Source organism: Pantoea sp. AG1095 (assembly GCF_003208415.1).
GTDB classification, from domain to species: Bacteria; Pseudomonadota; Gammaproteobacteria; order Enterobacterales; family Enterobacteriaceae; genus Pantoea; species Pantoea leporis.
In genome coordinates this window covers 57,672-115,038 of record NZ_QKMJ01000012.1, presented here as the reverse complement: position 1 = coordinate 115,038, position 57,367 = coordinate 57,672, and the positions used below count along the sequence as shown (strand labels likewise).

The 57,367-nt window shown below is 54.7% G+C and carries 56 protein-coding genes (1 of these 56 running past the window's edge); 21 read left to right on the top strand and 35 right to left on the bottom strand.

Going from position 1 to position 57,367, the window contains the following annotated elements; translation table 11 throughout:
* From acs to actP, 3 genes are all read left to right on the top strand, one after another.
* A protein-coding gene (gene acs / locus DEU53_RS20105; RefSeq protein ID WP_110868166.1) for an acetate--CoA ligase crosses the window boundary here: on the top strand, window positions 1-1,261 show its 3' portion. The gene continues 695 nt to the left of window position 1, outside the view; only the last 1,261 of its 1,956 coding nucleotides appear in the window; its start codon lies beyond the left edge, outside the window; the stop codon is at window positions 1,259-1,261.
* A 146-nt stretch (window positions 1,262-1,407) separates the two neighbouring features.
* The gene (locus DEU53_RS20100; protein WP_008109989.1) at window positions 1,408-1,734 is read left to right on the top strand and encodes a DUF485 domain-containing protein; all 327 of its coding nucleotides are present in this window, start codon (window positions 1,408-1,410) and stop codon (window positions 1,732-1,734) included.
* Window positions 1,731-3,383 (top strand): cation/acetate symporter ActP, encoded by a 1,653-nt coding sequence (gene actP, locus DEU53_RS20095; protein ID WP_110868165.1) that lies wholly within the window; start codon window positions 1,731-1,733, stop codon window positions 3,381-3,383. Before DEU53_RS20100 ends, actP begins: the two co-directional genes overlap by 4 nt.
* Before the next feature lie 133 nt (window positions 3,384-3,516).
* Here actP and DEU53_RS20090 read toward each other — a convergent pair whose 3' ends face one another.
* The 4 genes from DEU53_RS20090 to DEU53_RS20075 all read right to left on the bottom strand — a co-directional run bounded on the left by DEU53_RS20090 (window position 3,517) and on the right by DEU53_RS20075 (window position 5,940).
* The gene (locus DEU53_RS20090; RefSeq protein ID WP_008109987.1) at window positions 3,517-4,062 is read right to left on the bottom strand and encodes a YfaZ family outer membrane protein; all 546 of its coding nucleotides are present in this window, start codon (window positions 4,060-4,062) and stop codon (window positions 3,517-3,519) included.
* Between the two features lie 140 nt (window positions 4,063-4,202).
* Complete coding sequence (locus DEU53_RS20085; RefSeq protein ID WP_110868164.1) at window positions 4,203-4,745, bottom strand: YfaZ family outer membrane protein; 543 nt, start codon at window positions 4,743-4,745, stop codon at window positions 4,203-4,205.
* A gap of 84 nt (window positions 4,746-4,829) precedes the next feature.
* Window positions 4,830-5,525: an LrgB family protein gene (locus DEU53_RS20080; RefSeq protein WP_101763044.1), complete on the bottom strand. Its 696-nt coding sequence runs from the start codon at window positions 5,523-5,525 to the stop codon at window positions 4,830-4,832.
* Window positions 5,518-5,940: a CidA/LrgA family protein gene (locus tag DEU53_RS20075; RefSeq protein WP_008109984.1), complete on the bottom strand. Its 423-nt coding sequence runs from the start codon at window positions 5,938-5,940 to the stop codon at window positions 5,518-5,520. Before DEU53_RS20075 ends, DEU53_RS20080 begins: the two co-directional genes overlap by 8 nt.
* A gap of 104 nt (window positions 5,941-6,044) precedes the next feature.
* On the opposite strand from DEU53_RS20075, the gene DEU53_RS20070 reads away from it, so the two are divergent.
* Entirely contained in the window at window positions 6,045-6,947 is a 903-nt protein-coding gene (locus DEU53_RS20070) for a LysR family transcriptional regulator (protein ID WP_110868163.1), read from the top strand.
* 83 nt (window positions 6,948-7,030) lie between these two features.
* Here the strand turns inward: DEU53_RS20070 and DEU53_RS20065 are convergent, their stop codons facing one another.
* The 4 genes from DEU53_RS20065 to soxR form a co-directional block, all read right to left on the bottom strand.
* Window positions 7,031-8,680: a Na+/H+ antiporter gene (locus DEU53_RS20065; protein ID WP_101763047.1), complete on the bottom strand. Its 1,650-nt coding sequence runs from the start codon at window positions 8,678-8,680 to the stop codon at window positions 7,031-7,033.
* 139 nt (window positions 8,681-8,819) lie between these two features.
* Window positions 8,820-10,169 carry an NCS2 family permease gene (locus tag DEU53_RS20060; protein ID WP_101763048.1) on the bottom strand — a complete coding sequence of 450 codons (1,350 nt, stop codon included), beginning with the start codon at window positions 10,167-10,169 and terminating at the stop codon, window positions 8,820-8,822.
* Between the two features lie 358 nt (window positions 10,170-10,527).
* Entirely contained in the window at window positions 10,528-11,193 is a 666-nt protein-coding gene (locus tag DEU53_RS20055; protein ID WP_110868162.1) for a glutathione S-transferase family protein, read from the bottom strand.
* A 43-nt stretch (window positions 11,194-11,236) separates the two neighbouring features.
* Window positions 11,237-11,713, bottom strand: coding sequence for a redox-sensitive transcriptional activator SoxR (gene soxR, locus DEU53_RS20050; protein ID WP_101763050.1), 477 nt, complete (start codon window positions 11,711-11,713; stop codon window positions 11,237-11,239).
* A 98-nt stretch (window positions 11,714-11,811) separates the two neighbouring features.
* On the opposite strand from soxR, the gene soxS reads away from it, so the two are divergent.
* Window positions 11,812-12,243: a superoxide response transcriptional regulator SoxS gene (gene soxS, locus DEU53_RS20045; protein ID WP_036649992.1), complete on the top strand. Its 432-nt coding sequence runs from the start codon at window positions 11,812-11,814 to the stop codon at window positions 12,241-12,243.
* A 253-nt stretch (window positions 12,244-12,496) separates the two neighbouring features.
* Complete coding sequence (locus DEU53_RS20040; RefSeq protein ID WP_008109973.1) at window positions 12,497-12,778, top strand: YjcB family protein; 282 nt, start codon at window positions 12,497-12,499, stop codon at window positions 12,776-12,778.
* A gap of 55 nt (window positions 12,779-12,833) precedes the next feature.
* Here the strand turns inward: DEU53_RS20040 and DEU53_RS20035 are convergent, their stop codons facing one another.
* Complete coding sequence (locus DEU53_RS20035) at window positions 12,834-13,784, bottom strand: ATP-grasp fold amidoligase family protein (protein WP_101763051.1); 951 nt, start codon at window positions 13,782-13,784, stop codon at window positions 12,834-12,836.
* An 8-nt stretch (window positions 13,785-13,792) separates the two neighbouring features.
* Window positions 13,793-15,049 carry a polysaccharide biosynthesis C-terminal domain-containing protein gene (locus DEU53_RS20030; RefSeq protein ID WP_101763052.1) on the bottom strand — a complete coding sequence of 419 codons (1,257 nt, stop codon included), beginning with the start codon at window positions 15,047-15,049 and terminating at the stop codon, window positions 13,793-13,795.
* Between the two features lie 526 nt (window positions 15,050-15,575).
* Between DEU53_RS20030 and DEU53_RS20025 the strand changes: the two genes are divergently transcribed.
* Window positions 15,576-15,971: an IS3 family transposase gene (locus DEU53_RS20025; protein ID WP_008109970.1), complete on the top strand. Its 396-nt coding sequence runs from the start codon at window positions 15,576-15,578 to the stop codon at window positions 15,969-15,971.
* A gap of 933 nt (window positions 15,972-16,904) precedes the next feature.
* Here DEU53_RS20025 and DEU53_RS20020 read toward each other — a convergent pair.
* Window positions 16,905-17,858: a DMT family transporter gene (locus DEU53_RS20020; protein ID WP_110868161.1), complete on the bottom strand. Its 954-nt coding sequence runs from the start codon at window positions 17,856-17,858 to the stop codon at window positions 16,905-16,907.
* 72 nt (window positions 17,859-17,930) lie between these two features.
* A complete protein-coding gene (locus DEU53_RS20015; protein WP_110868160.1) occupies window positions 17,931-18,761 on the bottom strand; it encodes an AraC family transcriptional regulator in 831 nt (276 codons plus the stop codon).
* A 121-nt stretch (window positions 18,762-18,882) separates the two neighbouring features.
* Here DEU53_RS20015 and DEU53_RS20010 point away from each other — a divergent pair, with 121 nt between their 5' ends.
* Window positions 18,883-19,410: an isochorismatase family protein gene (locus DEU53_RS20010; RefSeq protein ID WP_110868159.1), complete on the top strand. Its 528-nt coding sequence runs from the start codon at window positions 18,883-18,885 to the stop codon at window positions 19,408-19,410.
* Window positions 19,411-19,480: 70 nt separating this feature from the next.
* A complete protein-coding gene (locus DEU53_RS23345) occupies window positions 19,481-19,747 on the top strand; it encodes an antitoxin Xre/MbcA/ParS toxin-binding domain-containing protein (RefSeq protein ID WP_110868158.1) in 267 nt (88 codons plus the stop codon).
* Between the two features lie 387 nt (window positions 19,748-20,134).
* Here DEU53_RS23345 and ssb1 read toward each other — a convergent pair whose 3' ends face one another.
* Window positions 20,135-20,689 carry a single-stranded DNA-binding protein SSB1 gene (gene ssb1, locus DEU53_RS20000; protein ID WP_061718369.1) on the bottom strand — a complete coding sequence of 185 codons (555 nt, stop codon included), beginning with the start codon at window positions 20,687-20,689 and terminating at the stop codon, window positions 20,135-20,137.
* Between the two features lie 222 nt (window positions 20,690-20,911).
* Between ssb1 and uvrA the strand changes: the two genes are divergently transcribed.
* Entirely contained in the window at window positions 20,912-23,740 is a 2,829-nt protein-coding gene (uvrA, locus tag DEU53_RS19995) for an excinuclease ABC subunit UvrA (RefSeq protein WP_110868157.1), read from the top strand.
* 219 nt (window positions 23,741-23,959) lie between these two features.
* Entirely contained in the window at window positions 23,960-25,024 is a 1,065-nt protein-coding gene (locus DEU53_RS19990) for an NAD(P)-dependent alcohol dehydrogenase (protein ID WP_110868156.1), read from the top strand.
* Between the two features lie 6 nt (window positions 25,025-25,030).
* Here DEU53_RS19990 and DEU53_RS19985 read toward each other — a convergent pair whose 3' ends face one another.
* From DEU53_RS19985 to dnaB, 7 genes are all read right to left on the bottom strand, one after another.
* Window positions 25,031-25,381, bottom strand: coding sequence for an MmcQ/YjbR family DNA-binding protein (locus DEU53_RS19985; RefSeq protein ID WP_101763060.1), 351 nt, complete (start codon window positions 25,379-25,381; stop codon window positions 25,031-25,033).
* Between the two features lie 2 nt (window positions 25,382-25,383).
* A complete protein-coding gene (locus tag DEU53_RS19980; protein ID WP_061718371.1) occupies window positions 25,384-25,800 on the bottom strand; it encodes a secondary thiamine-phosphate synthase enzyme YjbQ in 417 nt (138 codons plus the stop codon).
* 108 nt (window positions 25,801-25,908) lie between these two features.
* Window positions 25,909-27,444 (bottom strand): catalase, encoded by a 1,536-nt coding sequence (locus DEU53_RS19975; protein WP_110868155.1) that lies wholly within the window; start codon window positions 27,442-27,444, stop codon window positions 25,909-25,911.
* A gap of 190 nt (window positions 27,445-27,634) precedes the next feature.
* The gene (locus DEU53_RS19970; RefSeq protein WP_101763128.1) at window positions 27,635-28,828 is read right to left on the bottom strand and encodes an amino acid aminotransferase; all 1,194 of its coding nucleotides are present in this window, start codon (window positions 28,826-28,828) and stop codon (window positions 27,635-27,637) included.
* 48 nt (window positions 28,829-28,876) lie between these two features.
* Window positions 28,877-29,491 (bottom strand): YitT family protein, encoded by a 615-nt coding sequence (locus tag DEU53_RS19965; RefSeq protein WP_110868154.1) that lies wholly within the window; start codon window positions 29,489-29,491, stop codon window positions 28,877-28,879.
* 228 nt (window positions 29,492-29,719) lie between these two features.
* Window positions 29,720-30,211: an Lrp/AsnC family transcriptional regulator gene (locus DEU53_RS19960; RefSeq protein WP_097095220.1), complete on the bottom strand. Its 492-nt coding sequence runs from the start codon at window positions 30,209-30,211 to the stop codon at window positions 29,720-29,722.
* Window positions 30,212-30,339: 128 nt separating this feature from the next.
* Window positions 30,340-31,746 (bottom strand): replicative DNA helicase, encoded by a 1,407-nt coding sequence (dnaB, locus tag DEU53_RS19955; protein ID WP_101763062.1) that lies wholly within the window; start codon window positions 31,744-31,746, stop codon window positions 30,340-30,342.
* A 73-nt stretch (window positions 31,747-31,819) separates the two neighbouring features.
* Here dnaB and DEU53_RS19950 point away from each other — a divergent pair, with 73 nt between their 5' ends.
* On the top strand, window positions 31,820-32,803 hold the full coding sequence (locus DEU53_RS19950) for a quinone oxidoreductase (RefSeq protein ID WP_110868153.1): 984 nt from the start codon (window positions 31,820-31,822) through the stop codon (window positions 32,801-32,803).
* A gap of 195 nt (window positions 32,804-32,998) precedes the next feature.
* Here the strand turns inward: DEU53_RS19950 and pspG are convergent, their stop codons facing one another.
* The 3 genes from pspG to traF all read right to left on the bottom strand — a co-directional run bounded on the left by pspG (window position 32,999) and on the right by traF (window position 35,846).
* Window positions 32,999-33,265, bottom strand: a complete 267-nt coding sequence (gene pspG / locus DEU53_RS19945; protein ID WP_061718375.1) for an envelope stress response protein PspG — start codon at window positions 33,263-33,265, stop codon at window positions 32,999-33,001.
* 235 nt (window positions 33,266-33,500) lie between these two features.
* Window positions 33,501-34,499 carry a tRNA dihydrouridine(20/20a) synthase DusA gene (gene dusA, locus DEU53_RS19940; protein WP_110868152.1) on the bottom strand — a complete coding sequence of 333 codons (999 nt, stop codon included), beginning with the start codon at window positions 34,497-34,499 and terminating at the stop codon, window positions 33,501-33,503.
* Between the two features lie 96 nt (window positions 34,500-34,595).
* Complete coding sequence (traF, locus tag DEU53_RS19935) at window positions 34,596-35,846, bottom strand: conjugal transfer protein TraF (RefSeq protein ID WP_110868151.1); 1,251 nt, start codon at window positions 35,844-35,846, stop codon at window positions 34,596-34,598.
* A gap of 451 nt (window positions 35,847-36,297) precedes the next feature.
* Here traF and zur point away from each other — a divergent pair, with 451 nt between their 5' ends.
* Window positions 36,298-36,816, top strand: a complete 519-nt coding sequence (gene zur / locus DEU53_RS19930; RefSeq protein WP_110868150.1) for a zinc uptake transcriptional repressor Zur — start codon at window positions 36,298-36,300, stop codon at window positions 36,814-36,816.
* 75 nt (window positions 36,817-36,891) lie between these two features.
* Here the strand turns inward: zur and DEU53_RS19925 are convergent, their stop codons facing one another.
* The 4 genes from DEU53_RS19925 to DEU53_RS19910 form a co-directional block, all read right to left on the bottom strand.
* Complete coding sequence (locus DEU53_RS19925; protein WP_110868149.1) at window positions 36,892-37,104, bottom strand: CsbD family protein; 213 nt, start codon at window positions 37,102-37,104, stop codon at window positions 36,892-36,894.
* A 164-nt stretch (window positions 37,105-37,268) separates the two neighbouring features.
* A complete protein-coding gene (gene dinF, locus DEU53_RS19920; protein WP_110868148.1) occupies window positions 37,269-38,591 on the bottom strand; it encodes an MATE family efflux transporter DinF in 1,323 nt (440 codons plus the stop codon).
* 136 nt (window positions 38,592-38,727) lie between these two features.
* The gene (lexA, locus tag DEU53_RS19915; protein ID WP_008109941.1) at window positions 38,728-39,342 is read right to left on the bottom strand and encodes a transcriptional repressor LexA; all 615 of its coding nucleotides are present in this window, start codon (window positions 39,340-39,342) and stop codon (window positions 38,728-38,730) included.
* A gap of 105 nt (window positions 39,343-39,447) precedes the next feature.
* Window positions 39,448-39,816, bottom strand: a complete 369-nt coding sequence (locus DEU53_RS19910; RefSeq protein ID WP_101763070.1) for a diacylglycerol kinase — start codon at window positions 39,814-39,816, stop codon at window positions 39,448-39,450.
* Window positions 39,817-39,943: 127 nt separating this feature from the next.
* On the opposite strand from DEU53_RS19910, the gene plsB reads away from it, so the two are divergent.
* The gene (gene plsB, locus DEU53_RS19905; protein WP_110868147.1) at window positions 39,944-42,367 is read left to right on the top strand and encodes a glycerol-3-phosphate 1-O-acyltransferase PlsB; all 2,424 of its coding nucleotides are present in this window, start codon (window positions 39,944-39,946) and stop codon (window positions 42,365-42,367) included.
* A 48-nt stretch (window positions 42,368-42,415) separates the two neighbouring features.
* Here plsB and ubiA read toward each other — a convergent pair whose 3' ends face one another.
* The 4 genes from ubiA to DEU53_RS19885 all read right to left on the bottom strand — a co-directional run bounded on the left by ubiA (window position 42,416) and on the right by DEU53_RS19885 (window position 45,086).
* Window positions 42,416-43,300, bottom strand: coding sequence for a 4-hydroxybenzoate octaprenyltransferase (ubiA, locus tag DEU53_RS19900; protein WP_110868146.1), 885 nt, complete (start codon window positions 43,298-43,300; stop codon window positions 42,416-42,418).
* Window positions 43,301-43,307: 7 nt separating this feature from the next.
* Window positions 43,308-43,826, bottom strand: a complete 519-nt coding sequence (gene ubiC / locus DEU53_RS19895; protein ID WP_110868145.1) for a chorismate lyase — start codon at window positions 43,824-43,826, stop codon at window positions 43,308-43,310.
* A gap of 82 nt (window positions 43,827-43,908) precedes the next feature.
* On the bottom strand, window positions 43,909-44,319 hold the full coding sequence (gene psiE / locus DEU53_RS19890) for a phosphate-starvation-inducible protein PsiE (RefSeq protein ID WP_061718383.1): 411 nt from the start codon (window positions 44,317-44,319) through the stop codon (window positions 43,909-43,911).
* 68 nt (window positions 44,320-44,387) lie between these two features.
* Window positions 44,388-45,086, bottom strand: a complete 699-nt coding sequence (locus DEU53_RS19885; protein WP_101763074.1) for a UTRA domain-containing protein — start codon at window positions 45,084-45,086, stop codon at window positions 44,388-44,390.
* 224 nt (window positions 45,087-45,310) lie between these two features.
* Here DEU53_RS19885 and DEU53_RS19880 point away from each other — a divergent pair, with 224 nt between their 5' ends.
* From DEU53_RS19880 to DEU53_RS19855, 6 genes are all read left to right on the top strand, one after another.
* Entirely contained in the window at window positions 45,311-46,372 is a 1,062-nt protein-coding gene (locus DEU53_RS19880) for an ABC transporter substrate-binding protein (RefSeq protein WP_110868144.1), read from the top strand.
* A 10-nt stretch (window positions 46,373-46,382) separates the two neighbouring features.
* Window positions 46,383-47,192 (top strand): alkaline phosphatase family protein, encoded by an 810-nt coding sequence (locus DEU53_RS19875; RefSeq protein ID WP_110868143.1) that lies wholly within the window; start codon window positions 46,383-46,385, stop codon window positions 47,190-47,192.
* Window positions 47,192-48,037, top strand: a complete 846-nt coding sequence (locus tag DEU53_RS19870) for an ABC transporter permease subunit (protein WP_110868142.1) — start codon at window positions 47,192-47,194, stop codon at window positions 48,035-48,037. Before DEU53_RS19875 ends, DEU53_RS19870 begins: the two co-directional genes overlap by 1 nt.
* Window positions 48,038-48,047: 10 nt before the next feature.
* Complete coding sequence (locus DEU53_RS19865; RefSeq protein ID WP_101763078.1) at window positions 48,048-48,833, top strand: ABC transporter permease; 786 nt, start codon at window positions 48,048-48,050, stop codon at window positions 48,831-48,833.
* A 2-nt stretch (window positions 48,834-48,835) separates the two neighbouring features.
* Window positions 48,836-49,828, top strand: a complete 993-nt coding sequence (locus DEU53_RS19860) for an ABC transporter ATP-binding protein (protein ID WP_110868141.1) — start codon at window positions 48,836-48,838, stop codon at window positions 49,826-49,828.
* A gap of 108 nt (window positions 49,829-49,936) precedes the next feature.
* Entirely contained in the window at window positions 49,937-51,562 is a 1,626-nt protein-coding gene (locus DEU53_RS19855; RefSeq protein ID WP_110868140.1) for a Na/Pi cotransporter family protein, read from the top strand.
* Between the two features lie 62 nt (window positions 51,563-51,624).
* On the opposite strand, the gene gntU is transcribed toward DEU53_RS19855, so the two are convergent.
* The 4 genes from gntU to DEU53_RS19835 all read right to left on the bottom strand — a co-directional run bounded on the left by gntU (window position 51,625) and on the right by DEU53_RS19835 (window position 55,476).
* Complete coding sequence (gene gntU / locus DEU53_RS19850; RefSeq protein ID WP_110868139.1) at window positions 51,625-52,965, bottom strand: gluconate transporter; 1,341 nt, start codon at window positions 52,963-52,965, stop codon at window positions 51,625-51,627.
* Between the two features lie 2 nt (window positions 52,966-52,967).
* Window positions 52,968-53,504 carry a gluconokinase gene (gntK, locus tag DEU53_RS19845; RefSeq protein ID WP_036621490.1) on the bottom strand — a complete coding sequence of 179 codons (537 nt, stop codon included), beginning with the start codon at window positions 53,502-53,504 and terminating at the stop codon, window positions 52,968-52,970.
* Between the two features lie 142 nt (window positions 53,505-53,646).
* Window positions 53,647-54,642 (bottom strand): gluconate operon transcriptional repressor GntR, encoded by a 996-nt coding sequence (gntR, locus tag DEU53_RS19840; RefSeq protein WP_101763082.1) that lies wholly within the window; start codon window positions 54,640-54,642, stop codon window positions 53,647-53,649.
* Window positions 54,643-54,780: 138 nt separating this feature from the next.
* The gene (locus DEU53_RS19835; protein WP_110868138.1) at window positions 54,781-55,476 is read right to left on the bottom strand and encodes a pirin family protein; all 696 of its coding nucleotides are present in this window, start codon (window positions 55,474-55,476) and stop codon (window positions 54,781-54,783) included.
* A gap of 217 nt (window positions 55,477-55,693) precedes the next feature.
* Between DEU53_RS19835 and DEU53_RS19830 the strand changes: the two genes are divergently transcribed.
* Entirely contained in the window at window positions 55,694-57,265 is a 1,572-nt protein-coding gene (locus DEU53_RS19830; RefSeq protein ID WP_110868137.1) for an AbgT family transporter, read from the top strand.
* Window positions 57,266-57,367 lie beyond the last annotated feature (102 nt).

Here is a 57,367-nt window from a genome sequence, read left to right as displayed (position 1 = left end):
CCGCGATCTGTGGTGGCACGATTTAGTGGCGAAGGCCAGCGATCAGCATGAACCGGTCGCCGTTGATGCCGAACATCCGCTGTTTATCCTTTATACCTCCGGTTCCACCGGCAAGCCGAAAGGCGTGCTGCACACCACCGGCGGTTATCTGGTGTATGCCGCCAGCACCTTTAAGTATGTGTTTGATTATCATCCTGATGATGTTTACTGGTGTACCGCCGATGTCGGCTGGATCACCGGCCACAGCTATCTGATTTACGGTCCGCTGGCGTGCGGCGCGACCACGCTGATGTTTGAAGGCGTGCCGAACTGGCCAAAACCAAGCCGCATGGCGGAAGTGGTGGATAAACATAAGGTGACGCTGCTGTATACCGCGCCAACCGCGATTCGCGCGCTGATGGCCGAAGGCGATAAAGCGATTGAAGGCACCGATCGCAGTAGCCTACGCATCATGGGTTCGGTGGGTGAACCGATCAACCCGGAAGCCTGGGAGTGGTATTACAAGAAGATTGGCGACAGCCGTTGCCCGATCGTCGATACCTGGTGGCAAACCGAAACCGGCGGCTTCATGATCACGCCGCTGCCGGGCGCGACCGAACTGAAAGCCGGTTCCGCTACTAAACCGTTCTTCGGTGTGCAGCCAGCGCTGGTGGATAACGAAGGCAATCCGCTCGAGGGTGCCACCGAAGGAAACCTGGTGATTGTCGATTCCTGGCCAGGCCAGGCGCGTACGCTGTATGGCGATCACGATCGTTTCGAACAGACCTACTTCTCCACCTTCAAAAATCGCTACTTCAGCGGTGACGGCGCGCGCCGTGATGAAGAGGGTTATTACTGGATCACCGGCCGCGTCGATGACGTGCTGAACGTCTCCGGCCACCGTCTCGGCACCGCCGAGATTGAATCGGCGCTGGTGTCGCATCCGAAGATTGCCGAAGCGGCGGTGGTGGGCATTCCGCACAGCATCAAAGGCCAGGCAATCTATGCGTATATCACGCTTAACCACGGCGAAGAGCCGTCGCCAGAGCTGTATACCGAAGTGCGTAACTGGGTGCGTAAAGAGATTGGCCCAATTGCCACGCCGGATGTACTGCACTGGACTGACTCGCTGCCAAAAACCCGCTCCGGCAAGATTATGCGTCGCATTCTGCGCAAAATCGCTACGGGCGATACCAGCAATCTCGGCGATACCTCTACGCTGGCCGATCCGGGCGTGGTAGAGAAATTGCTGGAGGAGAAACAGTCCATCACCATGCCGTAACCGGCTTCTGTTGTAGGGGCGACCATTTGGCCGCCCTTATATGCCACGTATTTCTGAGTTCGCACAACTTATAAAACTAGAATATTCAGCCAGTTAAATCACTTTATCGTGAGATATCTGTCTGCCTTGCCTCTGGAGAAAATGTGATGAACGAAACCCCTGAACAGGAAGCAGTCTGGCAACAAGTCGAGAATAATCCGCGCTTTCATGAACTGGTGCACAAGCGCCAGGCGTTTGCGCTGCTGCTCAGCGTGATCATGCTGGTGCTCTATATCGGCTTTATTCTGCTGATCGCTTTTGCGCCCGCCTGGCTCGGTACGCCGCTGCACGCGGGCACTAACGTTACGCGCGGCATTCCGATTGGTGTCGGTTTGATCGTGATGTCATTCGTGCTGACCGGCGTCTACGTGTGGCGCGCCAACGGCGAGTTTGATCGTCTGACCAAACAGATCCTGAGCGAGGTGAAATCATGAAGCGCCTGCTTTCGGTATTTTTAGCCATCGTGCCCGCCAGCGTGTTTGCCGCCGATGCCATTACCGGCGCGGTGCAACGGCAAGCCACCAACTATGAAGCCATCATTATGTTCGTGGTGTTTGTCGCGGCGACGCTCGGCATCACCTATTGGGCCTCGAAACGCACCCGCTCGCGCAGCGATTACTACACCGCAGGCGGCAATATCACCGGTTTCCAGAATGGCCTCGCCATCGCCGGTGACTTTATGTCTGCCGCCTCTTTCCTCGGTATTTCTGCGCTGGTTTACACCTCGGGTTACGACGGGCTGATCTACTCGCTCGGCTTCCTCGTCGGCTGGCCGATGATCCTGTTTTTGATCGCCGAACGTCTGCGTAACCTTGGGCGCTACACCTTCGCCGATGTCGCCTCCTATCGCCTGGCGCAGAAACCGATTCGCACGCTGTCAGCCTGCGGCTCGCTGGTGGTGGTGGCGCTGTATCTGATCGCGCAGATGGTGGGTGCCGGTAAGCTGATCCAGCTGCTGTTCGGCCTTGATTACCATATCGCGGTAGTGATGGTCGGGATTCTGATGGTGCTGTACGTGCTGTTCGGCGGCATGCTGGCGACCACCTGGGTGCAGATCATCAAGGCGGTGCTGCTGCTGTTTGGTGCCAGCTTTATGGCGATTATGGTGATGAAAGCCACCGGCTTCAGCTTCAATACGCTGTTCACCGAAGCGATGGCGGTGCACCCAAAAGGCGCGGCGATTATGCAGCCGGGCGGTCTGGTGAAAGATCCCATCTCGGCGCTGTCATTGGGTCTCGGCTTGATGTTCGGTACCGCCGGTTTGCCGCATATTCTGATGCGCTTCTTCACCGTGGCCGATGCGCGTGAAGCACGTAAAAGCGTGTTCTGGGCCACCGGCTTTATGGGCTACTTCTACTTCCTGACCTTTATTATCGGCTTCGGCGCAATTTTGCTGGTGGGATCGAATCCAGCCTTTAAAGACGCCAGCGGCGCACTGCTCGGCGGCACCAACATGGCAGCGGTGCATCTGGCGAACGCGGTTGGCGGCAGCCTGTTCCTCGGCTTTATCTCGGCCGTGGCCTTCGCCACCATTCTGGCGGTGGTGGCAGGTCTGACGCTGGCGGGGGCTTCGGCAGTTTCACACGATCTCTATGCCAGCGTGATCCGTGAAGGCAAAGCGACGGAACGCGATGAACTGCGCATCTCGAAGATCACCGTGCTGGTGTTAGGTGTGGTGGCGATTGCGCTGGGGATTCTGTTTGAGAAACAGAACATTGCCTTTATGGTCGGTTTGGCGTTCTCGATTGCTGCCAGCTGTAACTTCCCGATTATTCTGCTGTCGATGTACTGGTCAAAACTGACCACGCGCGGCGCGATGGTGGGCGGTTGGCTGGGACTCGTTACTGCGGTACTGCTGATGATCCTTGGCCCAACGATTTGGGTGCAGGTGTTGGGGCATGAGAAACCGATCTATCCGTATGAGTATCCGGCGCTGTTCTCAATGCTGGCGGCATTTATCGGTATCTGGCTGTTCTCAATTACCGACCATTCTGCACGCGGTGCCCAGGAACGTGCCCGCTTCCGTGGGCAGTTTATTCGCTCACAGACGGGGATTGGGATTTCGCAGGGGAAATCGCATTAAGTCCGTGCTGGCTTTCCCTCACCCTAACCCTCTCCCATAAATGGGAGAGGGAACCGATCGAGCTCGTTTTTCTCCTTCTCCCATTAATGGGAGAAGGTCGGGATGAGGGGCAAGCCGCACTTTAATCAGACAATTAGAAACGCAGTGATGCGCCAACATACGGGCCATCGACCAGTACGTTATCTTTGCGGCTGCCTTTGTTGTTCAGCTCAATATACTGATAACCCACACGCAGGTTCAGCAGCGAAATCGGCGTGAAGCTCAGGCCGCCTGAGGCTTCCTGGTAGCTATCCAGACGATCGGAGAACGCTTCCGGCGCATAGTAATATTCGCCGTACAGGCCCCACATGCTGTTGAAGCTATATTGCGCTGCGCCACCGACTGCCACGGTGAAGCCATCACGACCATCTTCCGGATGGGTGAACAGCGCTTTCGCAGTAGGCGCAATGCGGAAATCACCCACGTCGATGTTATAGCCGAGGCCCGCACCGTAGGTGCTGCCATCGTGATCGCTGCGCAGCCAGTTGCCTTTCAGGAACAGGCCCGGTGAAGTGGTGCCGAGGCCAAGGTTCAGGTTGGTGCTATGCTCACCCACGTCAACACTGCCCTCAATTGCCTGTGCGCCGCTGCTCAGCAGTGCCAGACCCAAAACGCTTCCAGTAACAAGTTGCTTTAACATGTGATTCCACTCCATGAAGGACAATTAATTCGGCGGCAAGGGTACCAGCCTGGCGACGAGAGACAACATTATTTGGAAAGCTTTACGTAAAAATGGATTACGGCGGGGAAAAAAGTGGCCCTAAAAGGCCACTTTTCAGATTAGAAGCGCCAGGCTGCGCCGATAAAAAGACCATCAATCGCACGATGGGTTTTATATTCGTGCAAGCCACTGCCGAGATAGCGGTAACCGGAACTCAGCGTTAACCAGTGGGCCGGTTGGTAGTAAACTCCGGCCTCAAACTGATGCAGATGATCGAGCTTATAGGTGCTGAAGTTAGGCGCCATGCTGAAATCGAGGTAGAGCCAGGTATGGCGCGCTTGTGGCAGTGGAGCCATCGCGCGTATACCCGCATTCACGCCGTAGCTGGACGTTTTATCATGGTTCAATTCAGCCCAGAACAAACCGATGCGCGGCACAATGCGCATTGCGCCTACAGCCACGCCGTAACCCAGATTGGCGTCCAGCAATTCTGACTGATGTTTGGCATTCACGTATTCCACGCCATATTGCAGGCCTGGCGCGGTTTTTTGGCTGTTGATGGCGGCCGCAAAGAAATCACTGCCCCCCTTTACGCCGATTTCCTGAGCAGTTACCCCAGCGGAGGCCAACAGGAGCCCCATTGCAAAATACTGACTTTTCATTTTTCGCTTCCTTATCGTTTAAGCGGGCAAACAATAAGCAAAGCGATCGGGCTGCTGTATGAGCAATGACTCAAAACCAGCGGATTACGATACCCACAGTAAGTGGCTTAACAGCGGCGCGAGAATGACGGTGACGACGCCAGACAGCATCATCACCAGGCTCGACACCACGCCTTCCTGCTGGCCGAGTTGATACGCGCGCGCGGTGCCTGCGCCATGTGATGCAGCACCAAAACCGGCGCCTTTAGCCACGCCCTGCTTGATGGCGAGACGCAGAAACAGCACGTCGCCCACCGCCATACCAAACACACCGGTGATCACCACAAACAGCGCCACCAGATCCGGCTGGCCGCCAATCGGCTGCGCGGCTGCCAGCGCAAACGGCGTGGTGATTGAGCGTACCGCCAGGCTGCGCTGAATGGTTTCCGGTAACGTCAGCCAGCGCGCCAGCCACACCGAACTGCATACCGCCACCAGCGTGGCCGTCAGCACGCCCACGCTCAGCGACAGCCAGTGACGCTTGATGATCTCAAGATTCTCATACACCGGCACGGCAAATGCCAGCGTCGCCGGGCCAAGCAGCCAAATCAGCCAGTGGCTTTCAGCGATGTAATTTTTCCAGCTGACGTGAGTGAGCAGCAACAGCGCCACCAGCACCAGCGGCGTCAATACCAGCGGCATCAACAGCAGCGTGCGCCAGCGGCGATAAAGAATTTTGTTGAGGTAGTAGACCAGCAGCGTGAACGCCAGACACAGCAGACTAATCAGCAGATCATTCATGATGCGCCTGCTTGCGTGCGGCGCGCGCCAGTTCGAAGCGATATAAACGATCAACCACCAGTGACGTCGAAGCCAGCACCAGCAAGGTACTGACGCCGATCACCACGCAGATGCGCCAGCCTTCACTGCGCAGCAAATCGCTGTAGTTCACTACCGCCACCACCGCTGGAATAAAGAACAGCAGCATTTCTGCCAGCAGCCAGTTGGCGCCAGCTTTTACCCAGCGCAGCGGCACGATGCGCGTCATGATCAACACCAGCAGCAGCACCATGCCCACCACGTTGGCGGGCAGCGGCAGATGCAGCCAGCTCACCAGCCTGTCGCTGAAAATAAACAAACCGACATACAGCACCAGCTGCAGCGGAACAAACGTACGTTGCAGGAGATCCGTTCTGCGCGGACTTAATGCCATCATTGCTTGTTACCTGGATGAAGAATTGAGGTGACCAGTATAAATCCGCGGCAAACTGTGAAAGAAATGAATTAAAATTATTCAAACTATGCCAAAAAGGAATGTTTATGGATGTGCGCGCCCTGCGCTACTTCACTGAAGTGGTGCGCCAGCAAAGCTTCACCCGCGCCGCTGAGAAGCTTTTCGTGACGCAGCCGACCATCAGCAAAATGCTGCGTCAGCTGGAAGAGGAGCTCGGCTGCACCTTACTGCTGCGCGAGGGCCGCAAACTGCATCTAACGGATAGCGGTCAGGCGGTTTACCAGCGCGGACTGGTGATTCTGCAAGAGTTCCACCAGCTTGAAGCGCAGTTGGGCGATATCAACCAGCTGAAAACTGGCGAGCTGCGGCTGGGTATTCCGCCGATGGTCGGCATGCAGATGGCCGGATCGATCTCCGCCTTTCGCCGCCGTTATCCCGGCGTACAGCTGAAAATATCCGAGTTCGGCGGACTGACGGCGCAGCAAGCGGTGCTGAGTGGCGCGCTGGATATCGCTCTCACCGCGCTGCCGATCGAATCCGAACTGCCGCTCAATACGCTGGAGTTGATGCACCATCCGCTGTGCGTGCTGCTGCCGCGCAGTGAACAATGGCGCGATCACCGTAAAGTCGGTTTGGCAGAGTTAGCCGAACATCCGCTGCTGATCCTCAATGAAGAGTTCGCCTTGAATCGCCAGATTCGTAAAGCGTTTCAACGCCAGAACCTGACGCCAACTATTGCGCTGCGCAGCGCGCAGTGGGATTTTCTCGCCGCGATGGTGCAGGCGGGCATGGGACTGGCGATTCTGCCGGAGCCCATTTGTCAGCGGCTGGATAAGCAGTCGCTGCTGTGGCTGCCACTGGAATCGGAGCTGCAGTGGAGTTTGGGGTTGATTTGGCGGGAAGGCAGTTATCTGTCGCGCAGCGCCGAGGCGTGGATTGAATGTTGCCGTGAACACTGGCCGGATAGTGCGCCGCGGCTGTCGGTGTAAAAACAACTGTAGCGCATTAATGTAGCGGCGCAATTTATTGCGCAATGAATTGCGCCGCTACCGATGAACAATATAGCTTGCCTCTATTCCTCTTTCTCAATCAGCAACGCTTCCAGCAGATCAAGATCGTGCAGCAGTTTCTGCATTGTCTCGTTGGAGATCTCCTGCGTGGCGCGCAGATGATAGACCTCGGCGCGCTCGGCGCGCAGCGCATTGAGGCGGAAACGACGCTCAAGATTTTCGGCAAATTGCGCCTGCTCGATATCGTTTTTCCCCTCCGCACGACGACGCAGGTTACCAATCACGCGCAGGCTGACCTCTTTCAGCAGCTCAGGATCGATGTTCTCTTCGGTGTCGCTCTCAAGACGCTGCTCCATTTTATGCAGGCTCTCAATCGCCACACCCGCCATCGCGGCACGCGCAAACTGAATTTCACGTCGATGCCCGACCTTATCGATGCTTTCTACGTCGCGCAGCAGAATCGGCAGCAGCACCACGCCAACCAGCAGCGACACCAGAATCACGCCGGTAGCGATGAACACCAACTCATAGCGCGCCGGGAACGGATCGCCGTTGCTCAGGAATAGCGGAATTGACAGCACACCGGCCAAGGTAATGGCGCCGCGCACGCCGGCAAAAGAGGCAATCAGCAATTCACGCAGCGAGTAATTGGTAAACTCCAGCGGCTTCTTCTTCAGCAGACGCATGCTGGTGCGCTTCATGATCCACAACCACCCGAAACGCACCACCATCAGCGCGGCGTACACCAACAGAACGTCGGTAAACAGCATCCACAGTTCCACGTTAGGATCGGCTTGCGCCTGCGCAATCGAGGTGGAAAGAATGTCGGGCAGCTGCAGGCCGAGCATCAGGAACACCATGCCGTTGAACACGAACTCCAGCATCTGCCACACGCTGTTCGCGCGCAGACGCATCGCCAGCGGTGCCTGGCGAATAATGCCGGAACGCGTAATGGTCATACCGGCGGCGACGGCGGCGAGAATGCCCGACACGCCAAGGTGTTCCGCAATCAGGTACGAGGCGAACGGTAACAGCAGCAGCAGCACGGTTTGTGTTGCCGGGTCATCCCCGCTCCAGCGGCTCAGCAGACGCAGCGAGCGGCCATACAGCCAGCATATCGCCACACCAGCGACCAAACCGCCGACCGCCACTTTGAGAAACTCAACGCTGGCGCCGCCCCACGTAAACACCATGGTGCCCATCGCCACCGCGACGGCAAACTTCAGCGATACCAGACCCGACGCGTCGTTCATCAGGGCTTCGCCCTGCACAATCGACATAATTTTTTTCGGGATGCGTCCTTCACCGACAATGCCGGACAGCGCCACGGCATCGGTTGGCGAAAGCACCGCCGCCAGCGCGAAGGCGGGAATCAGCGGAATCCCTGGCACCAGCCAGTAGATCAGGTAGCCAATCCCGACCACCGTGATCAGCACCAGAACCAGCGCCAGCCCCATGATTTCGCGACCGTGATGCAGGAACTCGTTTATCGGCGTTTTCCAGCCATCCGCAAACAGCAGCGGCGGAATGAACAGCACGAGGAACAGTTCCGGATCAAAATCGACATGCAGGCCGAAGACGGGAAATGCAAGCAGTGCACCGGCGGCAATTTGCACCAGCGGCAGGGGAATTTGAAACGGCAGAATACGTGCCGCCACGCTGGAGAGTGAAACCACCAGCGTCATGATGAGAATAGTAAAGAAGATTTCCATGCTTTCCTTAGGCGAATCAATTTCATTAAAGCGATGTTGTTGCGTGGGAAAGTGTAAAACAAAACGCCGCACAGCGGAGCAACCCGATGTGCGGCGTGATGCAGAAAGCGAATAATCCTGGAATTATTCAACTTTCAGGTCAGATGGCCCAGCCACCGGCATAGAACGCGACCAGCGCGACAGCAATCACCACGGTGCCCACGTTCAGCTTGCGCCACTCACCGGCAAACAGGCGTCCAATCACCAGTGAAGCGAAGCCGAGCATGATACCGGTGACGATGTTGCAGGTCAGCACGATGAACACGGCGGTCAGCAAGCCGGACATCGCATCAACGAAATCGTTGAAGTCGATTTTTGCCACGTTACTCAGCATCAGCAAGCCAACGTACATCAGCGCCGGCGCGGTCGCGTAAGCCGGAACCAGATAGGCCAGCGGCGACATAAACAGGATCACCAGGAACAGCAAACCCACCACAATCGCCGTCAGACCGGTTTTACCACCCGCCGCCGTGCCCGCCGCCGATTCGATATAGACCGCAGCTGGCGAAGCGCCGACCAAGCCGGCGAACAGGCTGCTGACGGAATCGGTGGTTAACGCACGACCGCCGTTGATGATCTGCCCCTCTTTATCCAGCAGATTCGCCTGCCCCGCGACCGCGCGGATGGTACCGGTGGCATCAAAGACGGCGGTCATCACCAGCGCCAGCACGCTTGGCAACACCACCGGTTGCAGCGCACCCATGATATCGAGGCTAAACATCGCTGATTGCCCGTTAGCATCCTTCAGGCTCGGCATGGCAAACAGACCTTGATAGGTCACCGCCGGATCGAAAATCAGGCCAAGAATCGAGATGGCGATGATGGTCAGCAGAATGCCGCCCGGCACGCGGCGTTTTTCCAGACCAAAAATCGCCGCCAGTCCCACCAGCGACATGATCACCGGGAACGAAGCGAATTGACCCAACGCCACCGGCAAGCCAGGAGCCGGATTTTTCACCACTAAACCAATGCCGTCAGCGGCGATCAGCAGCAGGAACAAGCCGATACCTACGCCGGTGCCATGCGCCACGCCCATCGGTAAATTGCGCAGAATCCATGCGCGGATGCCGGTAACCGAAATCAGCGTGAACAGCAAGCCCATCAGGAACACCGCACCAAGCGCCACCGGCACGCTAATGTGCTGGCCGAGCACCAGGCTGAACGCGGTGAAGGCGGTCAGCGAGATGGCGCAACCAATCGCCATCGGCAGATTGGCCCACAAACCCATGATGATCGATCCAAAACTGGCGACCAGACAGGTAGCGACGAACACCGCCGTTGGCGAGAAGCCCGCTTTGCCCAGCATGCCGGGCACCACGATGACGGAGTACACCATCGCCAGAAACGTTGTCAGACCCGCCAATACTTCCTGACGCACGCTGCTGCCGCGTGCAGAGATATTGAACCAGGCGTCCAGTTTTCCACTGGCCGGGCGCGATTCGCCAGACATAATTCTTCCTCAATTTTTTTGTGATGTGAGTCGCCGCGCGGCGCACGTTTGCCGTTCCCTGATGGCGGTTTTTCATGATGAAAATCCAGGCAAACGTTTACGTCGCCGCGTATTCCAGGCCGTAAAGGGGGACGCGGAAAAAAGGCAAACGATTATCTGGCGTTTGCCCTGGGGTTTTCAACTCTTAATCACGGGCATGACAGGATAAATCCAGGCGATTGTTCGCCTTTAGGCGTGTCGCAATGGCATGCACAATTTGTAGCGGCGCGATTTATCGCGCACATAAATGGCGGCTCCGTGCCCGTCCATATATTGCGCAATAAATTGCGCCGCTACGATGCGTACGAGATTCGATAAATCAATTGCTTAATTCAATCGCGCCGCCCTGCTGAATCGCCCGCTGCCAGGCCGCGCGCTGCTGCATGGTTTCCAGCCAGCGGGCGGTGGCGGGCGTATCGCGCAGGGAACCACGCAGTTGCAGCGCCAGCAGCGGGAAGCTCATCTGCACATCGGCGATGCTAAAACGTGAACCGGCAAAAAACGCATGCTGCGTGAGATGCTCTTCAATTACCCGACCATGTAAAGCCAGCTGTTTATTCAGCCAGGCTTTCTGAATCCCTTTGCTCAGGGCGATGCCGGCCGGACGCAGCAGCCACGGCACCGGCTTTTTGCCAAACTGCGCAAACACCAGTTTCATTACCAGCAATGGCATCAGCGAACCTTCAGCGTAATGCAGCCAGTAACGCGCCTGAATCTGCTCATCTTCATGACTCAACGTCAGCTGATGCTCGCTGTCGTACTTCAGTTGCAGGTATTCGAGAATTGCGCCTGACTCGGCAATCACGCGATTGCCGTCGGTAATCACCGGGGATTTGCCCAGCGGATGCACTTTCTTTAAGGAATCGGGTGCCAGCAGGCTGTTTTCACGCTGATAGCGTTTGATTTGGTAAGGCACCGCAAGCTCTTCCAGAAGCCATAACACGCGATGCGAGCGGGAATTTTCCAGATGGTGAACGGTGATCATACGGTTTCCTTGCCGGTAAAAGTGTTCCGCCAAGTATAGTCGATCAGCGTTTTTGCTCGTCCTGTTCCGGATCGAGTAACACCGCGCCCGAACCTTGCTCGCCCAACCGGTCACCGGGATTACGCAGCGGGCAATCGCGCATCGATAAACAGCCGCAGCCAATGCAGCCATCAAGATCGTTACGCAAGCGCGTGAGGGTTTCGATGCGTTTATCCAGCTCCTCGCGCCAGTGCTGCGTCAGCGCGTCCCACTCTTGTGTCGACATCCGTTTATTAGCCGGCACATGCGTCAGGCTGTCGCTCACCGTCGCCAGCGGAATGCCAATGCGTTGTGCAATTTTGATGATGGCAACGCGACGCAGCACGTCACGGCTGTAGCGACGTTGGTTGCCGCCGTTGCGCGAGCTACAGATCAATCCTTTGGTCTCATAGAAGTGCAGTGCCGACACCGCCACGCCGCTGCGCTTCGCCACTTCGCCCGGCGTCAAAACCGGCTTCGGGTAATTGCGTTCTTTTTTCATTTAGGGCCTTTACCTCAAGTTAACTTGAGGAATTATACTCGCACCCCAGCAAAACTTCGAATTTCTTACCAGGCAAAAAACATCAGAAGGATGAGGCTATGATGCAACAGGAAATCATTCATTCGCTGTCCAACTGGATCGATCAGAATCTGGATAAAGCGCTGTCAATTGATGAAGTCGCGGCAAAATCAGGTTACTCAAAATGGCATCTGCAGCGTATGTTCCGTGCCGTCACGAAACAAACGCTGGGTGGCTATATTCGCGAACGTCGTCTGACGCTGGCCGCTGAAGCGCTGCGTCAAACCCAGCGTCCGGTGTTCGATATCGCGATGCAATACGGTTACGATTCGCAGCAGACGTTCTCGCGCGTGTTCCGCCGTCAGTTCTCGCAAACGCCAACCGCTTATCGTCATACCATGCGTCGCCAGGCGATGATTCAGCGTCCGCGCTTGCTCAGTTTTGACTGTGCAGACAATAACATGACCAGTTTTGCCCAGCGTACCACCGGCGAATGTTGCCCGGTTAGCTAACCCTTTCTGCGCGCCCCTTGCGGGCGCACCTCGCTCTTCCTGCCTGTTTTTTCCTCAGTTCGATAAAAATCTTTCTACCTGACCCGGTATAAATTTTGTTCAAAATTTAAAATCGAGTGATATAATGTGAGCCAAGTCACACTTTTCTGTCTTCAGTTAGACGGCCAGAAGGACTTCCCTGACCTTCCTTCTTAGCCGCCAGTGATGTCGATTGAATGTCGGGGATATCACTGATTCTAAGAGGTTTTTGCAGATGGCCACCCTAACCACCAGTTTGATTGTAATGCGCTGGGAACTCCTGAGTGCGGTAATGATGTTTTTCGCCAGCACCATGAAAATTCGACTGCGTCAGAACAGTCACCACGTGATGGCGCTGCTGTGCGGTGGCATCGGCGTTGGCATGTCATGCTGGTTCGTTACTGGCCTGCTCGGTATCACGCTGAGCATGGAGAATTTGCATAACTTTATGGAAATCTCCAAAAACGCCTTTATCGAAGTGATGAGCCAGACGCCAACCGATTGGCCAATGCCTTAATCGCAGCCAATAAAAAACCCCGCCGAAGCGGGGTTTTTTATTTTGCTGTGTGATTCTAAATTTTCTTCAATACGGCCGGAATGGTCACTTCCGCCACCGTGATGCCCGGTATCTTCGTACCGCGGCGATCCTGAATCCACATATCACCCATCATCTGATTTAGCCCGCGATCCAGACCGGTCACCAAACCCGCGCCCGGCGTGAAGGTTAATTCGCCGAAGTAGATCTGCTCGTTATCGATGTACCAATCCACGCGCACATAATCGAAATCGCTCGCCAGCTTTTTACTCAACGCCAACGCGTGCTGCAACGAGGCCATTTGCGGCGTCACATCCAGGCCGGTATCACGAATTTTGTGATACGCCTCGTTGAGGTTGTTGACGTAGAAGTTCATCGACAACAGCGGATTGCAGCGGTTGTAGATCACCTGCAGCACATACTCAAAGCTACCGTCGCGCTTGTTGAACATATGGAACTTGTAGTCAATCGGTGCCGATTTCCCATCGCCAATGTACTGCTCCACCAGAATGCGTGGCTTGATGTAGCGATAGTGAATCTCGCGCGCTTCGTTGGCGAAATCGGTCTTCAGCCAGCGATGGCAATCGTTGATAATCTGCTGCTTCTTCAACGCATCCGGCTCTTCCAGCAGGATCTCCACCATGTTGGAGGCGTGATTCGGCTTGATAACGGTATTTTTCCAGCTCGGCAGCGTGTGCAATGAGCTGGGATCGCTGGTCTCGTAAACCAGCGGGATCAGGTATTCGCTGCCCACTTTCTCGGCGATATATTCACGCACCGAATATTTGTCCGACAGACGACCATAAATCTGATAATCGCCATGGATGAATTTGCGATACAGCACCTTCTCGTTAAACACTTTCGGCTCGCGCAGATTAGGCAATTTGCGGAACTTGTGAAAATAGTAGATACGATCCTGGTATGCCCAGGGCATCTTCTTGATGAAGTACTGAACGCTTCTTCTGAGTTCATCTTTCAACTTGAGCATATCTGACCTCATTTGTAGGTTTTGTAGTTGAGTGAGGAAACCTGGATTTTTTGGATGACGCCGTTTTTGAAGAAGTAATTCATTACGGTAAGAGACAGCAATTCTGAGATGAAAACGCTCCATGCGGCACCCATGATGCCGTAGCTCTGGATCAGCCACCACGACAGCGGCAAGCTGATGACCATCAGGCAAACGATTTTCTTCAACAGATAATTAAACCCGCCTTCTTTGACCATGTAGCGATACGCCACGGTCCCCATCGCCGAAAAGCAGGTTGCTAACGACAACAACGTAATGAGACTTCCTGACTGTGTGTACTCGTGACCATATAAAGCGATGATGATTTTTTCGCCGTACATCGCGATCACCGCTAACAACAACAATGAAACACCCATGACATAACCATTAAGCCGTGCTGTCAGCTTGATGGCGGTTTCTCCACGCTCACGGAAGATTTCCGAAAAGCAGGAAGTGATGATGGCGACCGGGATAAAAATCCAGGAGGCCGAAATGGTATTGGCGGCGGCGAACAACCCAAGATCGCGCGCTGAGGCGATGCCTGCCAGGAACATCTGTGCCGCTTTCACCTGCACCGAGATAAAGATGCTGGAGATGGCCAGCGGCAATCCGGCGTACAGCAAATAGCGCAGATAGGTGTTGCGCTTATCCTGTGGCGGCGCCACATCCTGATTTTCGCGATAAAAGTTAAAACGCTTAATGACGTACGGCACCAACGTGACGGCGACAATCGAAACGGTCAGCCATAGCGGATTGAGGTGCAGCCAGGCAATGGCGAAACTTAAGCTGAAGCCCAGCAGCAATCCGACAGAGTTGGCGATGGTATTCAGCCGCGACGCTAAGCGCGCATTGTTGTAGACACTGAAGGTGTCCTGCGTCACGAAAACCGAAGAGATAAACGAGGCCAGTGCAAAAGCGAGGAAGTTTTCCTGCATGTTGTACCAGACCCAAATCAAGACGGGCAGCGATGTAAGCAACAGTAAAACCATGCGCATGTTGCGCGCTACGGTCATCAGGCGCAGCCCTTTCGGTGCACTCTTACTGATACGTTTAAACAGAATGGTTTCCGTACCGAAAATCGCCACGGTCTGCACCATGGAAAACAGTGAGGTCGAAAACGCCATTTGGCCAAAGATGGTTGGACCAAAGGATTTTGCCACGTAGGAGGTCACAAATATGACGCCGAACACGGAGACGATCTTTTCAGACATCATCCAGGCGGCATTCGACATTACGCTCAATTTCATTGACTGATCCTTAGTATTACGAACTACAACAACTTTCGGTACAACGTCCTTGAAATGAATTAACAAGCGCTCAGTGGGCCTGACTTAATTTATTAACTTCAAACCAAACTGGTCCGAAAAATGAGACTCGCGTCAGCAATTAGGAATTATATTCAGGAAAATTCCGATTATATCCGGTGCGAAACTCGGTGGATGTAAACGATTTCAGCCTAAATTCTAAGCAAACGTTTACTGGCATACCCTGACATTTCTGCAAGTGGTTTATGCCGATTTTCCAATGAATGTAGTATTTTTCTGCATTTGGGATGGAGAGAATTTATATCAAAAACCTAAAGCCAGGAAGGCGTTCAATGCCATTCGGAATAAAATAAGATTTATCCCATGATGATATTTCTTCTAAATATCTTAATTTAACCCTCGCAATTCAAATCGCGCACTTTAATACTGCATTAATAGTGTTTTTGCAGTGCCAGATATTAATACAGTAATTCTCATCCACTAATTGATAAGAAAGGTAATAGCATTTATGAGAAAGTCACGATATAGCGAAGAGCAAATCACAAATGCCATTAAAGCTTCTGAAACGGGAGTGAAAGTCAGGGAGATTTGTGAGGAGCTTGGCATTTCCGAGGCCACTTTCTATAGCTGGAAGAAGAAGTTTTCTGGGCTCTCTTCCGAAGAAGGTAGAAAAATCAAGGAGCTGGAAGATCAGCTACTTAACCTCACGCGTGAGCTGCAATCACTGAGTTCCGATAAAGAGATGCTGCAAAGCGTATTGAAAAACTTCTTCACCACCAATGAAAAGCGTCAGGCGGTTAACTTTCTGCAAACGACATTCGACATAGGTACCCGTCGTAGCTGCCGTTTACTGGATATTAGCCGTAGCGTTTATCATTATCCTGCAGGTACAGATAATCGCTAATACCATTAAGGCCGATGTTATTTGACCTAATGCTGAGATTTGTTCTTACCAGAAGATATGAAGATCATTTAATACGGCGTTCACAACATAACAATTCGCACCAATTTTTCCTGATGAATACCATCGCGGAATTGCTTCCTTTTTTGCGGTAAAATAGATTCACATCAGCAAAAGTCTCTCTATTCAAGCCATTCTAACGAAGTCCAATCTCATTTCGGTGAGATTGGCGCTTCGATTATTACTTTACCAACATTAATCATCAGTCCTGAATGCGGATAGTTCTGTTAAGCATTAATGAACAACCGCGTGTAACCGCTCACACACAACCTCTGTTTTCATCTGGATCTGTTCTGAGATCGATTCGTCAATCGTTTGACACGCGTAGACCATAACTCCCTCTTCTGTTGCCAGGAATAATCCTGATAACAAAGGTTACCTGCCCTAAACAATAACGGCCAAAAAGCGGGAAATAAGTTAAATTCCTGCACCCTATCCATCGCTACGCTTAATGGTTTTTTGCCAAAGGTTAATGGAATCTTTCTTAACATCTCTCGATTCCCTTAAGCAAAAAGTGGTTTTCAAGTGCCAATCTTCAGTGCCAAATGGCAATAAAAGGTAGGTTAGATGCATGTTTTTGCGCGTTAATACGTCGGTTTTTTCCGCTTTAGGGCCTGCGATAGCCAGGAAGATCGGAGATTCGTGAAGGTTCAGGAAGCCTTAATACGGTCAAACACTCATGCGCCGGACGAAACGGTATGACTTTTTATGACAAATCAGCGCTAAAAAGAGGGCTGCAATTAGCCAAAATGTTATATCGATGGCCAGCTGAGCGCCTGAATGGGCGAAGAGGCGCGTGAAAAGGGTTAGTCAAATTCTTAAAATACAGCGTAGTACGCTGCCGAAATGATTTTTCAGCAGCCCTATTTTGATGACCTATACCGCAGTGATGCGCGGCTCGGGTTTAATACGCATCGCGTAGATCACGCCAATAATCAAACAACCAATGCCAAGCGCGGTTAGCAGCGGCGGCCAGCTTTGTCGCCACAGAAATGTCCATAGCAAACCGGCTAAGGTTTCGAACACAATCAGCGGCCCCATGATCACCGTCGGCACGCGTTGGCTGGCCGCATTCCAGCAGAGCGTGCCCAACCATGAGCAAATCAGCCCGATACCTAACATCAATAATAGAAAGCGTTGCGGCTGCGTCCCGAATGGCAGCGCAAATGCAGGTTGCTGCCAGTGAAGCTGCACGCAGACTAATAGATAGAACACTATTGCCAGCGGCAGCGTCACCAAACCTTGTGCCGTCGCCCAGCTGGATGGCTTGTGCTGGGGATGCGCGCGTAACCATAAACCATTACGCAGCGGATACCATGTCCAGCATGCCACCGCCAGAACCGCTAACCCTAAACCGGTGAGATAGCGCGACCAATCAAAATCGGGGCCTTGCGTCTGGAGTTCGGCGGCATTCACGCAAGCCAGGCCCACAGCAATAATCAGCAACGCCGGCGTCAGTTTACGCCACGGCAAGCGCCCTTCAAGATGGCCATAACAGAGATTGGCCGTCACGGTAATCACCACCGGCAAGGTGCCGATAATCATGGTAGAAATGGGCGCACCGGTGCGTTGAATCGCGCTGGCGAGAAACGCGTAATAGAGCAAATTGCCAATCAGCGACAGCTTCAGCGCTTCAATCCAGTCTTTGCGTGCGAGCTGACGCAAACGACGGCGATCCAGCCAGGCGAGCGGCAACACCACCAAACCAAAGGCAACGTAGCGGCCGGCCGATTGCAAGGTGCCGGGATAATCCGGTATTAACAGCGGGCCCACAAAGATCAATCCCCACATCAGTCCCGCCGCCAGCGCAAACAGTATTCCAGCAAACATAAACTCTTCCTTTATATGCATTCCGCTGCAGTGTGACGCAGGTGGAGGCTAAAGGCTTGTAGCAGATTGCGGTTAGCGTGAAGGGAACACTTGTTTTTGATAGCGGCCCGGCGTGATGCCGTAGCGATGCGCGAAGGCGCGGGTGAGATGAGCCTGATCGGTAAGACCAACCGATGCCGCGACGGTTGCCGCACTGTCGCCGCGTGCCAGCTGCTGTTTTGCTGCGAACAGACGAAAAGCCATCAGCATTTGATGCGGCGTGACGTGGAAGTGTTGTTTAAAACTGCGCAGGAAATGCCACGGCGACAGTGATGCCAGCGCAGCAAGTTCTTCGAGGCGCACCGGTTCGGCGAGATTTTCACGCAAATAGTCTCTTACCGCATCAAAGCGATGTGCACCTTCGACAGGTCGCAGCTGTCCCTGACGCGCCAGCGGACGCATTAACTCCAGCAGTTCGAGCAAAATGCTTTCACGCTCCAGCGGGGTTTCCGCCTGCCACATCTGCGCCAGCAATTGAGAAAACGGCTGCGCCAGACGCGCATCGGTGCGCAGAGCGTCGGTGAACCACCAATGACGATCGCCGGAGAGACGATCCATCTCCTGCGGATCGATATAGATCATGCGATAACGCCAGCCTTCGTCGCAGGCAGATTCACCGGTGTGCAGCTCGTCAGGATTCATCATCACCAGCGAATGCTGCGGCGCGGTGTAACTGGCGCCGCGATAGCGAAAGCGCTGGGCGCCCGATTCGATAGTGCCGATGCCAAAGGCTTCATGGGTATGCGGTTCAAAAGCGTAGCGGGAGATGTGCGCCTGATACAGCTCGATGCCAGGCAGCTCAGCGAAATGCTGAAACTGCGCACGATCTTGCTCACAAGGAAAGATTTCAGGAACCACCTTCACGACACACCTCCGGGAAAAATCGCTTATAAGCATGCGCGGCAGTGGCGATAAATGCAAAGCGGATTTGCTTTACCTCGTTGCGAGTTCACCGGACACTGTAAAAACTTAACAGGAGATCAAAATGGCTAATCGTGTAGTTGTGGTAGTGGATATGCAAAACGGCGTGCTGGCATCGCCGCGTTTTGATCGTGCCGGACGCTGCGAGCGGATCAATCAGTTAACCGCTGCGGCCGATCAGGTGATCTTCATCCAGCACGTTGGCCCAGGTTTAGAGGTCAATTCAGCAGGCTGGGCCATCGTCCCCGAGTTACAGCAGCCGGCCAACGCCATCTTTGTCAATAAAACCGCCTGCGACAGTTTCTGGCAAACCGATCTCGCCGCTCAACTCGACCAACGCGGTATTAAAAGCTTCGTTATTTGCGGCTGCGCGACCGATTACTGTGTCGATACCACCATCAAAGTCGGCACCAGCCTCGGCTATCACATCACCGTCGCCGCCGATGCGCATACCACCGCCGACCGCACCTATGTTTCCGCACAACAGCAAATTAATCAGCACAACGAAGTGTGGGCCGATTTGATTATGCCGGGCAACCCGGTGCTGGTACGTGAGACGGAAGCGTTATTGCGGGAATGGCGACCGCATTAAGGGTTCTGCTATTGAAGTGCTTGGCTGCTGTCAGCTATACAAATAGCTATTTCTCTACTGAGGCTAGAGCATGAAGGTCATATGTATTCGAGTGCCTGATAGCTTCAAAAAACGAAGCCCAGGATTCAGTATTATTGCGGATCAAAGATGTTTTTCCCGGAAAGTGAATACGGTAGTGCAATTCTTTGGTGGTAATAAAGAAGCTGCTTACCAATGGATGTACAGCCCAGCGAAAGCTCTGGGATCAATCTCTCCACTATCTTTATTTACGAATGAAAACGGAATAATGGATATTGAGGACTTGATTGGGCGTTTAGAACACGGTGTATTTACATAAATGTATATTTATCAATGCATTAAACATGTATTTTCAACTAAAAAATTTTCAGTAGTCACCTCTATGCTTTGACCATACTTGCACAATAGTGACGGACGCGCAGCTTCTGCTGGTGCGTAAGGGCTATCCGCAGCGCTGAAGTGAAAGCGTTGGGCCAGGAGACAGCCGCTGGATGCGGCTGTCAGTTCGGGCCGGGCAGGAAGCCCGATCCCGAACGGTCCGTCGGCATAATGCTGGAACTGAAGGCACCGCGTAAGCGGCGCGAGGACTGCCCAGCAACAGCAGAAGCTGCGCGTCCCGCACAAAGCACTAAAAAAAATGCCACTCCTCGCGGAATGGCATTTCTTGATTCGATAACGTCCGGCCTGAGATTGCTCAGGCGGAGTATCAGAACGGAATATCGTCGTCAAAATCCATTGGCGGTTCGTTGTTAGCAGGCGCGCTCTGCTGCTGTGGACGCTGCTGCGCACCGCCGCTGAACTGGTTGCCACCGCCCTGCGGCTGCTGTTGTGGCTGCTGTGGCTGGCCCCAACCGTTGTTATTGCCGCCGCCCTGGCCGCCCGCCGGTGCGCCACCTGCGTTCGCGCCCTGCTGACGTCCGCCCAGCATCTGCATGGTGCCGCCTACGTTAACCACCACTTCAGTGGTGTATTTTTCCTGGCCGGCCTGATCGGTCCATTTGCGGGTACGCAGCTGACCTTCGATGTAAACCTGAGAACCTTTACGCAGGTATTCGCCAGCCACTTCCGCCAGCTTGCCGAACAGCACAACGCGGTGCCATTCCGTGATCTCTTTGTTTTCACCGGTTGTCTTATCGCGCCAGCTTTCTGACGTGGCCAGCGTAATGTTGGCTACCGCGCCACCATTTGGCATGTAGCGCACTTCCGGATCCTGACCCAGATTCCCGACTAGAATCACTTTGTTTACGCCACGACTGGCCATGTTGCTGTCTCCCGATGAGTTGATGCTAAAAGTCTAAGCGAAAAATTGTATCACGTCACATTGGCGTGTGCCCACTTTAGAGCGGGATTCCAAAATTTATCGGCGGACAGAATAGCAAAAACACTGGATATTTATTCAGTTTATTTTTTGTGCCATAATGGACCGTTTCTGCTGGTCGTGCTGGCAAGGCATGGCGAGTGTTGTTCAATCCGGGAAAGGTGAATGGATAAGATCGAAGTCCGCGGTGCTCGCACCCATAATTTGAAGAACATCAACCTGATCATCCCTCGCGATAAGCTCATTGTGGTCACCGGTCTGTCAGGTTCCGGTAAGTCTTCGCTGGCGTTTGATACGCTGTATGCGGAAGGCCAGCGTCGCTATGTCGAGTCGCTTTCGGCCTATGCGCGCCAGTTTCTTTCATTAATGGAGAAACCGGACGTTGACCATATTGAAGGTCTTTCGCCCGCCATCTCCATTGAGCAAAAATCGACTTCGCATAACCCGCGTTCCACTGTCGGCACCATTACCGAAATTCACGACTACCTGCGCCTGCTGTTCGCGCGCGTGGGTGAACCGCGTTGTCCGGATCATGACGTTCCACTGGCCGCGCAAACCGTGAGTCAGATGGTCGATCAGGTGCTGTCGCAGGAAGAAGGCCGTCGTCTGATGCTGCTGGCACCGGTGGTGAAAGATCGCAAAGGCGAACACACCAAAACGCTGGAAAACCTCGCCGCGCAGGGCTATATCCGTGCGCGTATCGATGGCGAAGTGTGCGATCTGTCGGATCCGCCGAAGCTGGAGTTACAGAAGAAGCACACCATCGAAGTGGTGATTGACCGCTTCCGCGTGCGCGAGGATCTGGCAACGCGTCTGGCCGAATCCTTTGAGACCACGCTGGAACTGAGCGGTGGCACCGCGATCGTCGCCGATATGGACGATCCCAGCGCCGAAGAGATGCTGTTCTCGGCCAACTTTGCCTGCCCAATCTGTGGCTACAGCATGCGTGAACTCGAACCGCGCCTGTTCTCGTTCAACAATCCGGCTGGCGCCTGCCCGACCTGCGATGGCCTGGGCGTGCAGCAATATTTCGATCCCGATCGAGTGGTGCAGAACCCCGAGCTGTCGCTGGCCGGAGGCGCCATCCGCGGCTGGGATCGCCGTAACTTCTACTACTTCCAGATGCTGCGCTCGCTGGCAGAGCATCTGCAATTCGATGTCGAAGCTCCGTTTAACAGCCTAAGCGACAAAGCGCGCGAAGTGATTCTGTACGGTTCCGGCAAAGAGAATATCGAATTCAAATACATCAACGATCGCGGTGACACCTCAGTGCGCCGCCATCCGTTTGAAGGCGTGCTGCACAACATGGAGCGCCGTTATAAAGAGACGGAATCCAACGCGGTGCGCGAAGAGCTGGCGAAATTTATCAGCAACCGTGCCTGCGCCAGCTGTGAAGGTACGCGTCTGCGTCGTGAAGCGCGTCATGTTTTTGTTGAAGACACCAACCTGCCGACCATCTCAGAAATGAGCATCGGTCATGCGATGGATTTCTTCGCCAACATGAAGCTGAGCGGCCAGCGTGCGCAGATTGCGGAAAAAATCCTGAAGGAGATTGGCGATCGCCTGAGCTTCCTGGTGAACGTCGGCCTGAATTACCTGTCGATGTCACGCTCGGCGGAAACGCTCTCCGGCGGTGAAGCGCAGCGTATCCGTCTGGCCAGCCAGATTGGTGCCGGTTTAGTCGGCGTGATGTACGTGCTGGATGAACCCTCAATCGGCCTTCACCAGCGCGACAACGAACGCCTGCTTGGCACGCTGATTCACCTGCGCGATCTCGGTAACACAGTGATTGTGGTGGAGCACGATGAGGATGCGATTCGTGCCGCTGACCATGTGATCGATATCGGCCCAGGCGCGGGCGTGCACGGTGGTCAGGTGGTTGCCGAAGGTGATGTGCACGCGATCATGGCGAATGAAAATTCCCTGACCGGCCAGTTCCTCAGCGGCAAACGCGAGATTGCGATTCCCCAAGAGCGCGTCAAAGGCGATCCAGCCAAAGTGCTGAAACTCACCGGTGCGCGCGGTAACAACCTCAAAGATGTCACGCTGACGATTCCGGTCGGCTTATTTACCTGCATCACCGGCGTGTCCGGATCGGGTAAATCGACGCTGATCAACGATACGCTGTTCCCAATTGCGCAGCGCCAGCTTAACGGCGCGACCACCATCGAAGCCGCGCCTTATCGTGAGATCGCCGGTCTGGAACATTTCGATAAAGTGATCGATATCGATCAGAGCCCGATCGGTCGCACACCGCGTTCGAATCCCGCGACCTACACCGGCATTTTCACTCCGGTGCGTGAACTGTTCGCCGGCGTGCCGGAAGCGCGTTCACGCGGCTACAATCCGGGGCGCTTCAGCTTCAACGTGCGCGGCGGACGCTGCGAAGCCTGTCAGGGTGACGGCGTGATCAAGGTAGAGATGCACTTTCTGCCCGACATCTACGTGCCGTGCGACCAGTGCAAAGGCAAACGCTATAACCGCGAAACGCTGGAGATTAAATACAAAGGCAAGAGCATCCACGAAGTGCTGGATATGACCATCGAAGAAGCCCGCGAATTTTTTGATGCGGTGCCAGCGCTGGCGCGTAAGCTGCAAACGCTGGTCGATGTTGGCCTGTCGTATATCCGTCTGGGCCAGTCGGCTACCACGCTGTCTGGTGGTGAAGCGCAGCGCGTCAAGCTGGCGCGTGAGCTGTCAAAACGCGGCACCGGCCAGACGCTCTATATCCTCGATGAGCCGACCACCGGCCTGCATTTTGCGGATATTCAGCAGTTACTGGAAGTGCTGCATCAGCTGCGCGATCAGGGCAACACCATCGTGGTGATTGAGCACAACCTCGACGTGGTGAAAACCGCAGACTGGATTGTCGATCTCGGCCCGGAAGGCGGTAGCGGCGGCGGTGAAATCCTGGTGTCCGGCACGCCAGAAACGGTGGCGGAGTGTGAAAAATCACACACGGCGCGTTTCCTTAAGCCAATGTTGAAGAAGTAAACTTCTCTCAGGCCCGCCATTGCGGGCCTGTTTTTTTCTGTCGGATTCCGCAACGAAATGCAGGAACAGGCAAGAATCAGACAACTTCAGGCATATACGCATTCCCCCCTGCTGACTATCCTTACAACGTTCCTTTTGGCGTCCCTTACGCCCTTTATCCCTTCAGTGCGCTGAACGGGATCCCGCATAGAAATCACGACACATCCTACTGGAGACACCATGAATATTACGCATGCCTATGCCGCACAGGACGCGAAAGCAAAACTCGCCCCGTTCGATTTTAAGCCACGCGAACTGCGCGCTCATGATGTGCAGATTGAAGTGTTGTACTGCGGCGTCTGCCACTCGGACCTGCATACCGCGCGCAACGAATGGCGCAACACCATTTTTCCTGTGGTGCCTGGCCATGAGATTGTCGGTCGCGTGACGGCCGTTGGCGCTCACACCCACAACTACAAAGTGGGCGATTTGGTCGGTGTTGGTTGTATGGTTGATTCCTGCCGCAGCTGTCCAAGCTGTCAGGAAGGGCTGGAGCAGTATTGCGAAAATGGCTTCGTTGGCACCTATAACGGCGAAGACCGTGAAACCGGCGCAATCACTTACGGCGGTTACTCCACCAGCATGGTAGTAGATGAAAGCTTCGTGCTGCGCGTACCAGAAAATCTCGATCTGGCGGGCGTTGCGCCACTGCTGTGTGCCGGTATCACCACTTACTCACCGCTGCGCCACTGGAATGTCGGTCCGGGTAAAAAAGTCGGTATCGTCGGTTTGGGCGGCCTTGGTCACATGGGCGTGAAGCTGGCTCATGCGATGGGCGCACATGTGGTGCTGTTCACCACGTCACCGTCAAAAATTGAAGATGGTAAACGTCTGGGCGCTGATGAAGTGGTGATCTCGAAAGATGCCGACCAAATGGCCGCACACACCAACAGCTTCGACTTCATCCTGAACACCGTTGCAGCGCAGCACGATCTCAACCCGTTCATTGCCCTGCTGAAGCGTGATGGCAACATGACGCTGGTCGGCGCGCCGGAGCACGATCACCCGGCACCGCAGGTCTTTAACCTGATCTTGAAACGTCGCAGCATCGCCGGTTCACTGATTGGCGGCATCGCGGAAACCCAGGAAATGCTGGATTTCTGCGGCAAGCACGGTATCACTTCAGATATCGAACTGATCGCGATGAATCAAATCAACGAAGCCTACGAACGTATGCTGAAAAGCGACGTGAAATACCGCTTCGTGATTGATATCAATACTCTGCGCGAGGAATCTGCGGCTTAATTTGCCTCAGTGTTCATCATGGTTGACGCCCGCCGCGCGCGTGGCGTCAGCCTGTTGCCAGGAAGCATCCACCAGATAGTAAATCTGCGAATCTTTTAGCGAACCATCCAGCCACAGCGTGCTCCAGTGCGACTTATTTAAATGTTCGCTGGGAAACACATCGTTGTGCTCCTCACGTAACAATTCCGCCAGCGCAGGCGTGGCTTTCAGCGACAAGGCCGGACGCCCTTTTACCTCATAAAGCATGGCAAACAGCACACCTTCACTTTTAATCTGCGTCGCCTGCCAGCACTCTTTAAAGCTTTGCTCCGCGCCCGGCTTGCTCATGCAGTACGTCAGTAAATCCGAAGTATTCATCTTTATTCCCCTTGTAAGGTTGCCACGATACGCCGCGCACCGCCCTGCACCCGATGTTCACCCAACCAGATTCCCTGCCACGTACCTAACATCAGGCGACCGCGGTTGACCGGAATCAGCAGCGAAACGCCGAGTAGTGACGATTTGATGTGTGCCGGCATGTCGTCAGCCCCTTCGTAATCGTGCTGATAAGGCGCACTTTCTGGAACATGGCGTAAGAAATGCTGCTCCATATCGCTGCGCACGGTGGGATCGCAATTCTCATTGAGCGTTAACGACGCCGATGTATGTTGCAGCAGCAGATGCAGTTGGCCGACGCGCACATCGGATAAGCCATGAAGCTGGCCGACAATCTCGTCGGTGATCAGATGAAAGCCGCGCGCTTTGGCGCCAAGCGTAAGCGTTTGTTGATGCCACATGCCAGAATCCTAAAAGTAATTACACCGTTTAAGTGTGCAGCATGTCGGCGAAAGGTAAACCCTGAAGAGAGGAAAAAGCGGCAGAGCGTGAACTCTGCCGACTGAAGGTTAGTCGCTCAGCTTAGCGGCCATGGTTTTGATGCTGCCCACATCGTCTTTAGTAATTGCAGCCAGACGCTCGCCGTACTCTTTATCAGCCTTGTAGAAGTACGACAACATAATGGCGCGGCTCTGCACATCCACACCTTTCAGCGCGCCGCCCAGAGAATTGATCAGATCGGTTTTCTCTTTGTCATTGAAGGAACGATACAGATCGCCCGCCTGCTTAAAGTTCTGCGTTTTAGCAATCATCGCCTGCTGCGTGGTGCCGCTCAGCGGGCTGTGGCTGTATCGGGCGCTCTGCAGCTCTTCGCGTGGATAGACACGGCTTGGCTGATAGTTGACGCCATGATCGTCAGCCTTGCCGCTGTTCATCGCGCCGTCCTGATTACCGTTGCTCACCGGCACGCGCGGCGCGTTGACCGGCAACGTCAGGCCATTGGCGCCCAAACGGTGCATCTGGGTATCGGCGTAAGAGAACAAACGACCTTGCAGCAAGCGATCTTCCGATGGCTCTATGCCCGGAACCAGATTCGATGGCGCCATCGCCACCTGCTCGGTTTCCTGGAAGAAATTATCCACGTTGCGGTTCAATTCCATCTGGCCGACTTTCACTTCTGCGATACCCGGCCAGATTTTGGTGGCGTCCAGCGGGTTGAAGTCGAATTTATCCAGATCGCTGGCTTTAATGGTTTGAATATAGAGATCCCATTTCGGGAAGTCTTTGTTGTTGATCGATGCCACTAAATCTTCGGTCATGTGGCTGAAAGTGCTGCTCTGAATAGCCGCCACTTCGCCCGGATCGAGATTTTTCTCGCCCTGCAGGGTTTTCCAGTGGAATTTCACGTAGTGCACTTCAACTTTGGCGTTGACGAACTTATAGGCGTGCACGCTGTTGCCATCCATCTGGCGATAGTTTGCTGGCGTCCCCATGTTGGAGAACAGCATGGTCAGGCCGTGCGTGGCTTCCGGTACGTGAGAGAAGAAATCAAAGGTGCGCGCGTCGTTGCCAAGATTGGTGCGTGGATCAGGCTTAAAGGCATGCACCATGTCCGGGAATTTAATCGCGTCGCGGATGAAGAATACCGGCAGGTTGTTACCCACTAAATCCCAGTTGCCCTGGCTGGTGTAAAACTTGGTGGCAAAACCGCGTGGATCGCGCAGCGTTTCCGGTGAATGTTTGCTGTGCACCACGGATGAGAAGCGCACAAATACTGGCGTCACGCTGCCTGGTTTAAAGACTTCGGCAATGGTTAAGTCGCTAATATCTTTGCTGGCGCGGAACTCGCCGTGCGCGCCGGTACCGCGTGCATGTACCACGCGCTCTGGAATGCGTTCTCGGTCAAAGCGTTGCAGCTTTTGGATCAGCTGCACATCTTGCAGTAACACTGCGCCATTTTCGCCTGCGGTTTGTGAGTTCTGGTTATCGCCGACGGGTGCGCCGTTATCACGCGTTAAAGCGGTGCTGTAAACCGGAAGGGAAAAGGCTAAGGCTAATATACAAGCGAGGGGTTTGACTGCAAAAGAGTAAGCGGTCCGGGTCATAAGCGTGCTTCCTTGTGAGTTTAAATATGCGACTACATTGCCGCTCTCGCGCCGTTTCAGGCTGGAGGATATTTACACTCATGGGGAGAAGCGCTAACGAGACCAGTCCGGTTTATAGTTAAAAAAAGTTATAAATAAAAAACCGCCAAACCATGTTGGCGGTTTTTTGTGGCGCGCCGTCGCAGTGAAGTTACATCACCGCAGCAAACGCCTCAGCAACCTGGTTGACGTTACGGCTGTTCAGGCCGGCAACGCACATGCGGCCGCTGGCGATCAGATACACGCCAAACTCATCACGCAGACGGTCAACCTGCTGCGCGCTCAAGCCGGTATAGCTGAACATGCCACGCTGTTTCAGCAGGTAATCAAAGTTTTGTCCCGGCAGTTTGGTACTCAATACTTCAACCAATGCCTGACGCATGTCGATGATGCGCAGACGCATCGCTTCGACTTCTGCCAGCCAGTTGTTGAGCAGCGCTTCGTCGTTCAGTACGCAGGAAACCACCTGCGCACCGAAGTTTGGCGGGCTGGAGTAATTGCGGCGCACGGTGGCTTTCAGCTGGCCCAGCACACGAGCAGACTCTTCCGCGCTATCGCAGACAATAGACAGGCCGCCAACGCGCTCGCCGTACAGCGAGAAAATCTTGGAGAACGAGTTGCTGACCAGCGCAGGCAGACCCGCTGCCGCAATCGCGCGAATCGCATAAGCATCCGCTTCCATGCCCGCGCCAAAGCCCTGATAAGCGATATCGAGGAACGGAATCAGCTCCTGCGCTTTCAGTACTTCGGTGGTTTCATCCCACTGTGCGTTGGTGAGATCGGCGCCGGTTGGGTTATGGCAGCACGGGTGCAGCAGCACGATGGATTGCTTCGGCAAGGTTTTCAGTTTGGCGATGAACGCATCAAACTTCACGCCGTTGGTTTCCGCGTCATACCACGGATAGGTATTCACCTCGAAACCGGCACCGTTGAAGATCGCGACGTGGTTTTCCCACGTCGGATCGCTCACCCACACGTTGGACGCCGGGAAGTAACGCTTAAGGAAATCAGCACCGACTTTCAGCGCGCCTGAGCCGCCCAACGTCTGGATGGACGCAATGCGGCCCGCTTGCAGCATCGGATGTTGTTTACCGAACAGCAGCGGTGCAATGGCGTTACGGTAAGCGTTCAGACCTTCCATCGGCAGATACAGCGACGCCTGATGCGGCTGCGCCTGCAGGCGCTCTTCTGCTGCGGCAACCGCCTGCAGCTGAGGAATGATGCCCGCTTCGTTGTAATAGAGACCAATGCTCAGGTTTACTTTGTTATCGCGCGGATCTTGTTTGAAGGTTTCCATCAACGACAGAATCGGATCGCCGGCATAGGCATCAACGTTTTGAAACACGGTGCAGATCTCCATGATTGGTCATAAATAAGAGGTAAAGATGCGTCATCAAACCATGTAACGGCCGGGACGATGATTCATTGCGATGATGAGATTGAGGATCACCGCGCCCGCGATTGAAGCAAACAGCATCGGTAACGACACCACAAACAGCGACGCTAATACCACGCAGGTATCGACCGCCATTTGCAGTTTTCCGGCACGCAGACCGATGCGGTCCTGCAGCCAGAGCGCCAAAATATTAATACCGCCGAGGCTGGCTTTGTGACGGAACAACACTATAAACCCAATGCCCATCACCACGTTACCGAACAGTGTCGCATAAAACGGATTTAGCGCAGAAAAATGCACAAACAGTGGATGCAGATGGGTGAACAGCGACACCAGGCCAACAGCGCAGAAGGTTTTTAGGGTAAATTCCCAGCCCATGCGCCGCACGGCCAGCCAGTAAAATGGCAGGTTGATCAGGAAGAAGGCGCTACCGAAGGAGAGCGGTGACAAATAGCTGATTAAGAAGGCAATACCGGCAGAACTGCCGGTGAGTGCGCCCGCCTGTTTCAGCATAATGACGCCGAAAGAGACCATTAGCGTGCCGAGGACTATCGCCAGCGCATCTTCAATCAGGGAATGCGGAACTTTAGTGGGTTGAACAATGTTATCCATGGGTTAATCTCATTGCAAATGATGCGGTTCAAATGCAAAAAACGCACCACATCGGCGGCGTACGCTCGCCGCCGATGGGTGCCAGTGATTATCCAATTGATAACTAGGGCGCTTTATTGCAGGTTTTTGTGTATCAGTTGAGAGTCAAACCATCAACTCATGCACAAATCTGTTTTCTGGTGCGCGTTTTTTGCATTATTAAGGCAATAATTGCACCAGATTAGCACGTCACGCACTTTTTTGGCGCGTTTTGTGCTGCGGGATGATCATCAAACCGTTCTCTTTCAAACGGCTCAATACCACGGAAGTTTTCACGTGCGCCACGCTTTGATGGCCAGCCACTAACTGGCTGATCAGCGCGCTCAGTGAAGCCAGATCGGCCACCGCCACTTTCAGCAGATAATCAGCATCGCCGGTGGTTTTGAACGCATCAACGATCGCGGCTTCTTCTTCCACCATGCGATGGAAACTCTCTTCATAATCCGGCGTATGGTTTTTCAATCGCACTTCAATCAATCCCACCATGCCAAGGCCCACCGCGTCGGGCGAGAGGCGTGCGTGATAGCCGAGAATGAGATTGGCCTGCTCAAGATTGATGCGGCGGCGTGAACATTGCGACGCCGAAAGTCCGACTAAATCACTGAGTTCCTGGTTGGTGAGGCGTCCGTTAGATTGTAATAATGTCAATATCTTAAGGTCGTGATCGTCTACCTGAGTCATTCTGTTTCCACAGCGTAATAAGGGGCGCTTTGCTACAGATAACCTGATTAAAGCCGGGGTTGTCCAACACTATTTTCTGATGACGTGAAATGCATGCACAAAACGTGCATGCATCCGGAATGAAAGGGTTATTCGTCGTCGTATTGCGGGCCAGCGTAGTTATCAAAGCGCGACCATTGGCCATTAAAGGTCAAGCGTACCGTACCGATCGGGCCGTTACGCTGCTTACCCAGGATGATCTCGGCGATGCCTTTAAGATCGCTGTTTTCGTGATACACCTCGTCACGGTAGATGAACATGATCAAGTCGGCATCCTGCTCGATCGAACCTGATTCACGCAGATCCGAGTTCACTGGGCGCTTATCCGCACGTTGTTCCAGTGAGCGGTTTAGCTGCGACAGCGCCACCACCGGCACATTCAGCTCTTTCGCCAGCGCTTTAAGTGAGCGCGAGATTTCAGCGATCTCCAGCGTACGATTGTCCGACAGCGCAGGCACGCGCATCAGCTGCAGGTAGTCGATCATGATCAGGCTCAACCCGCCATTTTCACGGAAGATGCGGCGCGCGCGTGAGCGCACTTCGGTGGGCGTCAGGCCAGAAGAGTCATCGATAAACATGTTCTTCTTCTCAAGCAAAATCCCCATGGTGGCGGAAATGCGCGCCCAATCTTCATCTTCCAGCTGACCGGTACGAATGCGCGTCTGATCTACGCGCGACAGCGACGCCAGCATACGCATCATCAGCTGCTCGCTGGGCATCTCCAGGCTGAAAATCAACACCGGCTTGTCCTGCAACATCGCGGCGTTTTCGCACAAATTCATGGCGAAGGTGGTTTTACCCATCGAAGGACGCGCCGCGACGATGATCAGATCCGAGCCCTGTAAACCGGCGGTTTTTTTGTTCAAATCCTGATAGCCGGTATCGACGCCGGTGACGCCGTCGTGCGGCGTTGAGACCAGCGACTCAATGCGCGATACCGTGGCTTCCAGAATCTGCTCGATATTCTGCGGGCCCTGATCTTTATTAGCGCGCTGTTCAGCAATTTTGAAAACATTCGATTCAGCAAAGTCGAGCAGATCTTCACTGCTCCGTCCTTGCGGATCGTAACCGGCATCGGCGATTTGGTTCGCCACAGAAATCATTTCGCGCACTACCGCACGTTCACGCACGATATCGGCATAAGCACCAATGTTCGCGGCACTTGGCGTATTTTTTGCCAGTTCGGCCAGATAGGCGAAGCCGCCGGCCATCTCTAATTCACCCAGCGTTTCCAGCGATTCAGAGAGCGTAATCAGGTCGATCGGTTGGCCAGCTTCCAGCAAACGCTGCATTTCCGTGAAAATCAGACGGTGCGAGCGGTTGAAGAAATCACTGGCGACGACGCGTTCAGAAACGTTGTCCCAGCGCTGGTTATCCAGCATCAACCCACCGAGCACCGACTGCTCCGCTTCTATGGAATGCGGCGGCATTTTCACGCCTTCCAGCTGCCGATCGCGGGGTTCGTTCGATTTGTTGGTGGGTTTATTTCCTGCCATAGTGAATGCATTACCGATCGTGAAAGGGACGCGCAAGTATACCGTCCCAGGATGAACAATCACAGGAGTCAGAATGGCAAAGCGTATTCAGTTCAACCAACACGGCGGCCCAGAGGTACTGCAATGGGTCGATTTCGAACTGGCCGATCCCGCCGAACATGAAGTGCAGGTGGAAAACAAGGCAATTGGCATTAACTACATTGATACCTACGTGCGTAGCGGCTTGTATCCGCAAAGCAGCTTCCCTTCCGGCCTGGGTACCGAAGCAGCCGGCGTGGTGAAGCGCGTCGGATCGGCGGTGACGCGGTTTAAGGCGGGCGATCGCGTGGTCTATTGCCAGGCCGCGCTGGGCGCCTACAGCGAAGTGCACAATGTGGCGGAAGATCGTCTGGTGATCCTGCCGGACAGCATCTCCTTTGAGCAAGGTGCGGCCTCTTTCCTCAAAGGTTTAACCGTGCAGTATCTGCTGCGCCAAACCTATAAAGTGAAAGCTGATGAAATCTTCCTGTTCCATGCCGCTGCGGGTGGCGTGGGATTGATCGCCTGCCAATGGGCCAAAGCGCTCGGCGCACATCTGATTGGCACGGTGGGTTCGGCTGAGAAAGCGAAGATAGCTAAAGATGCCGGTGCCTGGGCGACAATTAACTATCGTGAAGAGGATATCGCGAAGCGCGTCAGCGAGTTGACCCATGGCGAGAAAGTGGCCGTGGTGTATGACTCGGTGGGGAAAGATACCTGGGAACCTTCGCTAGATAGCCTGCGTCGCCACGGGTTAATGGTCAGCTTTGGTAATGCGTCGGGTCCGGTTACCGGCGTTGATCTCGGCATTCTCAACAAGAAAGGCTCGCTGTTCGTCACCCGACCTTCGCTGTTCGGTTACATCACCAACTGTGAAGAACTGGATGCCGCCAGCAATGAGTTGTTCTCACTGATCGCCAGCCGCGCGATTCAGCTTAACGTGCCCGAGCAGCAGAAATTTGCCTTGAGTGACGCGGTGCGCGCGCATCAGGTGCTGGAGAGTCGCGCGACTCAGGGTTCCAGCCTGCTGATTCCCTGATCGCTAAATGCAAACGGGGCTTCCCGTAGGAAGCCCCTTTTTTTCTTTCTTTTTATAGTTCGCACTGGTGTAGGGACAGCGGCGATGAATTCGTTTGAAGCAACGCCAATCATCCTGACAGAAAACATAAGTAAAAAATATGTTTAAATGCGGAATAATGCTAAGCAATATCCGAGTCTGTGATCGTCACCGCAATTAGCGCCAGTCCCTTCTATCTAAGTCGCTGATTTTTCTTTTCAGCCTGCGCAATTTTGCCTCACCTGAAGGCGTGGTAAATGCCCGATAAAGCCAGACAGCGACAACCGCCAACACCAGCCATGGCAACACTTTAATAACAATTGCCAGCAATCCGCCAAAGAACATCAAAGCGGTCGCCACCACCAATGCCGCAATAACGCCCAGCAACGAAACGCCGGTGAACAGCAGCATCAGAAAAAAGCCGATAACAAATAGAATTTCCACGAAGGCTCTCCTGTGTAAGTAACATCAGGAACATTACAAGATACGTGCCAGGTTATAAAAAACAGCTAAATGCTTGAAAGAAATGGACAAAGTTTAAATGAAGAAGCATTGAGGTGATGAAAAAAACTAATTCCAGGCGTAGAAATAACCATCTATAAAATTATGGTACTGGCTTTACGGTGCGCATGAAGGCGCACCGTACCAAATCGGAACGTTCCGGCATGCTAAACAGTGATTACATCACTTCCTGCGGGATCTTATCCGCTACCAGCGCTAACGCCGCTTCCAGCACGCGCACATCGGCGCCGGGTTTGTGGGCGTTTTCACTTAAATAGCGACGCCACTGGCGCGCACCCGGAATACCCTGGAACAGGCCAAGCATATGGCGCGTCACATGGCCGAGGTACATGCCTTTGGATAGTTCAGCTTCAATGTAAGGATACATCGAGCGCACCACCGCTACCGGATCGACGCGCGGCGTATCGCGACCAAACAGCTCGCGGTCAACCTGCGCCAGAATCCCCGGATTCTGATAGGCTTCGCGCCCCATCATCACGCCATCCATATGCTGCAGATGCAGTTTGGCTTCTTCCAGCGTTTTGATGCCGCCATTAATCGCCATGGTCAGCGCCGGGAAATCGCGCTTCAGCTGGTAAACGCGGGGATAATCGAGCGGCGGAATCTCGCGATTCTCTTTCGGACTTAAACCCGACAGCCACGCTTTGCGAGCGTGGATAATAAAGGTATCGCAGCCGCCCTGTTGCGCCACGGTGCCAATAAAATCACACAGGAATTCGTAGCTGTCCTGCTCATCAATACCGATGCGAGTTTTGACCGTCACCGGAATGCTCACCACATCGCGCATCGCTTTAATGCAGTCGGCAACCAGCGCCGCATCGCCCATCAGGCAGGCGCCAAAACGTCCGTTCTGGACGCGATCGGATGGACAACCCACGTTGAGGTTGATCTCATCGTAGCCACGCTCTTCTGCCAGCTTAGCGCACTGCGCCAGGGCGGCGGGATCGCTGCCACCTAGCTGCAGCGCCAGCGGATGCTCTTCCTCGCTGTAGGCCAGATAGTCACCTTTACCGTGAATGATCGCGCCGGTCGTCACCATTTCAGTATACAGCAGCGTGTCACCGCTCAGCTTACGGTGAAAATAACGACAGTGACGATCGGTCCAGTCGAGCATTGGGGCGATGGAAAAACGTTGCGAGGAGAAAGTATCGGTCATGAAACGCAGTAAATCCGCAGTAAGTAAGTGATGAGAAACTGCGCAATCATATCACAGCAAAACGGGCGGCACAGCCGCCCGTTATCAGACGGGTAATTAGAAGTTGAATCCGAGCTGCAGCATGGCACCTACGGTGTTGTCTTTACCCACAGAACCGGCCAGGTCCAGATGGACAGCATTGTTGAACGGTGACACACCCAAACCGGCGGTGAACACGTCGGTATCGGTCGACTTCAGATCGGCGCGATAGCCGGCACGCAGCGCCAGCCAATCCAGCACACGATATTCCGCACCTACGCCAGCATATTGGCTGGTGTCTTCCGACTTGAAGCGCTTGGTTTCAGTCAGATCAACATCCCCAGCCAGCGTAAACGGCCCGTTATTCCAGGAAAGCCCTGTAGTGACCAACGGACGAATTTGATAAGTATCGCGGTAACCGTTCACCTCTTTGGTATCGAGATCGCGCGAGATCAGGTTTTGTCCGGTCACGCCAAAGGTCCAGTTCTCACCGAAATCTGTTGCGACACCCGCATCCATGTTGAAACCGGTATCGCTGCTACGGTAGCGGCTGCTGTTGATGTCGCTCTTGTCGTAGTTGTAGATACTCGCGGTGTAGTTATACAGCCAGGTTTTCTGCAGCTTTGGCGTCACGCCGACAGAAACCGGATGGCCGGCAATCGAGAACTCATGCGCGACTGACACACCATAATCGGTGACTAATGCCGCCAGGCCATTGGCACTGGAGCGTAAGTTATTTTCATCACCCGGCACAGGCACTCTCGTGCCATTGGCAACCGCGCGCAGGTAGGCAATATCGCTATCAGCCACGTTGGCGCGCACAATCGCAGTGCCGTAAGCCTTGGTGATAAAGGCAAAAGGTAAGGTTTCATTCGGAACGGTGACGGCCACGGCCACACCGGCTGTCGCGTGAGCTTTATTACCACGCAGATCGCTGAGCTGGTCTGCCATATCGCCTGCGGCGGCCTTCAGCTGCGGGTAACCATTGAGGTAATCCTGAAAGGTTAGGTCATCGATCACGTCCTGATAACGATCAACGGTATCGGTAATGTCGTCAACGCGATCGATCAATTTGTCTTTATCGGTAACCTGTGCGCCGGCTGATGGCAGAATGATGCTGACGTTATCTTCAGGCTGCGCCTTGGTCATCAATGCTGGGTTAGCCAGCACCGCTGAACTCCAGGTGGAAGAGGCTACGCCGGTACCGCCCATTGCGTCGTTACGCGCGTCGTACCATGTACCTGCTGCCAGAGCTGAGGAAGAGAGAAATACTGCATTCAAACCAACAAGATAAGCTACTTTTTTGTGCCTGAATAATGTCTTCGCCATGAGCCTGCCATCACCTTTGAAATGTCGCTGAATCACTCACCGACTGAAAGTTTAGTTAGCCGCTATTCTGAACCCTGGCTAACGCTTCATTGCTGTGAATTAAAAGGAAATAGCACTGCTATTCGCAGAATTGGACGCTTCCACGCCATTCCGCTGTGTTTTTATGCAGAAAAATTAACAGTGAGTTAATTGAGACCAGAAATTACTTAAGACCTTTTGAACCATAGCCGCTAACCCGGTGAGTTGCAAAGCAAAATCCGTGCAGGCGTTGCGCTGCCTGGCCGGACGCATTTTACAGACATAAGGGTTGCAGCAATATTGACGGGAAAATGGCGATGGTAATCTATTGATTGGGGAGAATTTTCTTAGGGATTTTAAGGACAATAAGCAATCACAGCAGCGTAAAATTTTGTGTGATAAAATAACATCACCTGCAACCCGGAGAATGCTTATGTCAAACCTCACGCCAGAACAACTTCTTACCCAGGCTGAATCACTTTGCCTTGATCGCGGCGTGCGCCTGACCACTCAACGCGCCGAAGTGTTGCGCTTAATGGCAGAGCAGAATGGTTCGATAAGCGCTTACGATTTGCTGGATCAACTGCGTGTCAGTGAACCGCAAGCAAAACCGCCCACCATCTATCGCGCGCTGGATTTCCTGCTGGAACAGGGATTTATTCATCGCGTAGAGTCAAATAACAGTTACGTGGTTTGCCATCATTTTGATGAGCCAGCACATACTTCGGTGATGTTGGTGTGTGACGGTTGTGCGGCAGTTAGCGAAAAACATGCTCATGGCGTGGAAAAAACCATCGCTGCATTAGCGGATCAGGCGGGATTTTCTCTGCGACATACCGTGATTGAGGCACATGGCCTGTGTGAAAATTGCGCAGAAGTGGCGGCTTGTACGCACCATGAAAGCTGCGATCATGACCATCAGGTCGAGAGTAAAAAGCGGGTAAGAAAATAGGGAGGCACATCCTTGTGCCGGGCCAATCACTACGCTAAATGATTGGCGGGTAGGAGCATCATCCGTGAAGTGAGATTACCAGCGGTAATCTTTGTTGGTTGTTTCCCAGTCTTTCACTTCTTTCTCGGCCTGGTCTTTACCATAACCGTAGCGTTCCTGGATTTTACCAACCAGCTGATCGCGTTTACCTTCGATCACAGTGAAGTCGTCATCGGTCAGCTTGCCCCATTTCTCTTTAAATTTGCCTTTGAACTGCTTCCAGTTTCCGCTCGCTTCGTCTTTGTTCATAATATTCCTCCACTACATCCTGAGTGAGATAGATATATTGCCTGCTTAGCTGGCGATATACCCAGACAACGCGCTACTCATATGCGCCGTATGAGGTAATTGTAGTAGCCGCTTCGCAGTTTGCAGGGAAATACAGATTAATCTGTAGGTTACGCTTCGCTTATTCAGGCGTTAAACCAGCTATCGCGCCGCCAGTGACCACGCCAAATGAGCCACAGCGTGAGTCCGCGTAACGCGAGGAATACCGTCACCGCCAGCCATAAACCGTGATTACCGAGCCACGGCAGCGTGAGCAGCGAGACACCGTAGCCGATCGCCGCCATCACCATGCTGTTGCGCATCTCACGCCCGCGCGTCGCGCCGATAAACATGCCGTCCAGCAGATAGCACCAGACGCCAACCAGCGGCAGAATCACTTGCCAAATCAGATAGCGGTCGGCCATCTCTCGTAGCGCTTCCAGTGACGTCAGCATCGCCACAATCTCCGGACCGGTGAATGCATAAATCAGCGCAAAGATCGCGGCGACGAAGCATGCCTGGCGACAAGCCGCATGCCAAATCAGCAATAGTCGGCTGCGATCTTTGGCCCCAACCGCTTCACCCGAACAGGCTTCAACCGCGTAGGCAAATCCATCAAGCGCGTATGCGGTGAAAGTGAGGAACATCAGCAGCACCGCATTGACTGCCACTACATCCGGCCCAATGCGTGCGCCAAGGATGGTGAGCGACGCGAAGCAGATTTGCAGCATCAAAGACCGCAGCATAATGTCGCGATTGAGGCGGAATAGCCGCGCCGCATCGCCGCGCCAGCTGCTTTTGAGTAAAGCAAAATGGATACCGCGCATCTTTAGCACCCGCGCCACCATCCACAAACCCACGCCCAGCGTGACATATTCTGCCAGCGCGGTAGCCGCCGCCGCTCCGGCGACACCCCAATGCAGTTTGAGCACGAACAGCAGATCCAGCAAGATATTCACCAGGTTGCCGATGATTAGCAGCACCATCGGTGCCCGCGCATACTGCACGCCCAGCAGCCAGCCAAGAATCACCAAATTGGCCAAGGTTGCGGGCGCACTTAGCCAGCGAATCTCAATAAATATTTTCGCCTGTTGCTGCACTTCCGGGCTGCCACCCATTAACGCTGCCGCCAGGCTGCTGACCGGCGTTCGCAGCACCATAAACAGCGCACCAAAAACCAGCGCAATCAGTAGCGGCTGTGTTAAGGCGCGCGCCAGCGCCGTTTTGTCATTGGCGCCAAATGCCTGAGCGGTGAGTCCGGTGGTGCTCATGCGCAGGAACAGCAGGAGCATAAAGATGAAGCTGGTGGCGGTTGTGCCCACGGCGACGCCACCGAGGTAGATCGGGCTATCGAGATGACCAATAACGGCGGTATCCACTACACCCAGTAATGGGACGGTGATATTTGACAGGATCATCGGCAGCGCTAGCCGCCAGAGCGTTTTATCTGAAGAGGAAAACAGCTGCATTAGCCCATTCCGTTGTGTGCGGTAATCAGCGTAATGGCGCCAGAATGAGCCGCAGAAAGAGTCACAGAGAAGTAAAACAGCAGACTGCGGTCAGCGCAAACACGCACCGCCGCAGTTAAGGAGCATCAGAAACTGATCAGAGCCACTCGCCGTTGCGCACAATCCCGACAGCTAAACCTTCAACGGTTAGCGACTGCTCACGGGTATCCACGACAATCGGCTGAAAATCGGTGTTTTCCGGCAGCAGATGGACAATCGCACCCTGCTTTTTCCAGCGTTTCACTGTGACTTCATCATCAATGCGCGCCACGACAACCTGGCCGTTACGCACTTCCTGCGTTTTGTGTACCGCTAACAGATCGCCATCCATAATGCCGATATCTTTCATCGACATACCGCTCACGCGCAGCAGGAAATCGGCGCTCGGTTTAAAGAGATTAGCATCCACCTGATAGTGGGCTTCGATGTGTTCTTGTGCCAGCAAAGGTTCACCGGCAGCGACGCGGCCAATCAGCGGCAGCCCTTCGCTCGGTTCTTCTTCCATCAGCAAACGAATCCCGCGCGATGCGCCGGAAACAATTTCAATTACGCCTTTACGCGCCAGCGCTTTCAGATGCTCTTCGGCAGCATTGGGCGAGCGGAAACCCAGTTGCGCAGCAATTTCCGCACGCGTTGGCGGCATGCCCGTCTGGTTAATATGGTCGCGAATCAGGTCATAGACCTGTTGCTGCCGTGCAGTTAACGCTTTCATCCCGCCCCCTGGTTGTTTATACAGTCGCTGTGAGTATATACAGGTATTCGCGAAATGAAAACCGTAACAGAGGGAAAAATCAGCGGTTTGATGAATCTGGAATCCCTATCTCAAATGCGTCCAGAGCAGCGCGATCCAGACGAACAGAGCCAGTAAGATAGTCAGCAATACGGCAGCCGATCCCATATCTTTAGCGCGGCCCGCGAGCGGATGTTGCTCCTGCCCGATGCGGTCGACCACCGCTTCGATAGCGCTATTAAGGATCTCAACGATGATAACCAGCACTACCGAGCCAATCATCAGGATGCGGGAAAGGGTATCTACATCCAGCCAGCAAGCCACGAGAATGGCCACCAGCGCGGCAATGGCTTCCTGCCGAAAAGCGGCTTCGTGCTGCCATGCGGCACGCAGGCCCTGCCAGGAATAACCGGCGGCTTTCACTATTCTTACTAAACCGGTGACGTTATTTGCCATGTCTATGGAACCCTTGAACTATTTTGACGTCAATGTGTGGGCAGTATGAGGCGGCAGAGCCACAGACCTTCGCTGCGCTTTCTGGTATGCTTGCCGCGCTTTGCTAACAAGAGGCTTAAAGTTGTCTATGTCAGGTTGGCGTAAACTCTATTACAAATTATTGAATTTACCACTCTCTATTTTGGTAAAAAGTAAGGTCATTCCGACCGATCCTATCTCTGAACATGGGATCGATCCGACACGTCCGGTGATGTATGTTTTGCCTTATGATTCAAAGGCTGACCTGCTCACACTGCGTGCTCAATGCCTGAAACATGATCTGCCCGATCCGCTGGCTCCGCTGGAGATCGATGGCACCCTGCTGCCGCGCCACGTGTTTATTCACGATGGCCCACGCGTAATTCCCTATTTCGTGGCCAATCCCGAATCGGTAAAGCTGTTCCACGATTATCTGGATTTGCACCGCAGCAACCCGCAACTCGATGTGCAAATGCTGCCGGTCGCGGTGATGTTTGGTCGTGCGCCGGGACGTGAAACCTCCGGTGAATCCACGCCACATCTGCGCGTGCTCAATGGCGTGCAGAAGTTCTTCGCCATTTTGTGGCACGGCCGCGACAGCTTTGTTCGCTTCTCGCAAACCGTTTCGTTGCGCCAGATGGCGACCGAGCACGGCACCGATAAGTCGATTGCCCAAAAGCTGGCTCGCGTGGCGCGCATTCATTTTGCCCGCCAACGTCTGGCCGCGGTCGGCCCGCGTCTGCCTGCACGTCAGGATCTCTTCAACAAGCTGTTACAATCCAAAGCGATCGAAAAAGCAGTAGAAGATGAAGCGCGCAGCAAAAAGATTTCGCATGAGAAAGCCCAGCAGAACGCCATCGAAATGATGGAAGAAGTGGCGGCGGACTTCTCTTATGAAGCGATTAAAGTCACTGACCGCGTGATGGGCTGGCTGTGGAGCCGCCTGTATCAGGGCATCAACGTGCATGGCGGTGAGCGCGTGCGTCAGCTGGCGCAGGATGGTCATGAGATTGTCTATGTGCCCTGCCACCGCAGCCACATGGATTACCTGCTGCTCTCCTACGTGCTTTATCATCAAGGCCTGGTGCCGCCGCACATTGCTGCCGGTATTAACCTGAACTTCTGGCCAGCCGGCCCGATTTTCCGTCGTCTGGGCGCCTTCTTTATTCGTCGTACCTTTAAGGGCAACAAACTCTATTCCACCGTGTTCCGTGAATATCTTGGCGAGCTGTTTAGCCGGGGTTACTCCGTGGAATACTTTGTGGAAGGCGGACGTTCACGTACCGGTCGTTTGCTGGATCCAAAAACCGGCACCCTATCAATGACGCTGCAGGCGATGCTGCGCGGCGGCAGTCGTCCAATCACCTTCGTGCCGATTTACATTGGCTACGAGCATGTGATGGAAGTGGGCACCTACGCCAAAGAGCTGCGGGGTGCGGCCAAAGAGAAAGAGAGCTTCCTGCAGATGGTGCGCGGTTTACGTAAGCTGCGCAATCTGGGGCAGGGCTACGTTAACTTCGGTGAACCCCTGCCGTTGATGAACTATCTGAACAAAAACGTGCCCGAATGGCGTGATGCGATTGATCCTATCGAACCGCAACGCCCTGCCTGGATGACGCCCGCCGTGAATGACATTGCGGCGAAGCTGATGGTGCGCATCAACGAAGCCGGTGCAGCCAACGCCATGAACCTGTGCGTCACTGCACTGCTGGCGTCACGTCAGCGTTCACTGACCCGCGAACAGCTGATTGAGCAGTTAGAGTGCTACACCCAGCTGCTGCGCAATGTGCCCTATTCGCCAGAAGCCACGGTGCCTGACATGAGCGCCGAAGCGCTGCTTGATCACGCCATGGGCATGAACAAGTTCGAGACCGAGCAAGACAGCATTGGCGACATCATCATTCTGCCGCGCGAGCAGGCGGTGCTGATGACCTACTATCGCAACAACATTCATCACATGTTGGTGATGCCATCGTTGATTGCCGCCATCGTGCAGCAACATCGTGAAATCAGCGAAGCAGAGCTGCTGCGTCAGGTTAGCCTGGTATATCCGATGCTAAAGAGCGAGTTGTTCTTGCGCTGGGACAAGGCGGAGTTGCCTGCGCTACTTAACGCACTCTGTGCAGAGATGGCGCGTCAGGGCCTGATCACCTTGCAGGATGGTCAACTAAGAATGACGCCGGCACGTCACCGTTCGCTGCAACTGCTGGCGGCGGGTATTCGTGAGACGCTGCAGCGCTTCGCGATTACCTTCGCTATCCTCAGCGCGAAACCGGCCATCAACCGTGGCACACTGGAGAAAGAGAGCCGCACGCTGGCTCAACGCCTGTCTGTGCTGCACGGTATCAACGCACCAGAGTTCTTTGATAAAGCAGTGTTTACTGCGCTGGTCCTCACGCTGCGTGATGAAGGATATATCAGTGACAAAGGCGATGCCGATGCCGAACGCAGTCATATGATGTGGCAGATGCTGGCGGAACTGGTAACTAGCGACGTGCGTCTGACGATTGAAAGCGCGGTCACCCACGATTAACGCGGCGACAAGCTAATAAAAAGGCGCACTTCAGTGCGCCTTTTTTGTTTATAACAGATCCGCGAACGGCACGGTGCTGAGCAGAATGCCGAGAAACAGCACCATGCCCACATAGTTGTTATTCAGAAACGCCTGGAAGCAGGGATCGCGCTCGCGCTGGGCAATTAGCTTCTGCTGATGCACAAACAAGCCTGCTGCCAGCAGCAGCGACCAGTAAAACGCCCCATTCAGATGAAGCATCATGCCCACCAGCGCCATCAAACCGAGCGTTGCCAGCTGCAGTAAACCGATAATTAGTTTGTCGTAACGGCCAAACAGAATCGCCGTCGATTTTACGCCAATCTTCAAATCGTCATCGCGATCGACCATCGCGTACTGCGTGTCATAGGCCACCGTCCAGCAGATGTTCGCCAGGAAAACCAGCCAGCAGACTAAAGGTAAGGACTCACTAACTGCTGCCCATCCCATCGGAATCGCCCAACCAAACGCTGCGCCGAGCACCACCTGCGGCAGATGCGTGTAGCGCTTCATAAACGGATAAACCCACGCCAGCGCCAGGCCGCCAAACGACAGCAAAATAGTCATGGTGTTCATGGTCAACACCAGCATAAACGCCAGCAAACCGAGACCGGCAAACAGCAACTTCGCCTCTTTCCCGGATACCGCGCCGCTGGCCAGCGGACGTGACGCCGTGCGCTTGACGTGACCATCGATTTTGCGGTCAGCGTAATCATTGATGACGCAGCCAGCAGCACGCATCACGATAACGCCGAGCACAAACACCAGCAGCACCGGCAGCGGTGGAATCGCCATGCCGGAGAGCCACAGTGCCCACAGAGTTGGCCACAGCAGTAACACAGTGCCGATGGGTTTATCGATACGCATCAGGCGGCAGTAAGCCTGCCATTTGGTCATGGGTAAGGTGTTTTGCACAGTGGTTTTATCCTTGATCCAGCGCGCGATAGAGCGGCGACGCCGGTAAAAATAGTTCAGTTAACAGCAGCGGCTTGCCCGACAAACGCAGGCGGGAACGGCGTCCCCATAAATCGCCAACCTGACCGGGATTGATAAAATCGCGACTCAGGGTAGATGAAGAGAATAGATAGCGGCCAAGCGGGCGCGTACCGAGCTGTTGCAGCATCTGCTCGGGGCCGTTCAGCGTGCTTTCTGGCACCACGGTGCGGCCAATCAGCCAGGGTTCGCCATCACCGCACAGCACAATTTCACGTAACCAGAAGCGCGGGTCGGCGGGCAAAAATTCCGCTTCCTCCGAGATCTCTTCAGCGCCAATAAACACTTCGCGGATCAGTTTTACGGTCACTTGCTGGCAATGCTGCTCGAAGCGACGCGTCATGGAGTCTTCTTCCATTAACCAGTCAAGTAGCGGGGCAGAAAGCTGCGGTGAAGAGGCTGGCAGCCAGTGCAGTGCGCGTAACTGGCGCAGCGCGTCATGCGACATCAGGACATCTCCGGGAAAAAAGTTGCCCTAGTTTAGCGCAGAGGAGAATGCGTGGCACGGCTCGTTGTGCCACGCGATATTATTACTCGCGTTTCAAGCGGTTACTGTTCGCTAGCCACAGCGTCACCACCAGAATCAAAATCGCCGCCGAGTAGTAGAGCGTATCGAACGGATTTTTATGGTCGACGATGATCAGGCGGATAATCGCCGTGATGCCGATGTAGATGAAGTAGCGCAGCGGGAAGTGATAGCCAGACTGAAAGTACTTCACAATCAACGCGATAAATTCGAAGTAGAGGAAATAGATAACGATGCCTTCAATCAGCAGATAGGAAGACGTCTGCTCGCCGGTGCTCAACAGCACGTTGGCCAGATGAATGGTTTCTTTACCGAGGAACACCACCAGAATAATGGCCAGAATGATCAAACCAATATTCAGCACCCACTGCAATGCTAAAGAGATGTACTGCCCAACCCCTGTTTTTATTGTCATTTTTGCGCCTCACGCTCTCAATTACTCACTGGCGCTATCATGCTGTAGTGTGATCAAAATCACAATATTTATACTTCGACATCCACACACAGCGCGTCATAGCGCCAGAACTCGCAGTCGCAATCAATCACGCGCTTGTGCTGATCGCGATTGATGCGGGTAATCAACAATCCAGGCGTGCCGCTCGCCACGTTGAGCGCGGGCGCAGCGCGCACCGGCAGCGGTCCCGGCAAAATGGTAAAACGCGCGCCGCCGTAGCGAATGCCATAGCGCTGGTCATAAAGATCGGTGAGTGAACGCGTCAGGTCTTCATCCAGCAATCCCGGAAAGAAGGCGGGATTGAGGTAATGCTCGACATACAACACGGCGCGGCCATCAATACGGCGCAAGCGGCGGATGCGGTAAACCCGATCGCCCTCCAGCAGTTGCAGATGACGCGCGATGGCTAATTGCGCTGGCACTTCGCGCGCCTCCAGCACTTCAGTGCTGGCAATACGGCCTTGCTCAGCGGCCATGGCGTGAAAATGGCTATGATGAGAGGGGTTGTAGACTAGCCGCGGCGGTGCGAGAAACCAGCCACGACGCAGTTCACGATAGATAATGCCCTGCGCTTCCAGCAAACCCAGCGCCTCACGCAGCGTAATGCGCGTGGTGGAATAGTGTTCGCTTAAGCTACGTTCGGCGGGCAAACGACCACCGGCAAATTCACCGCTTTCAATGCGTTCCCGCAGCCCTGCTGCAATCACATCCGCCGTTTTCGACATCATTTTTCAGCCTCATTTTGGGGCAAATCTGCACTATGACAGTTCGATGACTACAATGTGACAGAGAACAACCCACGCTTTAGCGCGCTGTAACCGCATGTGGATCGTCGCGCCACACCCCGTTTCACCACCATGGTCATAAAACCTTCATCTATTCGGGCTACATTGGCTCGGTTCTTGCTGGACTAGACCAAGAAGTCCCACAACATATACCGGGAGCAATCGAGATGAAAGCGTTTATCGCCTCTGTAGTAGCCAGTGCCGTACTGCTTGCGCTGCCTGCCGCGCAAGCCGCAGATAATGACCTCGCCGCGTTAGAAAAAGCCGCGCGCGCCGAAGGTCAGGTCAACAGCGTCGGCATGCCAGATAGCTGGGCCAACTGGAAAGATACCTGGAGTGACCTCAACAGCAAATATGGCCTGAAGCACAGCGACACCGACATGTCCTCGGCGCAGGAACTGGCAAAATTTGCTGCAGAGAAAGAGAACGCCAGCGCCGATATCGGTGATGTGGGCGCTGCTTTCGGTCCGATTGCCGTCGCTAAAGGCGTGGCGCAACCGTATAAGCCAACGCATTGGGAGCAAATCCCGAGCTGGGCAAAAGATCAGGATGGCAACTGGATGCTGGCGTATACCGGCACCATCGCGTTCCTGGTGGATAAGCAGCAGGTCAAAGATGTGCCGCACAGCTGGGCCGATCTGAAGAAAGGTAAGTATGTGGTCACTATCGGTGACGTCGGCACTGCGGCTCAGGCAGCGAACGGCGTGTTGGCGGCCAGCTATGCATTAAGCGGTGACGAGAAGAATGTGAAACCGGCGTTGAGCTTCTTCGGCGATCTGGCGAAAGAAGGCCGTCTTGGCGTGACCGATCCGGTGATTGCCAACATTGAAAAAGGCGAAATTCAGGTGGCGGTGGTGTGGGACTTTAACGGTCTGAACTACCGCGATCAGATCGACAAAAACCGCTACGAAGTGGTGATCCCTTCCGACGGTTCCGTCACTTCTGGCTACAGCACCATCATCAATAAATACGCCAAACATCCGAACGCCGCCAAGCTGGCGCGTGAATACATCTTGTCTGATGAAGGCCAGATCAACCTGGCGAAAGGCTATGCGCGCCCGATTCGTGCCGAGCATTTAACTCTGCCCGCCGACGTGCAGGCCAAGCTGCTGCCGCAGTCTGAGTATAAGAATGCCCGTCCAATCAAAGACCAGGCCGCGTGGGATAAAACTTCGAAAATGCTGCCGCGTCTGTGGCAAGAGAACGTCATCATTAATATGAAGCAGTAAGGAGCGAGGGATGAAAACTATCCTGGTGGTGTTGGATGGGCTGAGTAATCAGGTAGCGCAGCACGCAATGGGCTATCTGTTTGCTGAATGCGCGCAGGGCAACGGCCAATATTATACGCTGACTTGCGAACTGCCTTCGCTGTCGCGCCCGCTGTACGAATGCATTCTCACCGGCATTCCACCGGTGCGCAGCGGTATTATTCACAACGGCGTCAGTCGCATGAGTAATCAGCGCAGCATCTTCCATTACGCACGTGCCGCCGGTCTCACCACCGCGGCAGCCGCCTACCACTGGGTGAGTGAGCTCTACAATCAATCCCCGTTCAACGCGGCGCGCGACCGCCACACGGTCGCGCCCGATCTGCCGATTCAGTATGGCCACTTTTACTGGGACGACGGTTATCCGGATTCCCACCTGTTTGAAGATGCAGAAAGCCTGCGTTTGCGGCACGATCCCGACTTCCTGCTGATCCACCCGATGAACATTGACGATGCCGGACACAAGCACGGCCTGTCATCGCCGCAGTATCGCAACCGCGCGCGCATGGCCGATGGTTATCTGTCGCAGTGGATGCCGGACTGGCTGGCGGCCGGTTATCAGGTGATTGTCACCGCCGATCACGGCATGAACGATGACCGCTCGCACGGCGGCATTTTGCCGGAAGAGACGCAGGTGCCGCTGTTCGTGTTTGGTAAAGGTTTCTCGCTGCAGCCGGATCTTCAGCCGCAGCAGACCGAAATGTGTGGCATCGTGTGCACCTTGCTCGGCGTCGAACATGACAAACCGCTATGTCGCGCGTTACTGGCGGAGCCGCAGTAATGAAAGGCAAAACGCTCGCCGCGCTATTGCTGCTGCCGTTTGCGCTGTTCTGGGTGGCATTCCAGCTCGCGCCGCTGCTGTGGATTGCCATCAACAGCTTCTGGAGCGACATCAATGAGCGTTGGGGCTTCGACAACTACAGCGATATCCTCACCTCGCCGTTCTATTTGCAGGCGTTTCGCCTGTCGCTCGACATCTCCATCTGGTCGAGCATTTACGGCCTGCTGATTTCGCTGGTTGCCGGATATTCGCTGCATCAGCTCGGCAGCGGCCGCTTTCAGCGTTTTTTGATGTCATTTACCAACATGACCAGCAACTTCGCCGGCGTACCGCTGGCGTTTGCCTTCGTCATTCTGCTCGGCCTGAACGGTTGTCTGACGCTGCTGCTGCGCCATTACGGCGTGCTGGAAGGCTTCAAGCTGTTCTCGCGTGACGGCATGGTGCTGGTGTACACCTGGTTCCAAATCCCGCTCGGCATTTTGCTGCTCTATCCCGCGTTTGATGGCTTGCGACAGGATTGGCAAGAGTCCGCCGCGCTGCTGGGTGCAGGCCGCTGGCGCTATTGGCGGCACATCGGTTTGCCGATTCTGTTCCCGGCGCTGCTCGGTACTTTCGTGATTTTGCTGGCGAACGCGCTCGGCGCTTACGCCACCATTTACGCGCTCACTACCGGCAACTTTAACGTGGTGCCGGTACGCATTGCCGCGCTGGTCTCTGGCGACATCTCGCTTGATCCCAACACCGGCGGCGCGCTGGCGATGTTGCTGGTGCTGATTATGGCGCTGATTACCGTGGTGCAGCAGTATCTGGTGCGCCGCAGCTATCTCAACGCCAAACCTTCCTGAGGAGCTACACGTGTCGCGCGCGGAAAAATTTTATCATCGCCTGATTGTCTGGCTGCTGCTGGCCATTTTAGCCGCGCCGCTACTGGCGACGTTGCTGTATGGCATTTCCACCAGCTGGAGCGACACCATCCTGCCGCAGGGCTTTACGCTGAAGTGGCTCAGCGCGCTGTGGAGCGATGCGCGTTTCCTGACCGCGCTAGGTCATTCGCTACTGGTTTGCTGCGGTGCGCTGCTGTTCTCGCTGGTGCTGGTACTGCCTGCCATGTTTGTGATCGCTTACTACTATCCGAAACTGGATGCGGTTATGAACGTGCTGATCCTGATGCCCTTCGCCGTACCGCCGGTGGTGTCGTCGGTCGGGCTGCTGCAACTCTATTCGTCGTCGCCGCTGATGCTGACCGGCACGCCGTGGATTTTGATCGGCTGCTACTTCACCATCGCCTTGCCGTTTATCTATCGCGCTATCTCCAACAATATGCAGGCCATCAACCTGAAAGAGCTGATTGATGCCGCGCAACTGCTCGGTGCCAGCACCTGGCAGGCGGCGCTGTTTGTGGTGTTGCCGAACCTGCGCAAAGGGGTATTTATCGCGGTGCTGCTCTCCTTCTCCTTCCTGATTGGTGAGTTTGTCTTCGCCAATATGCTGGTCGGCACCCGCTATGAAACCTTGCAGGTTTATCTGTTTAACATGCGCAACGGCAGCGGCCACTTCACCAGCGCGCTGGTGATCTCCTATTTTGCCGTCGTCCTGCTGGTTACCTGGCTGGCGAATGCCCTCAATCCTGAACGAGGCTGACCATGAGTTATTTGAGCGTCACCCAGCTGAATAAAAGCTACGGCCCGACCGCCATTTTTGAAAACATCGATTTCAGTGCCGAAGAAGGCGAGTTTGTTACGCTGCTCGGTCCCAGCGGCTGCGGCAAATCGACGCTGCTGCGCTGCATCGCCGGATTGACCGAAGTGGATAGCGGCAAAGTATTGCTGCAAGGTCAGGATATCGTGCCGCTGCCGCCGCAGAAGCGCACCATCGGCATGGTGTTCCAGAGCTACGCGCTGTTCCCCAACATGACGGTTGAGAAGAACGTGGCGTTTGGCCTGAAGATGCAGAAACTGGCGAGCAGCGAGATTCAGAAACGCGTGATGGAAGTGCTGGCGCTGGTGGAACTCACCGACTTCGCGCGGCGTTATCCGCATCAGCTCTCTGGCGGACAGTGTCAGCGCGTGGCGCTGGCGCGTTCGCTGGTGACGCGTCCACGGTTGCTGTTGCTGGATGAACCGCTGTCGGCGCTGGATGCGCGCATTCGTCGCCATCTGCGTGAACAGATCCGCAATATTCAGCGCGAGCTGAAACTCACTACCTTGTTTGTCACCCACGATCAGGAAGAGGCGCTGACCATGTCCGATCGCATCGTGTTGATGAACCGGGGCAAGATCGTGCAGAACGGCAACGCGGAAATGCTCTATACCCAACCGGCCGATCTGTTTGCCGCCGGCTTTATCGGCAACTACAACCTGCTGAGCGCCGAACAGGCAACGCAGCTGACCGGACAGGCGTTTAGCGGTCAGGTAGCGATTCGCCCGGAATCGATCCAGCTGTGCGCGCCGCAGGCGGGCATTCCCGCCACCATCCTCAGCCACAGCTTGCTTGGCAACGTGATTCGCTATCGGGTGCGCGCGCAAAACGTGGAGCTTTCGATTGATGTACTCAACCGCAGCGTGGCAGATTTGCATCCCGCTGGTATGCAGATTGGGCTACAGTTAGAGATGTCGACGTTGCGCCAGGTTGCTTAATTTAAACGAAAAAAGGCGACACAACGCGGCGAAGGTTTTACCGGTTGTGCTCACCGTCAGGCTGGCAATCGGTGTGGTTTGAGCCTGACGGATGAGGAGCCTCTATACGTGTTAACTCTGCTTAATTTACTTTCTGCCGTTGCGCTGCTGGTGTGGGGCACACACATTGTGCGCACCGGCATCATGCGCGTTTACGGTGCCGATCTGCGTCGCGTACTCAGCCGCAGCGTCGAAAAAAAACCGATGGCGTTTCTTGCCGGTATTGGCGTCACGGCGCTGGTGCAGAGCAGTAACGCCACCACGCTGCTGGTTACCTCCTTTGTTGCACAGAATCTGGTCAGCCTGACGCCTGCGCTGGTGGTGGTGCTGGGCGCGGATGTCGGGACCGCGATCATGGCGCGCATCCTGACTTTTGATTTGTCGTGGCTGTCGCCGCTGTTTATCTTCTTTGGCGTGGTGTTCTTTCTCAGCCGCAAGCAAACGCGCATTGGGCAGTTAGGCCGCGCCAGTATTGGGCTTGGCCTGATTCTGCTGGCGCTGCAGCTGATTGTCGCAGCCGCCAAACCGATCACCCAGGCGGCGGGCGTTCAGGTACTGTTCTCAACACTGACCGGCGATGTGATGCTTGATGCACTGATTGGCGCGGTGTTCGCCATCATCAGTTACTCCAGCCTCGCGGCGGTCCTGATTACCGCCACGCTGACCGCTACCGGTGTCATCTCCTTCAAGGTCGCACTCTGTCTGGTGATTGGTGCCAACCTCGGCAGCGGCCTGCTGGCGATGATCAACGCCAGCGGCTCCAATGCAGCGGGCAAACGCGTCGCGCTCGGCAGCCTGCTGTTTAAGTTGATTGGCAGCATCGCCATTTTGCCGTTCGTCAATGTTGTCGCCGATGTGCTGGATAAGCTGCCGGTCAATGACGAAGAGCTGGTGATCTTCTTCCACGTCTTCTACAACCTGATTCGCTGTTTAGTCATGGTGCCGTTTGCCGATCCAATGGCGCGCCTGTGCCGCCGTATGATTGCCGATGATCCCGAAAACGAAGCCCATCTCAAACCCAAACACCTCGACAGCAGCGCGCTGGATACGCCGGCGTTAGCGCTGGCTAACGCCTCACGCGAAACACTGCGCATCGGTGATGTGGTCGAGCAGATGATTGAGTCATTCAATAAGGTGGTGCATGGCGACCTGCGCGAAGAGCGCGCGGTGCGGCGGCTGGATGATGATGTTGATGTGCTTTACACCGCGATCAAACTCTATCTGGCGCGTATGCCGAAAGAGGATTTGCCGGAGGATGATTCGCGCCGCTGGGCGGAGATCATCGAGATGGCGCTCAACCTGGAGCAGGCGGGCGACATTATCGAACGCATGTGCGCCGACGTAGCGGATAAGTCACTGACCGCGCGCCGCGCCTTCTCTGCCGAAGGGCTGGAGGAGCTGCAAACCTTGCAGGAACAGGTGCTGTATAACCTGCGTCTGAGTTTGTCGGTGTTTTTGTCGCACGATGTCACCAGCGCCAAACGCCTGCGCCGATCCAAGCACCGCTTCCGCATCCTGATTCGCCGTTTCTCCCACGCGCACGTCGAGCGCTTGCATCTGCAGAATGTGCAAAGCATTGAGACAAGCTCGTTGCACCTTGGCTTGCTGGGCGATATGAAGCGTTTGAATTCGCTGTTCTGCGCCGTGGCGTACACGGTTTTGGATCAGCCGGACGATGAGCGGGAAGAGGGTTAATAAGGTCAGAATCGCGCCGCTACAAATCGCGTAGCGGCGCAATGTATTGCGCTGGTTTTACATCACGACAGCAAACTGAACGCAATCATGCCAACAATCGCGCCGGTGGTGCCCAAAATGGTTTCCATCAGCGTCCATGTCTTCAGCGTTTCGGCTTCGGTGGCGCCGGTAAAGCGGCCAAACAGCCAGAAACCCGCATCATTCACGTGACTGATAATTATCGAGCCACCGCCGATACAGATCGACAGCGCGGCCAGCTGCGCGCCGCTGTAGTGCAGCGGTTCTATCACCGGCATCACTAAACCGACGGTGGTTAAACACGCCACGGTGGCCGAACCCTGAATCACGCGAATCGCGCCAGAAAGGATGAAGCACGCCAGCGCAATCGGCATACCTGCGCCGGTCAACGCATGCCCTAAAACCGGGCCAACGCCCGAATCCACCAGTACCTGCTTAAACACGCCGCCCGCACCAATCACCAGCAGAATAATGCCCGCCGGTTGCAGCGCGCTGCCGCACACCTGCATCACCTTCTCTTTATCCATGCCCTGACGATAAGCCAGGCCATAAATCGCCACCAGACAGGCCAGCAGAATCGCGGTGAACGGATGGCCGATAAACTCCAGCCACTCATACAGATGGGAACCCGGCGTTGTGAAGCGTGCGCCGATGGTTTTCAGGCCCACCAGCAGCAGCGGGAACAGAATCAGCGCCAGACTAAAGCCAAACGACGGCAGTTTGCCCTCTTCCACTTCCGGCTGATGATCTTCCGGCGGTGCACTAAAGCTGACGTGCTGCGCAATAACGCTGCCAAACAGCGGGCCCGCAATCAGCATGCCCGGAATCGCGGCGCACAGGCCCAGCAGAATCATCCAGCCAAAATCAGCGTGCATCTGCGCGGCCAGCAGCATCGGCGCGGGTCCCGGCAGCAGAAACGCGGCGGACGCCGCAACACCGGCAAACAGCGGGATCACCAGCTTAACTAAATTGCCTTGGGTGCGACGCGCCACGGCGAACGCAATGCTGATCAGCAACACCACCGCCACTTCAAAGAACAGCGGCAACGCACAGATCAAGCCAGCGACGCCCATCGCATAGTGCGCGCGGCTTTCCCCAAAGGTTTTCAACATGCGAATGGCGATCTGATCGACGGCGCCGGTTTCATGCAGGATCTTGCCGAACATCGCGCCTAACGCCACCACAATGGCGAGAAAGCCGAGCGTTCCGCCCATGCCTTTTTCCATGGTTTGTGCGATTTTATCGAGCGGCATGCCGGAGAACAGACCGGCACCAATGGAGACTAACATCAGGGCAACAAAGGCGTGCATACGCGCTTTCATCACCAAAAACAGCAGCAGCAGGACAGAGCCTGCTGCGGTTAACACTAGCGTTGCGGTACTCATGACTAACCCTTGTTGATTGCACCCTCAATGGTCGCAACCGTGGCCGCAACTACCTCATCCAGTGAATGATTGATATCAACCACCAGTACATCGGGCTCATCCGCGCCGGGTTCCTGCAGCGTGGCGAACTGCGTCACCAGCATCTGCGGTTTGAAGAAGTGACCTTTACGCGCTTTCAAGCGGGATTCAATGGTTTCGAAGTCGCCCTGCAGATAGATGAATTTCAGGTTCTCGTTGCCCTGACGCAGGATATCGCGATAGGACTTTTTCAGCGCCGAACAGACGATGATGGAGATCTCCTGCGTGCGCTGCATGGCAAATGCCGCATCATTCAGCGCCTGCAGCCACGGCTGGCGATCGTTGTCGTCCAGCGGATGGCCATCCGCCATTTTCATGATGTTGCTGCGCGGATGGAGGAAATCCCCATCGAGGAACGCAGTGTTTAACTGATGAGAGACCTGATTGGCGACGGCAGATTTTCCGCTGCCGGAAACGCCCATCAGGATAAAGACGTGGTGCGATGGAGATGGCGTTGTCATTGTTTTGCGCTCCGGCAGTGAATTCTGCCCAATGTTACCGATAACAAATCGAGCTGCCATTGTCAGAGCCCACTGAAAGGCTGGCAACCCTTCTCAGGTGGAAAAGCACGAAAGTGTGAACTGACTCAAATAATCGCCAAAATCAGATGCTGTCACCTTCGGAGATTTCAAAGCCAACATCCAGCGGTTGCGTTAGCGTGCGATCGCCGCCAATTCGCGCCAGCAGCATCGCTGCCGATTCCCGTCCCATACGCTCGCGCGGCGTTAACACCGTGGCGAGGCGCGGATTCACCACTTGCGTAATGTCGTGGCCGTGGAAACCGGCAATCGCCATCTGCTGCGGCACGCGTAATCCCTGACGCTGGCACTCAAACATCGCGCCTACTGCGAGGTCATCGTTGGTACAAAACAGGCTGTCAGTTTCCGGATAACGCTTTTGCGCCTCGCACAGTAGTTGCGCGCCGGCGCTGAAAGAGGAGGCATCTTCCATCATCACGCTGTGTGGCGTGAGCCCCGCTTCGCGCATCGCTTTTTCGTAGCCCTGCTGCTTCTGCAAGGTACGTTCATCAAGGCGCGCGCCGAGGTAAACCGTATGCCGATGGCCTTTTTTCAGAATAGCATGCGTCATCTGCCGCGCGGCTTCGACGTTATCAAAGCCCACCGCCATATCGAGGCACGGCGTGACCGAATCCATCATTTCAATCACTGGAATGCCCGCGACTTCCAGCATGCGCAGCGTGCCCGGTGTATGGGTACGCTCGGTGAGGATCACGCCGTCGATGTTCCAGCCGAGCAGCGATCGCAGCTGTAACTCCTCTTTCTGCGCGTTGTAGCCAAAATGCGCCACCAGCGTTTGGTAACCCGCTTCGTCGGTGACGGCCTCAATGCCGCGCAATACGTCGGCGAAAACCTGGTTGGTTAAGGAAGGCAGCAGCACGCCGATAGCGCGGCTGGTGGCGTTGGAGAGCATATCGGGGGCGCGATTGGGGATGTAACCGAGTTCGTCCAGCGCCACGGCGATTTTGTCGCGCAGCGCCGCAGAGACCTGATCGGGATTGCGCAGGTAGCGGCTGACGGTCATTTTTGTGATGCCGACGCGATCGGCAACGTCCTGTAATACCGGTCTTTTCTTCTTCATCGTATGCGCCTGAAATCAGAGATACGACGAGTTTATCATTTTTTTGTCATGCACTGCTTTTGAGGAAAACCTGCGCGATCAATCGCGCCGCTACAAATACGTGCAGATATTGCAGCGGCGCCATTCATTGCGCGACCTTTAAACCGGTGGCAAATCAAACAGCAGAATCTCTGCATCGCTGTCAGCTTTGATGCTCAGCGCGCTTTCATCCCAAATCGCCAGCGCATCGCTGCTGCCAACCTGTTCGCCATTCACGCTCACCAGCCCTTTCACCACCTGAATCCACACGCGACGACCGGCTTCAACTGTCACTTCATCGCTTTCGCCCTCAGCAAAGACCCAGCGCGACAACGTCATGTCCTGAAACACCTTGAGCGATCCGTCACGTTCATCCGGCGTCAGCACAAACTGGCGGCCTTTAACATCATCGAAACGGCGCTGCGCGTAACGCGGCTCAATGCCTTTGCGCTCTGGAATGATCCAGATCTGATACAGGTGCAGCGGATCGGTGGCGCTGGCGTTGTACTCCGAATGTCGCACGCCGGTACCGGCGCTCATGATTTGGAACTCACCGCTCGGAATCTGCTCTTTATTGCCCATGCTGTCTTGATGTTCAACGGTGCCAGACAGCACATAGGTCAGGATTTCCATGTCTTTATGCGGATGGGTGCCGAAGCCCTGACCACCATCGATAACATCTTCGTTAATCACGCGCAGTGCCGAGAAGCCCATAAAGTTGGCATCGTGATAATCGGCGAAAGAAAAGGTGTGCCAGCTATCCAGCCAACCGTGATTAGCGTGACCGCGTTCTTCAGCTTTACGTACATAAATCATGTTCAATTCTCCTCAATGTTTTTTACAGTTTGGTACTGCGAAGGATTGATTGATAGCTGAAAAACTTCATCCCTCTGTTCAAAAAAAGTGAATGAAAACGAAAAAACGACCCAGGTTTTACTGATGAGGAAGTGCGAACGAGATTGGTCTTGTAGATAACCCACTACATAACAATGAGCATCACGGACCCTGCAAGCAGGAATAACAAGGAAAAATTATGTCAGAACACATCACTCCACCCGCTAAGCGCCCGATTGAGCGCTTTTTGAATACCGTTGAATGGCTGGGTAATTTATTACCGCATCCGATTACTTTATTTGCCCTGTTTTCACTGTTTATCATTGTTGCGTCTGCCATTGCCGCAGCGTTTGGCGTCAACGTGATCGATCCCCGCCCAGTTGGCGCGGCAGGACGCGCACCAGACGGTGTGATTCACGTGGTTAGCCTGATGAGTGCCGAAGGTTTGCAACGCATCGTCAGCCATCTGGTCACCAACTTTACCGGCTTTGCGCCGCTCGGCACCGTGTTGGTTGCGCTGCTCGGTGTGGGGATTGCCGAACATTCAGGGCTGCTCTCGGCGGCGATGCGCGCGCTGGTGTTTAACGCACCGCAAAAGCTCATCACCTTCACCATCGTCTTCGCTGGCATTATCTCCAACACCGCTTCTGAGCTGGGCTATGTGGTGCTGATTCCGCTGGCCGCGATGATTTTCCACTCATTGGGCCGTCATCCCCTGGCGGGCCTGGCCGCGGCGTTTGCCGGGGTTTCTGGCGGCTACAGCGCCAACTTACTGCTTGGCACCATCGATCCGCTGCTCTCGGGCATTACCCAAAGCGCCGCGCAGATTATCGATCCTGACTACCATGTTGGCCCGGAAGTGAACTGGTACTTTATGTTTGTCAGTACCTTCGTGATTGCCATTCTTGGCACCTGGATCACCAACAGCATCGTCGAACCTAAACTGGGCAAATATCACGACAGCGAAGGTGATGCGGTGCGAGGCGATATGGGCGCGCTGACGACGCAAGAACGTCGGGCGTTGAAAGGCGCGGGCTGGGCGGTTCTTGGCGTTACGCTGCTGCTGATCCTGACCGTGATTCCGGGCTACGGCGTGTTACTCAACCCGAAAACCGGCACGCTGGCGGGTTCACCGTTCCTGAAGGGCATCGTGGTGTTTATCTTTGTCTTCTTCGCTATTCCCGGCATGGTATATGGCCGCCTGATCGGCAATATGCGCAACGATCGCGACGTCATTAACGCCATGTCCGCCAGTATGAGCAGCATGGGCATGTATATCGTGCTGGTGTTCTTTGCTGCGCAGTTCGTGGCGTTTTTTAACTGGAGCAATTTCGGCACCGTGGTGGCAGTGAAAGGCGCTAATCTGCTGGCATCAATCGATATGGGCGCGCCGCTGCTATTTGTCTGCTTCATCATGATCTGCGGCTTTATCAACCTGATGATTGGCTCCGCCTCGGCGCAATGGGCGGTGACCGCACCGATTTTTGTCCCGATGCTGATGCTGGTCGGCTTTGCGCCCGAAGTGATTCAGGCGGCATATCGCATCGGCGATTCGGTGACCAACGTGATTACACCCATGATGAGTTACTTTGGCCTGATTATGGCGGTGGCGGCGCGTTATCGACGCGACATGGGCATCGGTACGCTGGTGGCGATGATGTTGCCGTATTCGGTGGTGTTTATGATTGGCTGGACGCTGCTGTTTGTGCTGTGGGTGTTTGTCTTCAATCTGCCGGTCGGGCCCGGTGCGGCAACCTGGTACACGCTGTAAAGGCAAAAAAAAAAAGCCAGCACCCGAGCTGGCTAAATAATACCTGGAAGCAATGTGAGCAATGTCGTGCTTACCCGGTTGTCAGGAGACGTTTCCGAGCTC

Bases quoted from the DNA above. Each gene is read 5' to 3' on its own strand.
- DEU53_RS19885 (WP_101763074.1), bottom strand. From the start codon at position 45,086: ATGATGTCGAAAACGGCGGATGTGATTGCAGCAGGGCTGCGGGAACGC.
- DEU53_RS20020 (WP_110868161.1), bottom strand. From the start codon at position 17,858: ATGTTTGCTGGAATACTGTTTGCGCTGGCGGCGGGACTGATGTGGGGA.
- DEU53_RS19910 (WP_101763070.1), bottom strand. From the start codon at position 39,816: ATGGCAAATAACGTCACCGGTTTAGTAAGAATAGTGAAAGCCGCCGGT.
- lexA (WP_008109941.1), bottom strand. From the start codon at position 39,342: ATGAAAGCGTTAACTGCACGGCAGCAACAGGTCTATGACCTGATTCGC.
- DEU53_RS19925 (WP_110868149.1), bottom strand. From the start codon at position 37,104: ATGAACAAAGACGAAGCGAGCGGAAACTGGAAGCAGTTCAAAGGCAAA.
- DEU53_RS20070 (WP_110868163.1), top strand. From the start codon at position 6,045: ATGGATGTGCGCGCCCTGCGCTACTTCACTGAAGTGGTGCGCCAGCAA.
- DEU53_RS20025 (WP_008109970.1), top strand. From the start codon at position 15,576: ATGAGAAAGTCACGATATAGCGAAGAGCAAATCACAAATGCCATTAAA.
- DEU53_RS20080 (WP_101763044.1), bottom strand. From the start codon at position 5,525: ATGAATGATCTGCTGATTAGTCTGCTGTGTCTGGCGTTCACGCTGCTG.
- DEU53_RS20040 (WP_008109973.1), top strand. From the start codon at position 12,497: ATGGCCACCCTAACCACCAGTTTGATTGTAATGCGCTGGGAACTCCTG.
- dusA (WP_110868152.1), bottom strand. From the start codon at position 34,499: ATGACCGATACTTTCTCCTCGCAACGTTTTTCCATCGCCCCAATGCTC.
- plsB (WP_110868147.1), top strand. From the start codon at position 39,944: ATGTCAGGTTGGCGTAAACTCTATTACAAATTATTGAATTTACCACTC.
- gntR (WP_101763082.1), bottom strand. From the start codon at position 54,642: ATGAAGAAGAAAAGACCGGTATTACAGGACGTTGCCGATCGCGTCGGC.
- actP (WP_110868165.1), top strand. From the start codon at position 1,731: ATGAAGCGCCTGCTTTCGGTATTTTTAGCCATCGTGCCCGCCAGCGTG.
- dnaB (WP_101763062.1), bottom strand. From the start codon at position 31,746: ATGGCAGGAAATAAACCCACCAACAAATCGAACGAACCCCGCGATCGG.
- DEU53_RS20100 (WP_008109989.1), top strand. From the start codon at position 1,408: ATGAACGAAACCCCTGAACAGGAAGCAGTCTGGCAACAAGTCGAGAAT.
- traF (WP_110868151.1), bottom strand. From the start codon at position 35,846: ATGGCGAAGACATTATTCAGGCACAAAAAAGTAGCTTATCTTGTTGGT.
- uvrA (WP_110868157.1), top strand. From the start codon at position 20,912: ATGGATAAGATCGAAGTCCGCGGTGCTCGCACCCATAATTTGAAGAAC.
- DEU53_RS19875 (WP_110868143.1), top strand. From the start codon at position 46,383: ATGAAAACTATCCTGGTGGTGTTGGATGGGCTGAGTAATCAGGTAGCG.
- DEU53_RS20010 (WP_110868159.1), top strand. From the start codon at position 18,883: ATGGCTAATCGTGTAGTTGTGGTAGTGGATATGCAAAACGGCGTGCTG.
- DEU53_RS19980 (WP_061718371.1), bottom strand. From the start codon at position 25,800: ATGTGGCATCAACAAACGCTTACGCTTGGCGCCAAAGCGCGCGGCTTT.
- psiE (WP_061718383.1), bottom strand. From the start codon at position 44,319: ATGACAATAAAAACAGGGGTTGGGCAGTACATCTCTTTAGCATTGCAG.
- DEU53_RS19990 (WP_110868156.1), top strand. From the start codon at position 23,960: ATGAATATTACGCATGCCTATGCCGCACAGGACGCGAAAGCAAAACTC.
- DEU53_RS20075 (WP_008109984.1), bottom strand. From the start codon at position 5,940: ATGATGGCATTAAGTCCGCGCAGAACGGATCTCCTGCAACGTACGTTT.
- DEU53_RS20035 (WP_101763051.1), bottom strand. From the start codon at position 13,784: ATGCTCAAGTTGAAAGATGAACTCAGAAGAAGCGTTCAGTACTTCATC.
- gntU (WP_110868139.1), bottom strand. From the start codon at position 52,965: ATGAGTACCGCAACGCTAGTGTTAACCGCAGCAGGCTCTGTCCTGCTG.
- DEU53_RS19965 (WP_110868154.1), bottom strand. From the start codon at position 29,491: ATGGATAACATTGTTCAACCCACTAAAGTTCCGCATTCCCTGATTGAA.
- DEU53_RS20055 (WP_110868162.1), bottom strand. From the start codon at position 11,193: ATGATCACCGTTCACCATCTGGAAAATTCCCGCTCGCATCGCGTGTTA.
- ssb1 (WP_061718369.1), bottom strand. From the start codon at position 20,689: ATGGCCAGTCGTGGCGTAAACAAAGTGATTCTAGTCGGGAATCTGGGT.
- dinF (WP_110868148.1), bottom strand. From the start codon at position 38,591: ATGCAGCTGTTTTCCTCTTCAGATAAAACGCTCTGGCGGCTAGCGCTG.
- ubiC (WP_110868145.1), bottom strand. From the start codon at position 43,826: ATGTCGCATGACGCGCTGCGCCAGTTACGCGCACTGCACTGGCTGCCA.
- zur (WP_110868150.1), top strand. From the start codon at position 36,298: ATGTCAAACCTCACGCCAGAACAACTTCTTACCCAGGCTGAATCACTT.
- DEU53_RS19835 (WP_110868138.1), bottom strand. From the start codon at position 55,476: ATGATTTATGTACGTAAAGCTGAAGAACGCGGTCACGCTAATCACGGT.
- DEU53_RS20090 (WP_008109987.1), bottom strand. From the start codon at position 4,062: ATGTTAAAGCAACTTGTTACTGGAAGCGTTTTGGGTCTGGCACTGCTG.
- DEU53_RS23345 (WP_110868158.1), top strand. From the start codon at position 19,481: ATGAAGGTCATATGTATTCGAGTGCCTGATAGCTTCAAAAAACGAAGC.
- DEU53_RS19860 (WP_110868141.1), top strand. From the start codon at position 48,836: ATGAGTTATTTGAGCGTCACCCAGCTGAATAAAAGCTACGGCCCGACC.
- DEU53_RS20085 (WP_110868164.1), bottom strand. From the start codon at position 4,745: ATGAAAAGTCAGTATTTTGCAATGGGGCTCCTGTTGGCCTCCGCTGGG.
- DEU53_RS19830 (WP_110868137.1), top strand. From the start codon at position 55,694: ATGTCAGAACACATCACTCCACCCGCTAAGCGCCCGATTGAGCGCTTT.
- DEU53_RS19880 (WP_110868144.1), top strand. From the start codon at position 45,311: ATGAAAGCGTTTATCGCCTCTGTAGTAGCCAGTGCCGTACTGCTTGCG.
- DEU53_RS19870 (WP_110868142.1), top strand. From the start codon at position 47,192: ATGAAAGGCAAAACGCTCGCCGCGCTATTGCTGCTGCCGTTTGCGCTG.
- gntK (WP_036621490.1), bottom strand. From the start codon at position 53,504: ATGACAACGCCATCTCCATCGCACCACGTCTTTATCCTGATGGGCGTT.
- DEU53_RS20060 (WP_101763048.1), bottom strand. From the start codon at position 10,169: ATGTCTGGCGAATCGCGCCCGGCCAGTGGAAAACTGGACGCCTGGTTC.
- DEU53_RS19975 (WP_110868155.1), bottom strand. From the start codon at position 27,444: ATGACCCGGACCGCTTACTCTTTTGCAGTCAAACCCCTCGCTTGTATA.
- DEU53_RS19960 (WP_097095220.1), bottom strand. From the start codon at position 30,211: ATGACTCAGGTAGACGATCACGACCTTAAGATATTGACATTATTACAA.
- soxR (WP_101763050.1), bottom strand. From the start codon at position 11,713: ATGAAAAAAGAACGCAATTACCCGAAGCCGGTTTTGACGCCGGGCGAA.
- DEU53_RS19985 (WP_101763060.1), bottom strand. From the start codon at position 25,381: ATGAATACTTCGGATTTACTGACGTACTGCATGAGCAAGCCGGGCGCG.
- DEU53_RS20065 (WP_101763047.1), bottom strand. From the start codon at position 8,680: ATGGAAATCTTCTTTACTATTCTCATCATGACGCTGGTGGTTTCACTC.
- DEU53_RS20030 (WP_101763052.1), bottom strand. From the start codon at position 15,049: ATGAAATTGAGCGTAATGTCGAATGCCGCCTGGATGATGTCTGAAAAG.
- soxS (WP_036649992.1), top strand. From the start codon at position 11,812: ATGATGCAACAGGAAATCATTCATTCGCTGTCCAACTGGATCGATCAG.
- DEU53_RS19950 (WP_110868153.1), top strand. From the start codon at position 31,820: ATGGCAAAGCGTATTCAGTTCAACCAACACGGCGGCCCAGAGGTACTG.